This is a genomic window from Escherichia sp. MOD1-EC5950, from assembly GCF_002965345.1.
Taxonomy (GTDB): domain Bacteria; phylum Pseudomonadota; class Gammaproteobacteria; order Enterobacterales; family Enterobacteriaceae; genus Escherichia; species Escherichia marmotae.
On the sequence record NZ_PTSR01000008.1, the window covers coordinates 1 to 57,671 of the forward strand.

Annotated in this window: 55 protein-coding genes (1 of these 55 running past the window's edge); 18 read left to right on the forward strand and 37 right to left on the reverse strand. The window is 51.7% G+C overall.

Going from position 1 to position 57,671, the window contains the following annotated elements; translation table 11 throughout:
* Positions 1–297 precede the first annotated feature (297 nt).
* The gene (gene gmhB, locus BEA93_RS10830) at positions 298–870 is read right to left on the reverse strand and encodes a D-glycero-beta-D-manno-heptose 1,7-bisphosphate 7-phosphatase (RefSeq protein WP_016249638.1); all 573 of its coding nucleotides are present in this window, start codon (positions 868–870) and stop codon (positions 298–300) included.
* Between the two features lie 187 nt (positions 871–1,057).
* On the opposite strand from gmhB, the gene metN reads away from it, so the two are divergent.
* The 7 genes from metN (at position 1,058) to BEA93_RS10865 (ending at position 7,522) form a co-directional block, all read left to right on the forward strand.
* Positions 1,058–2,089, forward strand: a complete 1,032-nt coding sequence (metN, locus tag BEA93_RS10835) for a methionine ABC transporter ATP-binding protein MetN (protein WP_105224944.1) — start codon at positions 1,058–1,060, stop codon at positions 2,087–2,089.
* Positions 2,082–2,735 (forward strand): methionine ABC transporter permease MetI, encoded by a 654-nt coding sequence (locus tag BEA93_RS10840; RefSeq protein WP_001517783.1) that lies wholly within the window; start codon positions 2,082–2,084, stop codon positions 2,733–2,735. Before metN ends, BEA93_RS10840 begins: the two co-directional genes overlap by 8 nt.
* 39 nt (positions 2,736–2,774) lie before the next feature.
* On the forward strand, positions 2,775–3,590 hold the full coding sequence (metQ, locus tag BEA93_RS10845) for a methionine ABC transporter substrate-binding lipoprotein MetQ (RefSeq protein WP_000874673.1): 816 nt from the start codon (positions 2,775–2,777) through the stop codon (positions 3,588–3,590).
* 117 nt (positions 3,591–3,707) lie between these two features.
* The gene (gene rcsF, locus BEA93_RS10850) at positions 3,708–4,112 is read left to right on the forward strand and encodes an Rcs stress response system protein RcsF (protein WP_001202319.1); all 405 of its coding nucleotides are present in this window, start codon (positions 3,708–3,710) and stop codon (positions 4,110–4,112) included.
* Entirely contained in the window at positions 4,109–4,816 is a 708-nt protein-coding gene (gene tsaA, locus BEA93_RS10855; protein ID WP_105224943.1) for a tRNA (N6-threonylcarbamoyladenosine(37)-N6)-methyltransferase TrmO, read from the forward strand. Before rcsF ends, tsaA begins: the two co-directional genes overlap by 4 nt.
* Before the next feature lie 110 nt (positions 4,817–4,926).
* Positions 4,927–6,645, forward strand: coding sequence for a proline--tRNA ligase (gene proS, locus BEA93_RS10860; RefSeq protein ID WP_001260711.1), 1,719 nt, complete (start codon positions 4,927–4,929; stop codon positions 6,643–6,645).
* A gap of 52 nt (positions 6,646–6,697) precedes the next feature.
* A complete protein-coding gene (locus tag BEA93_RS10865; RefSeq protein ID WP_016249636.1) occupies positions 6,698–7,522 on the forward strand; it encodes a YaeF family permuted papain-like enzyme in 825 nt (274 codons plus the stop codon).
* Positions 7,523–7,777: 255 nt separating this feature from the next.
* Here BEA93_RS10865 and nlpE read toward each other — a convergent pair whose 3' ends face one another.
* From nlpE to BEA93_RS10880, 3 genes are read right to left on the reverse strand one after another with little or no spacing between them, the layout of a single operon-like run.
* On the reverse strand, positions 7,778–8,488 hold the full coding sequence (gene nlpE / locus BEA93_RS10870; RefSeq protein WP_000251764.1) for an envelope stress response activation lipoprotein NlpE: 711 nt from the start codon (positions 8,486–8,488) through the stop codon (positions 7,778–7,780).
* A gap of 13 nt (positions 8,489–8,501) precedes the next feature.
* Complete coding sequence (gene arfB / locus BEA93_RS10875) at positions 8,502–8,924, reverse strand: alternative ribosome rescue aminoacyl-tRNA hydrolase ArfB (protein WP_000635552.1); 423 nt, start codon at positions 8,922–8,924, stop codon at positions 8,502–8,504.
* Complete coding sequence (locus BEA93_RS10880; RefSeq protein WP_105224942.1) at positions 8,921–9,466, reverse strand: YaeQ family protein; 546 nt, start codon at positions 9,464–9,466, stop codon at positions 8,921–8,923. Before BEA93_RS10880 ends, arfB begins: the two co-directional genes overlap by 4 nt.
* Before the next feature lie 165 nt (positions 9,467–9,631).
* Between BEA93_RS10880 and BEA93_RS10885 the strand changes: the two genes are divergently transcribed.
* Together BEA93_RS10885 and rof are read left to right on the forward strand one after the other, a co-directional pair.
* Positions 9,632–9,832, forward strand: coding sequence for a YaeP family protein (locus tag BEA93_RS10885; RefSeq protein ID WP_000417058.1), 201 nt, complete (start codon positions 9,632–9,634; stop codon positions 9,830–9,832).
* The gene (rof, locus tag BEA93_RS10890; RefSeq protein WP_001517780.1) at positions 9,819–10,079 is read left to right on the forward strand and encodes a Rho-binding antiterminator; all 261 of its coding nucleotides are present in this window, start codon (positions 9,819–9,821) and stop codon (positions 10,077–10,079) included. Before BEA93_RS10885 ends, rof begins: the two co-directional genes overlap by 14 nt.
* Before the next feature lie 51 nt (positions 10,080–10,130).
* On the opposite strand, the gene tilS is transcribed toward rof, so the two are convergent.
* The 20 genes from tilS to rpsB form a co-directional block, all read right to left on the reverse strand.
* Complete coding sequence (gene tilS / locus BEA93_RS10895) at positions 10,131–11,426, reverse strand: tRNA lysidine(34) synthetase TilS (RefSeq protein ID WP_105224941.1); 1,296 nt, start codon at positions 11,424–11,426, stop codon at positions 10,131–10,133.
* 64 nt (positions 11,427–11,490) lie between these two features.
* Positions 11,491–11,880: a VOC family protein gene (locus BEA93_RS10900; RefSeq protein WP_000901101.1), complete on the reverse strand. Its 390-nt coding sequence runs from the start codon at positions 11,878–11,880 to the stop codon at positions 11,491–11,493.
* Between the two features lie 289 nt (positions 11,881–12,169).
* A complete protein-coding gene (locus BEA93_RS10910) occupies positions 12,170–12,424 on the reverse strand; it encodes a DUF4282 domain-containing protein (protein WP_000644312.1) in 255 nt (84 codons plus the stop codon).
* Between the two features lie 222 nt (positions 12,425–12,646).
* Complete coding sequence (accA, locus tag BEA93_RS10915) at positions 12,647–13,606, reverse strand: acetyl-CoA carboxylase carboxyl transferase subunit alpha (protein ID WP_000055741.1); 960 nt, start codon at positions 13,604–13,606, stop codon at positions 12,647–12,649.
* A gap of 12 nt (positions 13,607–13,618) precedes the next feature.
* Positions 13,619–17,101 carry a DNA polymerase III subunit alpha gene (gene dnaE, locus BEA93_RS10920; protein ID WP_105224940.1) on the reverse strand — a complete coding sequence of 1,161 codons (3,483 nt, stop codon included), beginning with the start codon at positions 17,099–17,101 and terminating at the stop codon, positions 13,619–13,621.
* A 36-nt stretch (positions 17,102–17,137) separates the two neighbouring features.
* Positions 17,138–17,734 carry a ribonuclease HII gene (gene rnhB / locus BEA93_RS10925; protein WP_000569435.1) on the reverse strand — a complete coding sequence of 199 codons (597 nt, stop codon included), beginning with the start codon at positions 17,732–17,734 and terminating at the stop codon, positions 17,138–17,140.
* Positions 17,731–18,879, reverse strand: coding sequence for a lipid-A-disaccharide synthase (gene lpxB, locus BEA93_RS10930; protein WP_000840596.1), 1,149 nt, complete (start codon positions 18,877–18,879; stop codon positions 17,731–17,733). Before lpxB ends, rnhB begins: the two co-directional genes overlap by 4 nt.
* Positions 18,879–19,667 carry an acyl-ACP--UDP-N-acetylglucosamine O-acyltransferase gene (lpxA, locus tag BEA93_RS10935; protein ID WP_000565976.1) on the reverse strand — a complete coding sequence of 263 codons (789 nt, stop codon included), beginning with the start codon at positions 19,665–19,667 and terminating at the stop codon, positions 18,879–18,881. The genes lpxB and lpxA overlap by 1 nt, the downstream gene beginning before the upstream one ends.
* A 3-nt stretch (positions 19,668–19,670) precedes the next feature.
* Complete coding sequence (gene fabZ, locus BEA93_RS10940; protein ID WP_000210739.1) at positions 19,671–20,126, reverse strand: 3-hydroxyacyl-ACP dehydratase FabZ; 456 nt, start codon at positions 20,124–20,126, stop codon at positions 19,671–19,673.
* Between the two features lie 104 nt (positions 20,127–20,230).
* Positions 20,231–21,256 carry a UDP-3-O-(3-hydroxymyristoyl)glucosamine N-acyltransferase gene (lpxD, locus tag BEA93_RS10945; protein WP_001139277.1) on the reverse strand — a complete coding sequence of 342 codons (1,026 nt, stop codon included), beginning with the start codon at positions 21,254–21,256 and terminating at the stop codon, positions 20,231–20,233.
* A gap of 3 nt (positions 21,257–21,259) precedes the next feature.
* Complete coding sequence (skp, locus tag BEA93_RS10950) at positions 21,260–21,745, reverse strand: molecular chaperone Skp (RefSeq protein WP_000758958.1); 486 nt, start codon at positions 21,743–21,745, stop codon at positions 21,260–21,262.
* Positions 21,746–21,866: 121 nt separating this feature from the next.
* Positions 21,867–24,299: an outer membrane protein assembly factor BamA gene (gene bamA / locus BEA93_RS10955; protein ID WP_001240903.1), complete on the reverse strand. Its 2,433-nt coding sequence runs from the start codon at positions 24,297–24,299 to the stop codon at positions 21,867–21,869.
* Positions 24,300–24,328: 29 nt separating this feature from the next.
* On the reverse strand, positions 24,329–25,681 hold the full coding sequence (gene rseP, locus BEA93_RS10960; RefSeq protein ID WP_000948226.1) for a sigma E protease regulator RseP: 1,353 nt from the start codon (positions 25,679–25,681) through the stop codon (positions 24,329–24,331).
* Positions 25,682–25,692: 11 nt separating this feature from the next.
* Positions 25,693–26,550 (reverse strand): phosphatidate cytidylyltransferase, encoded by an 858-nt coding sequence (cdsA, locus tag BEA93_RS10965; RefSeq protein ID WP_000922453.1) that lies wholly within the window; start codon positions 26,548–26,550, stop codon positions 25,693–25,695.
* A 12-nt stretch (positions 26,551–26,562) separates the two neighbouring features.
* Positions 26,563–27,321 carry a (2E,6E)-farnesyl-diphosphate-specific ditrans,polycis-undecaprenyl-diphosphate synthase gene (ispU, locus tag BEA93_RS10970; protein WP_001517776.1) on the reverse strand — a complete coding sequence of 253 codons (759 nt, stop codon included), beginning with the start codon at positions 27,319–27,321 and terminating at the stop codon, positions 26,563–26,565.
* Between the two features lie 188 nt (positions 27,322–27,509).
* Positions 27,510–28,706, reverse strand: coding sequence for a 1-deoxy-D-xylulose-5-phosphate reductoisomerase (ispC, locus tag BEA93_RS10975; RefSeq protein ID WP_000811946.1), 1,197 nt, complete (start codon positions 28,704–28,706; stop codon positions 27,510–27,512).
* A 91-nt stretch (positions 28,707–28,797) separates the two neighbouring features.
* The gene (gene frr, locus BEA93_RS10980; RefSeq protein WP_000622419.1) at positions 28,798–29,355 is read right to left on the reverse strand and encodes a ribosome recycling factor; all 558 of its coding nucleotides are present in this window, start codon (positions 29,353–29,355) and stop codon (positions 28,798–28,800) included.
* Between the two features lie 291 nt (positions 29,356–29,646).
* Positions 29,647–30,372 carry a UMP kinase gene (gene pyrH / locus BEA93_RS10985; protein ID WP_000224575.1) on the reverse strand — a complete coding sequence of 242 codons (726 nt, stop codon included), beginning with the start codon at positions 30,370–30,372 and terminating at the stop codon, positions 29,647–29,649.
* 146 nt (positions 30,373–30,518) lie between these two features.
* Complete coding sequence (tsf, locus tag BEA93_RS10990) at positions 30,519–31,370, reverse strand: translation elongation factor Ts (protein WP_000818112.1); 852 nt, start codon at positions 31,368–31,370, stop codon at positions 30,519–30,521.
* Positions 31,371–31,622: 252 nt separating this feature from the next.
* The gene (rpsB, locus tag BEA93_RS11000) at positions 31,623–32,348 is read right to left on the reverse strand and encodes a 30S ribosomal protein S2 (protein WP_000246882.1); all 726 of its coding nucleotides are present in this window, start codon (positions 32,346–32,348) and stop codon (positions 31,623–31,625) included.
* Between the two features lie 367 nt (positions 32,349–32,715).
* Between rpsB and map the strand changes: the two genes are divergently transcribed.
* The 5 genes from map (at position 32,716) to BEA93_RS11030 (ending at position 38,628) form a co-directional block, all read left to right on the forward strand.
* On the forward strand, positions 32,716–33,510 hold the full coding sequence (map, locus tag BEA93_RS11010; RefSeq protein WP_001018205.1) for a type I methionyl aminopeptidase: 795 nt from the start codon (positions 32,716–32,718) through the stop codon (positions 33,508–33,510).
* A gap of 179 nt (positions 33,511–33,689) precedes the next feature.
* Positions 33,690–36,362, forward strand: a complete 2,673-nt coding sequence (glnD, locus tag BEA93_RS11015) for a bifunctional uridylyltransferase/uridylyl-removing protein GlnD (RefSeq protein WP_001517774.1) — start codon at positions 33,690–33,692, stop codon at positions 36,360–36,362.
* A 30-nt stretch (positions 36,363–36,392) separates the two neighbouring features.
* Complete coding sequence (gene dapD, locus BEA93_RS11020) at positions 36,393–37,217, forward strand: 2,3,4,5-tetrahydropyridine-2,6-dicarboxylate N-succinyltransferase (RefSeq protein WP_001186657.1); 825 nt, start codon at positions 36,393–36,395, stop codon at positions 37,215–37,217.
* A 53-nt stretch (positions 37,218–37,270) separates the two neighbouring features.
* Positions 37,271–38,083, forward strand: coding sequence for a phosphodiesterase YaeI (yaeI, locus tag BEA93_RS11025; protein ID WP_024191943.1), 813 nt, complete (start codon positions 37,271–37,273; stop codon positions 38,081–38,083).
* Between the two features lie 158 nt (positions 38,084–38,241).
* Positions 38,242–38,628: a DUF3461 family protein gene (locus BEA93_RS11030; protein WP_000272188.1), complete on the forward strand. Its 387-nt coding sequence runs from the start codon at positions 38,242–38,244 to the stop codon at positions 38,626–38,628.
* A gap of 63 nt (positions 38,629–38,691) precedes the next feature.
* On the opposite strand, the gene cdaR is transcribed toward BEA93_RS11030, so the two are convergent.
* The 3 genes from cdaR to dgt all read right to left on the reverse strand — a co-directional run bounded on the left by cdaR (position 38,692) and on the right by dgt (position 43,075).
* Complete coding sequence (cdaR, locus tag BEA93_RS11035; RefSeq protein ID WP_000929415.1) at positions 38,692–39,849, reverse strand: DNA-binding transcriptional regulator CdaR; 1,158 nt, start codon at positions 39,847–39,849, stop codon at positions 38,692–38,694.
* 154 nt (positions 39,850–40,003) lie between these two features.
* Positions 40,004–41,428, reverse strand: coding sequence for a serine endoprotease DegP (degP, locus tag BEA93_RS11040; RefSeq protein WP_001517772.1), 1,425 nt, complete (start codon positions 41,426–41,428; stop codon positions 40,004–40,006).
* A 129-nt stretch (positions 41,429–41,557) separates the two neighbouring features.
* Entirely contained in the window at positions 41,558–43,075 is a 1,518-nt protein-coding gene (dgt, locus tag BEA93_RS11050) for a dGTPase (protein ID WP_105224939.1), read from the reverse strand.
* A gap of 83 nt (positions 43,076–43,158) precedes the next feature.
* Here dgt and mtnN point away from each other — a divergent pair, with 83 nt between their 5' ends.
* Genes mtnN through BEA93_RS11065 form a run of 3 tightly spaced genes read left to right on the forward strand, consistent with a single transcriptional unit; the run spans position 43,159 to position 45,311 of the window.
* Positions 43,159–43,857 (forward strand): 5'-methylthioadenosine/S-adenosylhomocysteine nucleosidase, encoded by a 699-nt coding sequence (gene mtnN / locus BEA93_RS11055; protein WP_000689856.1) that lies wholly within the window; start codon positions 43,159–43,161, stop codon positions 43,855–43,857.
* Complete coding sequence (gene btuF / locus BEA93_RS11060; RefSeq protein ID WP_001129924.1) at positions 43,850–44,650, forward strand: vitamin B12 ABC transporter substrate-binding protein BtuF; 801 nt, start codon at positions 43,850–43,852, stop codon at positions 44,648–44,650. The genes mtnN and btuF overlap by 8 nt, the downstream gene beginning before the upstream one ends.
* Positions 44,651–44,687: 37 nt before the next feature.
* Positions 44,688–45,311: a TRIC cation channel family protein gene (locus BEA93_RS11065; protein ID WP_000964219.1), complete on the forward strand. Its 624-nt coding sequence runs from the start codon at positions 44,688–44,690 to the stop codon at positions 45,309–45,311.
* Between the two features lie 44 nt (positions 45,312–45,355).
* Here the strand turns inward: BEA93_RS11065 and erpA are convergent, their stop codons facing one another.
* The 4 genes from erpA to BEA93_RS25700 are packed head-to-tail and all read right to left on the reverse strand — an operon-like array spanning position 45,356 to position 47,262.
* Positions 45,356–45,700, reverse strand: a complete 345-nt coding sequence (erpA, locus tag BEA93_RS11070; RefSeq protein ID WP_001295564.1) for an iron-sulfur cluster insertion protein ErpA — start codon at positions 45,698–45,700, stop codon at positions 45,356–45,358.
* A complete protein-coding gene (gene yadW / locus BEA93_RS25035; RefSeq protein ID WP_122983118.1) occupies positions 45,693–45,758 on the reverse strand; it encodes a small protein YadW in 66 nt (21 codons plus the stop codon). Before yadW ends, erpA begins: the two co-directional genes overlap by 8 nt.
* A 23-nt stretch (positions 45,759–45,781) precedes the next feature.
* Positions 45,782–47,203: a H(+)/Cl(-) exchange transporter ClcA gene (clcA, locus tag BEA93_RS11075; protein ID WP_000845418.1), complete on the reverse strand. Its 1,422-nt coding sequence runs from the start codon at positions 47,201–47,203 to the stop codon at positions 45,782–45,784.
* An 11-nt stretch (positions 47,204–47,214) separates the two neighbouring features.
* On the reverse strand, positions 47,215–47,262 hold the full coding sequence (locus BEA93_RS25700) for a hypothetical protein (RefSeq protein ID WP_214678600.1): 48 nt from the start codon (positions 47,260–47,262) through the stop codon (positions 47,215–47,217).
* Positions 47,263–47,427: 165 nt separating this feature from the next.
* Between BEA93_RS25700 and hemL the strand changes: the two genes are divergently transcribed.
* Positions 47,428–48,708 (forward strand): glutamate-1-semialdehyde 2,1-aminomutase, encoded by a 1,281-nt coding sequence (gene hemL, locus BEA93_RS11080; RefSeq protein WP_000045318.1) that lies wholly within the window; start codon positions 47,428–47,430, stop codon positions 48,706–48,708.
* A 34-nt stretch (positions 48,709–48,742) separates the two neighbouring features.
* On the opposite strand, the gene fhuB is transcribed toward hemL, so the two are convergent.
* The 6 genes from fhuB to hrpB all read right to left on the reverse strand — a co-directional run.
* Positions 48,743–50,725 carry a Fe(3+)-hydroxamate ABC transporter permease FhuB gene (gene fhuB, locus BEA93_RS11085; protein ID WP_001517770.1) on the reverse strand — a complete coding sequence of 661 codons (1,983 nt, stop codon included), beginning with the start codon at positions 50,723–50,725 and terminating at the stop codon, positions 48,743–48,745.
* Positions 50,722–51,612, reverse strand: a complete 891-nt coding sequence (gene fhuD, locus BEA93_RS11090) for a Fe(3+)-hydroxamate ABC transporter substrate-binding protein FhuD (protein WP_010378052.1) — start codon at positions 51,610–51,612, stop codon at positions 50,722–50,724. The genes fhuB and fhuD overlap by 4 nt, the downstream gene beginning before the upstream one ends.
* Positions 51,612–52,409, reverse strand: coding sequence for a Fe3+-hydroxamate ABC transporter ATP-binding protein FhuC (gene fhuC / locus BEA93_RS11095; RefSeq protein ID WP_105224938.1), 798 nt, complete (start codon positions 52,407–52,409; stop codon positions 51,612–51,614). The genes fhuD and fhuC overlap by 1 nt, the downstream gene beginning before the upstream one ends.
* 49 nt (positions 52,410–52,458) lie before the next feature.
* Positions 52,459–54,702, reverse strand: a complete 2,244-nt coding sequence (gene fhuA, locus BEA93_RS11100) for a ferrichrome porin FhuA (RefSeq protein WP_000135211.1) — start codon at positions 54,700–54,702, stop codon at positions 52,459–52,461.
* Between the two features lie 225 nt (positions 54,703–54,927).
* The gene (gene mrcB / locus BEA93_RS11105) at positions 54,928–57,438 is read right to left on the reverse strand and encodes a bifunctional glycosyl transferase/transpeptidase (protein WP_016262885.1); all 2,511 of its coding nucleotides are present in this window, start codon (positions 57,436–57,438) and stop codon (positions 54,928–54,930) included.
* Between the two features lie 148 nt (positions 57,439–57,586).
* A protein-coding gene (gene hrpB / locus BEA93_RS11110; RefSeq protein ID WP_105224937.1) for an ATP-dependent helicase HrpB crosses the window boundary here: on the reverse strand, positions 57,587–57,671 show its 3' end. It continues 2,345 nt past the right edge of the window; the window shows 85 of its 2,430 coding nt (coding positions 2,346–2,430); its start codon lies off the right edge, out of view; it ends in the stop codon at positions 57,587–57,589.

Consider the following 57,671-nt stretch of genomic DNA (forward strand, 5'->3'; position numbering starts at 1 on the left):
TTTAGCGTCTTGCGACGTTAAGAATCCGTATCTTCGAGTGCCCACACAGATTGTCTGATAAATTGTTAAAGAGCAGTTGCGACGCGGCTTTCAGCTCACTGTCGCGAGGTGGCGTATATTACGCTTTCCTCTTTCAGAGTCAACCCTGAATTTCAGGATTTTTTCTCTTCAACCGAACCGACTGTTTGTGTGAAGTGATTCACATCCGCCGTGTCGATGGAGGCGCATTATAGGGAGTCGTTTCAGGAAGACAAGCGGAAAAATGCATTTTTATTTCAACCGCTCATCTTTTAATCGTTACGCCGATTTTTGCTGCTTTTTTATCGCTTGCGGCAGGTCTGCCAGGCTATTTAACACCCAATCCGCTGCATTTTCAGCTTCAGGGGTAACAGGTTTCCCCGTACGCACCAGCACTTTTGTTCCCACGTTCGCCGCAGCCGCTGCCTGCATATCTTCTAATTTATCGCCCACCATATAAGAAGCGGCCATATCAATATGCAAATAATCGCGTGCTGACAAAAGCATTCCTGGATGTGGTTTACGGCAATCGCAGACCTGGCGAAACTCTTCAATACTGCCCTGCGGATGATGCGGGCAATAATAGATGCCATCCAGATCGACATCACGGTCCGCCAGCGACCAGTCCATCCACTCGGTCAGCGTTTCAAACTGCGCTTCAGTAAATTTGCCGCGCGCAATACCAGACTGGTTCGTTACCACCACCAGCGCAAAGCCCATTTTTTTAAGCTCACGCATGGCGTCAATGACACCGTCGATAAATTCAAAGTTATCGATCTCATGGACATAGCCGTGATCGACATTAATGGTGCCGTCACGGTCAAGAAAAATTGCGGGTACGCTCTTCGCCACCTTTTATAACTCCTTAATAAGGCATGTGCCGCTAGTATCGCATGTTTCGACCTGCAAGAAAGTGCTCTTCGTATAAACCTGATTGATTTAGACGTCTGGATGCCTTAACATCCATTTCATTGACGGCTTTGACCGTATCAGGCAGTCGAAATGCCACGACTAACTTAATGACGATAATAAATAATCAATGATAAAACTTTCGAATATCACCAAAGTGTTCCACCAGGGCACCCGCACTATCCAGGCGTTAAACAACGTCAGTCTGCATGTGCCAACCGGACAAATTTATGGCGTTATCGGTGCCTCTGGCGCGGGTAAGAGTACGCTTATCCGTTGTGTAAACCTGCTGGAGCGCCCAACCGAGGGTAGCGTTCTGGTCGATGGCCAGGAACTGACCACGCTGTCAGAATCCGAGTTGACCAAAGCGCGCCGTCATATTGGCATGATTTTCCAGCACTTTAACCTGCTCTCTTCGCGTACTGTTTTTGGTAACGTGGCACTGCCGCTGGAGCTGGACAACACGCCAAAAGAGGAGATCAAACGTCGCGTGACGGAATTACTGGCGCTGGTTGGTCTTGGCGACAAACATGATAGCTACCCGTCGAATCTTTCCGGTGGGCAGAAACAGCGTGTGGCGATTGCTCGCGCATTAGCCAGCAATCCCAAAGTGTTGCTGTGCGATGAGGCCACCAGCGCACTGGACCCGGCAACCACGCGTTCTATTCTCGAACTGCTGAAAGACATCAACCGCCGTCTGGGTTTGACGATTCTGTTAATCACCCACGAAATGGACGTTGTGAAGCGTATTTGTGATTGCGTGGCGGTTATCAGCAATGGTGAGTTGATCGAGCAAGACACAGTAAGTGAAGTGTTCTCGCATCCGAAAACGCCGCTGGCACAGAAATTTATTCAGTCGACCCTGCATCTGGATATCCCGGAAGATTATCAGGAACGTCTGCAAGCGGAGCCGTTCACTGATTGTGTCCCCATGCTGCGCCTGGAGTTTACCGGTCAGTCAGTAGATGCCCCGTTGCTTTCTGAAACCGCACGTCGTTTCAACGTTAATAACAACATTATTAGCGCGCAGATGGATTACGCCGGAGGCGTTAAGTTCGGCATCATGCTGACCGAAATGCACGGTACACAACAAGATACGCAAGCCGCCATTGCCTGGCTGCAAGAACACCATGTAAAAGTAGAGGTACTGGGTTATGTCTGAGCCGATGATGTGGTTGCTGGTTCGTGGCGTATGGGAAACGCTGGCAATGACCTTCGTATCCGGTTTTTTCGGTTTTGTGATTGGTCTGCCGGTTGGCGTCCTGCTTTATGTCACACGTCCGGGGCAAATTATTGCTAACGCGAAGTTGTATCGTACCGTATCTGCGATTGTGAACATTTTCCGTTCCATTCCGTTCATTATTTTACTGGTATGGATGATTCCGTTTACTCGCATTATTGTCGGCACATCGATTGGTTTGCAGGCGGCGATTGTTCCGCTGACAGTTGGCGCAGCACCGTTTATTGCCCGTATGGTCGAAAACGCCCTGCTGGAGATCCCAACCGGGTTGATTGAAGCCTCCCGCGCAATGGGTGCCACACCGATGCAGATCGTGCGCAAAGTGCTGTTACCAGAGGCGTTGCCGGGTCTGGTAAATGCCGCAACTATCACCCTGATTACTCTGGTCGGTTATTCCGCGATGGGTGGTGCAGTCGGAGCCGGTGGTTTGGGTCAGATTGGCTATCAATATGGTTACATCGGCTATAACGCAACGGTGATGAATACGGTGCTGGTATTGCTGGTCATTCTGGTTTATTTAATTCAGTTCGCAGGCGATCGCATCGTCCGGGCTGTCACTCGCAAGTAACGTTCAACACAACATAAATAATTGAAGAAGGAATAAGGTATGGCGTTCAAACTCAAAACCTTTGCGGCAGTGGGAGCCCTGATTGGATCACTGGCACTGGTAGGCTGCGGTCAGGATGAAAAAGATCCAAACCACATTAAAGTCGGCGTGATTGTCGGTGCCGAACAGCAAGTTGCAGAAGTCGCGCAGAAAGTTGCGAAAGACAAATATGGCCTGGACGTTGAGCTGGTCACCTTCAACGACTACGTGCTACCGAACGAAGCATTAAGCAAAGGCGATATCGACGCCAACGCCTTCCAGCACAAACCGTACCTCGATCAGCAACTGAAGGATCGTGGCTACAAACTGGTTGCAGTAGGTAATACTTTTGTTTATCCGATTGCCGGTTATTCCAAGAAAATCAAATCACTGGATGAACTACCCAATGAAGCACAGGTTGCCGTACCGAATGATCCGACTAACCTCGGCCGTTCACTGCTGCTGCTGCAAAAAGTGGGGTTGATCAAGCTGAAAGATGGCGTAGGTCTGCTGCCGACCGTGCTTGATGTGGTTGAGAATCCTAAAAATCTGAAAATTGTTGAGCTGGAAGCACCGCAATTGCCACGTTCCCTGGACGATGCACAGATTGCTCTGGCGGTTATCAACACCACCTATGCCAGCCAGATTGGCCTGACTCCGGCGAAAGACGGTATCTTCGTGGAAGACAAAGAGTCTCCTTACGTAAACCTGATCGTGACCCGTGAAGATAACAAAGACGCGGAAAACGTGAAGAAATTCGTCCAGGCTTATCAGTCTGATGAAGTTTATGAAGCGGCAAATAAAGTGTTTAACGGCGGTGCGGTTAAAGGCTGGTAATTTTTAGGCTGTTTCCACAATTTGTAATATCATTCAGGACGGGCGCTTGCCCGTCTTGTCATTTTTACAAGCGCCTGATTCAATATTGACGTTTTGATCATACATTGAGGAAATACTATGCGTGCTTTACCGATCTGTTTATTAGCACTCATGCTAAGCGGCTGTTCTATGTTAAGCAGATCCCCTGTCGAATCCGTTCAAAGCACTGCACCCCAGCCGAAAGCGGAGCCTGCAAAACCGAAAGCGCCGCGCGCCACGCCGGTCCGAATTTATACCAATGCTGAAGAATTAGTCGGCAAACCGTTCCGCGATCTCGGTGAAGTCAGTGGCGACTCTTGCCAGGCCTCTAATCAGGATTCTCCACCGAGCATCCCAACCGCACGTAAGCGGATGCAAATCAATGCCTCCAAAATGAAAGCCAATGCGGTATTACTGCATAGCTGTGAAGTCACCAGCGGTACGCCAGGCTGCTATCGTCAGGCTGTGTGCATCGGTTCAGCGCTTAACATTACGGCGAAATGAGCAGTTTCCAGTTTGAGCAAATAGGTGTTATTCGCTCACCCTATAAAGAAAAATTCGCCGTTCCGCGCCAGCCTGGGCTGGTAAAAAGCGCCAACGGAGAACTGCACCTTATTGCTCCTTACAACCAGGCCGATGCCGTACGCGGCCTGGAAGCGTTCAGCCATTTATGGATCCTTTTCGTCTTTCATCAAACGATGGAAGGTGGCTGGCGCCCGACTGTGCGTCCGCCTCGTCTCGGCGGTAACGCCAGAATGGGCGTTTTCGCCACGCGTTCTACTTTTCGCCCTAACCCGATTGGGATGTCACTGGTAGAGCTGAAAGAGGTTGTTTGCCATAAAGATAACGTGATTCTGAAGCTCGGCGGTCTGGATCTGGTCGATGGTACGCCGGTGGTGGATATAAAACCTTACCTCCCCTTTGCCGAATCGCTTCCCGATGCCAGCGCCAGCTATGCGCAAAGCGCGCCAGTAGCAGAGATGGCGGTGAGATTTACCGCAGACGTCGAAAAGCAACTTTTGACGCTGGAGAAGCGTTATCCGCAGCTAACGCTGTTTATCCGCGAAGTACTGGCGCAGGACCCGCGCCCGGCCTATCGTAAAGGTGAAGACACAGGTAAAACCTATGCCGTCTGGCTGCATGATTTTAACGTCCGCTGGCGAGTCACCGAGACTGGTTTTGAAGTCTTTGCGCTGGAAGGGCGTTAAATTCACGCCCTTCTCTTTTGACATTTCTTCTGCACTGGTAAACTAAATCACTTTTTTTGTCCCAGGCTCGCCTTGAGCCTGTTCTACCTTCCAACTGGAACCGTAACAACATGCGTACTAGCCAATACCTGCTCTCCACTCTCAAGGAGACACCTGCCGACGCCGAGGTGATCAGCCATCAACTGATGCTACGCGCCGGGATGATCCGCAAGCTGGCCTCCGGGTTATATACCTGGCTGCCGACCGGCGTGCGCGTTCTGAAAAAAGTCGAAAACATCGTGCGTGAAGAGATGAACAACGCCGGTGCGATCGAGGTGTCGATGCCAGTGGTTCAGCCAGCCGATCTGTGGCAAGAGAGTGGTCGTTGGGAACAGTACGGTCCGGAACTGCTGCGTTTTGTTGACCGTGGCGAGCGTCCGTTCGTACTCGGCCCAACTCATGAAGAAGTTATTACCGACCTGATTCGTAATGAGCTGAGTTCTTACAAACAGTTACCGCTGAACTTCTATCAGATCCAGACCAAGTTCCGTGATGAAGTTCGTCCACGTTTCGGCGTCATGCGTTCCCGCGAATTCCTGATGAAAGATGCTTACTCTTTCCACACTTCTCAGGAATCCTTGCAGGAAACCTACGATGCAATGTATGCGGCCTACAGCAAAATCTTCAGCCGTATGGGGCTGGATTTCCGCGCCGTACAGGCCGACACCGGTTCTATCGGCGGCAGCGCCTCTCACGAATTCCAGGTGCTGGCACAGAGCGGTGAAGACGATGTGGTCTTCTCCGACACCTCTGACTACGCAGCTAACATTGAACTGGCAGAAGCTATCGCGCCGAAAGAACCGCGCGCTGCTGCAACTCAGGAAATGACGCTGGTTGATACACCGAACGCGAAAACCATCGCTGAACTGGTTGAACAGTTCAATCTGCCGATTGAAAAAACCGTTAAAACACTGCTGGTTAAAGCTGTTGAAGGCAGCAGCTTCCCGCTGGTTGCGCTGCTGGTGCGCGGTGACCACGAACTGAACGAAGTAAAAGCGGAGAAACTGCCGCAGGTTGCCAGCCCGCTGACTTTCGCAACCGAAGAAGAAATTCGTGCCGTCGTTAAAGCAGGCCCGGGTTCACTGGGTCCGGTAAACATGCCGATTCCGGTTGTAATTGACCGTACCGTTGCGGCGATGAGTGATTTTGCTGCCGGTGCTAACATCGACGGTAAACACTACTTTGGTATCAACTGGGATCGCGATGTCGCAACCCCGGAAGTTGCTGACATCCGTAACGTAGTGGCTGGCGATCCAAGCCCGGATGGTCAGGGTACGCTGCTGATCAAACGCGGTATCGAAGTCGGTCACATCTTCCAGTTGGGTACTAAGTATTCTGAAGCTCTGAAAGCCTCCGTACAGGGCGAAGATGGCCGCAACCAGATCCTGACTATGGGTTGCTACGGTATTGGGGTTACGCGTGTAGTGGCTGCGGCGATTGAGCAAAACTACGACGAGCGCGGCATCGTATGGCCTGACGCGATCGCACCGTTCCAGGTAGCTATTCTGCCGATGAACATGCACAAATCCTTCCGCGTACAAGAACTGGCCGAGAAACTTTACAGCGAACTGCGTGCGCAGGGAATCGAAGTCCTGCTGGATGACCGTAAAGAACGTCCGGGCGTGATGTTTGCCGATATGGAACTGATCGGTATTCCACACACTATCGTGCTGGGCGACCGTAACCTCGACAACGACGATATCGAATACAAATACCGTCGTAACGGCGAGAAGCAATTAATTAAGACCGGTGACATCGTCGATTATCTGGTGAAACAGATTAAAGGCTGATGCCAGAAAGGGTCCTGAATTTCAGGACCCTTTTTTACATGGATTGTATAAAATGAATAAACCAAAGGCGTACTGTCGTCTGCTTCTCCCTTGCTTTCTTTTACTTTCGGCCTGTACCGTTGATATTAGTCAGCCAGACTCATCAGCCACAGCGGTAGATGCCGAGGCGAAAACATGGGCAGTCAAATTCCAGCATCAAAGCTCTTTTACCGAACAATCAATAACTGAAATAACTGAATCTGACCTCAAGCCCGGCGATTTGCTGTTCTCCTCAAGCCTTGGGGTAACCTCATTCGGTATCCGCGTCTTCAGCACTTCCTCGGTGAGTCACGTTGCCATCTATTTAGGTGATAATAACGTCGCAGAAGCGACAGGCGCTGGCGTCCAGATTGTTTCCCTGAAAAAAGCCATGAAGCATAGTGATAAGCTTTTCGTCTTACGAGCCCCGGATCTTACCCCGCAACAAGCCACAGATATCACCGCGTTCGCCAACAAAATCAAAGATAGCGGGTATAACTATCGCGGCATTGTCGAATTTATTCCGTTTATGGTGACCCGCCAGATGTGCTCACTGAATCCTTTTTCCGCAGATTTCCGCCAACAGTGCGTCAGCGGCCTGGCGAAAGCGCAGTTAAGCAGTGTTGGCGAGGGGGACAAAAAATCGTGGTTTTGTTCGGAATTTGTCACGGATGCATTTGCCAAAGCCGGGCATCCGCTTACGCTGGCGCAGTCAGGTTGGATTAGTCCTGCCGATCTGATGCATATGCGTGCTGGCGATGTCTCTGCGTTTAGGCCAGAAGCACAGTTACAGTATGTTGGGCATCTGAAACCAGGGATTTATATCAAAACGGGTCGCTTCGTTGGACTGACCCGGTGATAAAAGCCAGTCTCAGAGTGTTTATGCCGGATGTGGATTAAACGTTTGATCACTCCTAAGGAATGGGGGGGTTTTGTAGGCATGATAAGACGCGCCAGCGTCGCATCAGGCGTTGTGCACAGAATGCCGGATGCGGTGTGAACATCTTATTCGACCTACAAAATCGTGCTAATTCAAAACATTGCAATCTACTCTGTAGGCCTGATAAGCGTAGCGCATCAGGCAATTTTGCGTTTGTTTCTGCCACAAGCAGGTTTACTGCCCCAAACTACTGCAATCCTGGTTCGGGAAAAATTTACCAGCCGTATCGGGCGCTAATACCTTAGTCGGTGCCCCGATATCCGGATTAGCCTCAAGCGTAAAGTGACCTTCTACTGACAGCAGCACCGGTTTTTCACTGCTGCCGCGAGCAGCCAGATAGCCTCGTTCCAGCTCTGCGTTATTTGCCACCGCGAATCGTTTTCCGGTCGCACAATCAGTAAAAGTTGCTGCGTCAGCCATATAAAAATACATGCCACGCATGGTCATCGGCGTCATGGGCAAGCTGGATTTTGCCGGTTCCAGTGTGTAGTTGAACTGCGATTCAATCGGATTACCTTCACGATCGAGCATCTCCAGCGCATCACCTTTTGCCCGATAATATGACTTTTCGCCTTTAGTATCGGTTAATACAAGTTTGTCTGCGGTTCTCGCCCATGTACCGTAGGAAGCAAAAGATGAAGGCTCTTCACGAGCGCCCAGATAGCGCTCATTCATTACCCAGGTTCCATCTTTTTCGAGAAACAAAGAGGTTTCGATCCCTTCACAATCAGCACACGGCAGCACACCACGCCAGCTTTGCGGCATCGGTTTCAGCTCGGCGGCCTGCGCTGGGGAAAGCATATCTACTTCAGCCCGATTATTACATCCCATTAGAGTAAAGAGACTGATTACCGTCATCGCTGCTACTATCGCTTTTCTCACCATCAATTCCTTCTTTTTATTCCCGACCGCTGCGCACTTTGCCACGCAACGCCTTCACGGTTGATTTTTGTGCTTTCGATACCAGCCTGCGCTCTTTCGATGCACGGGTAGGTCGCGTCGGTCGTCGGGATTTTTGTACCGTTGTTAATTCTTTAATCACTGCCACCAGTCGGGCCAGCGCCGCTTCGCGGTTCAGTTCCTGGCTGCGGTATTCCTGAGCCTTAATGACAATCACACCATCACTACTAATCAGGTGATGGCTGGCGGCGAGCAGGCGCTCTTTGTAATACTCTGGCAGGCTGGAGGCCCGAATGTCAAAACGCAGATGAATAGCCGTTGAGGTCTTATTGACATGCTGCCCGCCCGCCCCTTGAGCACGAATGGCGGTGATCTCAAGCTCGCCATCGGGGATAGCAACATGTCGGGAAATCACAATCATGACGGTTGTTGCCAGACAGTTAAGTTTACTTCCAGATTATTCTTATCATCCGATAACCAGATAATGCCGTCCTGAATCGTTGCCTGTAGTGTCATGGTGCGATCGGCAAAGGCACTCACTTTTGCCAGTTGCTCGTCGTCCAGATACCAGGCGGAAAGATTGGCAAACTGCGCGCATTTGTTCTGATTTTGCTGCCACCAGATCTGCGCCGCCCGACTATTATAGGCAAACAGCGCCACTTCCGCGGCCTGGGTGCAGGCTTTCTTAATTCGCCGCTCGTCCGGCAGCCCCAGTTCAATCCACAAATCAATACCTAAATGATCATTACGCAGCCACGCTTCCGGCTCGTCATCGGCACACAAACCACGGGTAAATTGCAGACGTTCATCGGCATATTTCAGCCATGCCAGAAGGCGCAGCATCATGCGCTCCTGAGTTTCTGAAGGGTGGCGCGCCAGCGTCAGAGAGGCATCGAGAAACTGGTTGCGGTCAAGATCGGCCACATTAACCGTCGCTTTATAAATTGTCGCTTTAAGCGCCATAAGAAAACTCCTTTCGAATCAGGAGGCCATTGTAACGGAATACGTGCAGTTGCGGCGCTGATATTGCAGAAATGAGTGTGGTATAGTCACCTTGCGAAACAGGGTTTATCTTCGTAGGCTTAGACTTGCATCCACGGTTAAGTCAGAGTGCTGACAGGAGGGCATGTGGAAAAATATTGTGAGTTAATACGCAAGCGGTACGCGGAAATCGCCAGCGGAGACTTAGGATACGTTCCGGACGCGCTGGGCTGCGTTTTGAAAGTGCTGAATGAAATGGCTGCCGACGATGCCCTTTCAGAGGCTGTCAGGGAAAAAGCAGCATACGCTGCGGCAAACTTACTGGTGAGCGATTATGTCAATGAATGATACGTATCAACCTATCAATTGTGATGATTACGATAATCTTGAGCTCGCCTGCCAGCATCACCTGTTGCTGACGCTGGAGCTGAAAGATGGCGAAAAATTGCAGGGTAAAGCCAATGATTTAGTGTCCCGCAAAAATGTGGAATATCTGGTCGTCGATGTCGCTGGCGAAACCCGCGAGTTGCGCCTGGATAAAATTACCAGCTTTAGCCATCCGGAAATCGGTACGGTAGTGGTGAGTGAGTCCTGATTCACTTTTGCCGGATGCGACGCATAGCGCGTCTTATCCGGCTATGCTGAACTAACTATTTCTCTGCCAGAAAAAACTTACACCAGCCTCATCTTCAGAAAAGCCTTCACGTGTAACAAAAATTCCCGCTGCCGCAATCAACGTTTCGCCATAAAACAGCAGTGGCGTAGTATCACGCAGCCACGGCGGCACGCCCAGTTCCTGCCAGATTTTCTTTAACTTACGTCCACCGTTGCGCCCGACAATGTGCAGCAATCCCGACGCCTTAAAACGAACGCTAACCGCTTCGTCAGCACGCGGAGGACGAATATCTCCTCCCGCAGTAAACTGCACACTTCCCAGATCAGCCGGTAATTCCAGCGGCTGTTGCCACGCCAGCCACGGCACAATGGTTTCGCTTTGTCCGGCAACGGATTTAATCCACCACAGTTGCGACAGATAGCGACGGATTTCAAACGCGCCAAAGCGCAAACAGGGGGAAGCATCTTCCCGCGCCAGTGCAACTTCTTGCCAAATCCGTACCAGCGCATCGCGGGAAGGCATCGGCGCATTCAGCCCATCCAGCCAGCGGCGGATAATCGCCGCGCGGCGGACATCGCTCATCGCCATCATTGGCGCAATCTGTAGCGTTCCCTGCGACGTTTGGCAGTGCGCTAAATCATCCGCCAGCAGTTCATCCAACAGGCTCTCTTGTTCAGCGCAAAGCGTGGCGCTGCGTGCCGTTGCTTCGGCAAAATGCGGCCAACGCTGCTGTAATAACGGCACCACGTGCAGGCGCAGGAAGTTACGATCGTAGCTATCGTCCTGATTACTTTCGTCTTCAATCCAGCGTAAGCCACGTTTATGTGCCCACTGCTCCAGCTCTCCACGTGTGCGAGTGAGCAACGGGCGGATAAGCCGGGTTCCGGCAAAATCAGATACTTCTCCCATAGCGGAAAGCCCGGCAGGGCCACTGCCACGTTTTAACGCCAGCAAAAAGGTTTCACATTGATCGTTAAGATGTTGTGCAGTGACCAGAACTTCTCCGGGTAACAGCGTTCGGGCAAATGCCTGATAACGCGCCTGCCGTGCCTGGGCCTCAATGCCTAACCCCTCTTGCGCAAGCTGCACGCGCTCAACCACCAGCGGCACCTGCCACTGCTGGCAGATATTTTCACAATGCACGACCCAGGCATCAGCATTAGCACTTAAACCGTGATGCACATGGATAGCGCGTAACGTGACGTCCGGATTTTCAGCCCGCCACTGCACCAGTTGATGCAGTAAAACGGTGGAGTCCAGTCCGCCACTAAAGGCCACCAGAATCTGGCGTGAGGCGAGAAGTTGAGTATTCAGCGTGAGTGTCATGATAGTGCGAATCTACAATAGAGATGCCCGGCACGTTACCGGGCAAATGCGGCGATGACAAGCCTTACTGCTCATACAGTTCCAGTGGCAGCCCGTCAGGATCGTTAAAGAACGTAAAGCGTTTTTGCGTATACGGGTCGACACGTATCGCTTCACATTTCACATTATGGCTTTCAAGGTGCGCCACTGCCGTATCAATATCATCAACGCTAAATGCCAGATGGCGCAGGCCGCAGGCTTCCGGTCGGCTGGGGCGCTCCGGTGGGAATGGAAATGAGAAAAGCTCAATCACGTACTGCCCGTTAAGCGCCAAATCCCCTTTCCACGAATCACGCGCTTCGCGATAAACTTCGCTTTGCAGCGTGAAGCCGAGAATATCGCAGTAGAAGGCTTTGCTCACCGCATAATCCGTCGCAATAATCGCAATATGGTGAACCTGTTTTAAACCCAACATAGAATCTCCTGCATTGATATGATACGCACGTGCATCGCTATATATTGATAATACGCACAAATTACAGGAAAGATGAATCAGACATTTATACTCGTCATACTTTAAGTTGCATGTGCTGCGTCTGCGTTCGCTCACACCAGTCACTTACTTATGTAAGCTCCTGGTGATTCACTCGCTTGTCGCCTTCCTGCAACTCGAATTATTTAGAGTATACTCTGATTTTAAAACAACATCTCAAACGCCTGTAATAGCGGTTGAGATGCGGTTTGGTGAAGCGCTTTGCGGGAGATTACTCTGCGCTATTCTTGCTAACACTCTCGGCAATGCGGCGCAAATATTCGTTATTCTTAAACGCTATCATAATTAATTCGAAAGTCATACGACAGCTTATAAGGCCAATGACGGTATAAGCTACCCCTAAGATAATGTTTCCGCTAAATATGGAGAAGACGCCGCCTATCAGTGTCAGCACCATAGCCAGCCAGTAAAAAAACACCAGAACACGCGGCATAAGAAGATGATCAAATCCTAAAATTGCTTTCATATTTTATCCTTAAAAATTCTATGAGATTGATAAATTTATATTATTTTTGACCACTGTGTATATTTGTATATGCCTCCGAAATCGGAGTTATCAACATGAGTTCAAGAATTTTATGGCAGGGGAAAACGAAAGAAAGATTATCTAAATGTATTTATAATATGACTAAATAAACTACATAGAAAAAAAGGCCACCGAAGTGACCCTTTTCAGAAAATTTGCTGATTACGCGTAACCGTAGCTCATCAGTCGCTGATAACGACGATTTTTTAAATCTTCAGTGCTTAACACGTCGAGATCGGCCAGATCCGCCAGCAGTTGCGCTTTCAGAGACGCAGCCATCGCTTCCGGGTTACGGTGAGCGCCGCCCAACGGTTCCGGGATGATGGAGTCAATCAGTTTCAGTTCTTTCAGACGCGGAGCGATGATGCCCATCGCTTCAGCCGCCAGCGGGGCCTTGTCTGCGCTCTTCCAGAGGATAGAGGCACAACCTTCCGGCGAGATAACGGAATAGGTGCTGTATTGCAGCATATTCACTTTATCGCCCACGCCAATGGCCAGCGCACCGCCAGAACCACCTTCACCGATAACCGTACAAACGACCGGTACGCCGAGGCGAGACATTTCACGCAGGTTACGCGCGATGGCTTCAGACTGACCACGTTCTTCTGCGCCCACACCCGGATAAGCCCCAGGGGTGTCGATAAAGGTGATGATTGGCATCTTAAAGCGTTCAGCCATTTGCATCAGACGCAGTGCTTTGCGGTAACCTTCTGGCGCTGGCATACCAAAGTTACGACGAATTTTCTCTTTGGTTTCACGGCCTTTCTGATGACCAATGATCATCACCGGACGACCGTCAAGACGGGCGATACCACCGACGATAGCTTTGTCATCTGCATACGCGCGGTCGCCTGCCAGTTCGTCAAATTCATCAAATGCCAGGCGAACGTAATCCAGGGTATAAGGGCGCTGTGGATGGCGTGCCAGTTGGGCAATCTGCCATGCACCGAGATCGGCGAAGATTTTACGCGTCAGTTCTACGCTTTTTTCACGCAGACGATGCACTTCTTCATCGATGTTAATATCCAGTTTCTCATCCTGGCGGCTAACCGCAGTCAGAGAATCGATTTTCGCTTCCAGCTCTGCAATCGGCTGTTCAAAATCAAGGAAATTCAGACTCATAGTATTCCTGTATTAGTCAAACTCCAGTTCCACCTGCTCCGAACCAATGAGGCCACGGAGATCGTTTAACAAACGATCGCTCGGAGAGACACGCCACGTCGCGCCAAAACGCAACCGTGCACGTGCATCCGCCCTCTGATAGTAGAGATGTACTGGAATTGTCCCAGAGCGGTGGGGTTCCAGAGACTGACGGAGTCGGTTTAAAAGCTGGTCATCAATTTGCCTGTCCGTCAGCGAGATAGCAAGCCCGCGAGCATATTTTTCCCGGGCTTCGTCAATATCCATCACTTCGCGAGCGGTCATTTTAAGCCCACCGCTGAAGTCATCAAAGCTGACCTGTCCGCTGACGATAAGTATGCGGTCTTTTTCCAGCAATTGCTGGTATTTATCCAGGGCGTCAGTAAATAACATCACTTCCAGCCGCCCGGAACGGTCATCCAGCGTGCAGATACCGATACGATTGCCGCGCTTGGTGACCATAACCCGCGCGGCAACAACGAGCCCCGCAGCCGTGGTGACTTTACCACGTTCTGTCGGGTGCATGTCTTTCAGCCTTACGCCTCCGACATAACGCTCAATCTCTTTTAAATACTGGTTGATCGGGTGACCCGTCAGGTACAGACCCAACGTTTCGCGCTCCCCATCTAACACCACCTGCTCCGGCCACGGCTGGCAGCTAGCGTAGGATTGTTCAATTTGTTCCGGCTCTTCTGCCAGCACGCCGAACATATCGGCCTGGCCGATGGCTTCCGCTTTCGCGTGTTGATCTGCCGCTTTTAACGCATCGCCCAGCGAGTTCATTAACGCCGCGCGGTGTGGCCCCAGGCGGTCAAATGCCCCTGACATGATCAGTTTTTCCAGCACCCGCCGGTTCAGTTTTTTGGTGTCGGTACGGGCGCAAAGATCAAACAGTTCGCGGAAGTAGCCACCTTTATTACGGGCTTCGATGATGGCCTCAATTGGCCCTTCACCCACCCCTTTGATAGCGCCAATACCATACACGATTTCCCCGTCATCGTTGACGTGGAAATGGTAAAGACCGGAGTTTATATCTGGCGGCAGGATTTTAAGGCCCATCCGCCAGCACTCATCCACCAGGCCAACCACTTTCTCGGTATTGTCCATATCGGCAGTCATTACCGCCGCCATAAACTCTGCCGGATAGTGCGCTTTCAGCCATAACGTTTGATAAGACACCAAAGCATAGGCCGCAGAGTGCGATTTGTTAAATCCGTAACCCGCGAATTTCTCTACCAGGTCGAAGATTTTCATCGCCAGTTCGGCATTGATGCCGTTCTTTTCTGCACCTTCGGCAAAAACAGAACGCTGCTTGGCCATCTCTTCCGGCTTTTTCTTACCCATCGCACGACGCAGCATATCCGCGCCGCCGAGGGTATAGCCAGAAAGTACCTGGGCAATCTGCATTACCTGTTCCTGATACAGGATAATACCGTAAGTTGGCTCCAGAACCGGTTTCAGGCTTTCATGCTGCCACTGCACGTCTGGGTAGGAGATCTCCTCGCGACCATGTTTACGGTCGATAAAGTTATCCACCATCCCTGATTGCAACGGACCTGGGCGGAACAGCGCCACCAGTGCGATCATATCTTCGAAGCAGTCAGGTTGTAGACGCTTGATCAAATCTTTCATGCCGCGCGATTCAAGCTGGAATACCGCTGTGGTTTCCGAGCGTTGCAGCATGTCGAAACTTTTCTTGTCATCCAGCGGGATCGCGGCGATATCCAGCGGCGGCTCGCCATTTTTCGCCCGCCGCTTGTTGATCATCTCCAGCGCCCAGTTGATGATGGTGAGAGTACGCAGGCCGAGGAAGTCGAACTTCACCAGTCCGGCGTATTCAACGTCGCTTTTATCAAACTGAGTGACCGGATGTTTGCCTTCTTCATCGCAATAAAGCGGCGCAAAATCGGTAATTTTGGTCGGCGCGATAACCACCCCACCGGCGTGTTTACCCGCGTTACGGGTAACCCCTTCCAGTTTACGCGCCATGTCGATCAGCGCCTTAACTTCTTCATCCGCTTCGTAAATTTCTGGCAACTGCGGCTCGGCTTCAAACGCTTTCGCCAGCGTCATCCCCGGATCTGGCGGGATCAGTTTCGAGATACGATCGACAAAGCCATACGGATGCCCCAGCACGCGACCTACGTCGCGGATCACCGCTTTTGCCGCCATCGTACCGAAGGTGATGATCTGCGATACCGCATCGCGACCGTACATGTCCGCCACATGTTCGATAACCTGGTCGCGTTTCTCCATACAGAAGTCAACGTCGAAGTCAGGCATGGAGACACGTTCCGGGTTAAGGAAACGTTCGAACAGCAGGTCGAATTCTAGCGGATCGAGGTCAGTGATTTTCAGCGCGTAGGCCACCAGTGACCCCGCACCGGAACCACGGCCAGGCCCTACCGGTACACCGTTATCCTTCGACCACTGGATAAATTCCATAACGATGAGAAAGTAGCCAGGGAAGCCCATCTGGTTGATAACCTGGAGTTCAGTATCCAGACGCTCGTCATATTCCGGGCGGCGCTTAAGACGTTCTTCTTCGTCAGGGAATAAAAATGCCAGACGCTCTTCCAGACCTTCTTTTGCTCGCTTAACCAGATAATCTTCGGTGCTCATGTCCCCGGTCGGGAACTGCGGCAGGAAGTATTCACCAAGACGCACGGTCACGTTACAACGTTTGGCAATCTCCACGGTGTTAGCAAGTGCTTCCGGGATGTCGGCAAACAGCTCGCACATCTCCTCTTCGCTACGCATATATTGCTGCGGCGAATAGTTACGCGGACGTTTGGGATCGTCGAGGGTAAAGCCGTCGTGGATCGCGACGCGGATTTCGTGCGCGTCGAAATCACTGCTGTCAATAAAGCGCACGTCGTTGGTTGCCACAACAGGCAAACCGCGCCTTTCCGCCAGTTCCACCGCCGCGTGCAAATAGCTTTCTTCATCCGGCCTGCCGGTGCGAATCAATTCGAGAAAATAGCGATCCGGGAAGTGCTCTTCATAAAACGCGACACACTCATCTACCAGTGCGCTGTTACCACGCAAAAGGCTGCGCCCGACGTCGCCCATGCGTCCGCCGGAGAGGAGGAGCAACCCTTCGTTTAATTCGATAAGCCAGTCGCGATCGATGATCGGCCCGGCGGCACCATACCCGCGCTGATACGCTTTTGAGATCAGCAACGTCAGATTCTGATAGCCGGTATTGTTCGCCGCCAGCACCGTCAGGTGGGTTAACTCATCACCCAGCAGGTCGCACTGGACATTAAAATCCGCCCCGACGATAGGCTTAATCCCTGCGCCATGTCCCGCTCCGTAGAACTTCACCAGACCGCAAAGGTTGGTGAAATCAGTGATCGCCAGTGCCGGCATCCCCAACGCCGCCGCCTTTTTTACCAGCGGCGCGGTTTTTGCCAGACCATCGATCATCGAGTAGTCGCTGTGCACCCGTAGGTGAACGAAACGTGGTTCAGACATCTTCAGATTCCGGTTTACTTAATCTCGACACAAGAATCAGGACGCAAGTCCCAGTGCGCGTTTGACAGGGCCAAAGCTGCGCCGATGGTGTTCGGTCGCACCGTGTTCAGCCAGTTTTTCCAGATGAAAAGCCGTTGGATACCCTTTGTGTTGGGCAAATCCATATTGTGGGTAAATGATGTCCAGCTCCGCCATTTCAGCATCGCGTGTCACTTTCGCCAGGATAGACGCCGCACTGATTTCCGGCACGCGACTGTCGCCTTTAACAACCGCCATCGATGGCATCGGTAATTTCGGGCAGCGGTTACCATCAATCAACACATATTCCGGCGCAATATGCAGCCCCGCTACGGCACGCTGCATCGCCAGCATGGTTGCGTGTAAAATATTCAGTTCGTCGATTTCATGAGGTTCCGCGCGACCCAGACTCCAGCTTAACGCCTTCTCTTTGATCTCTTCACAGAGCGCCAGACGGCGTTTTTCACTCAGCTTTTTGGAATCATTCAACCCGACAATCGGGCGCGCCGGATCGAGGATCACGGCAGCGGTAACGACCGCACCGACCAACGGCCCGCGCCCAACTTCATCCACACCTGCAACAAGCTGCGTATGCGGATAAACAAATTCGATCATTGTGCTAACTCCAGAACGGCCTGCGCCGCCTGCTCATCGGCATTGCAGCGGATCTGCTGATGCAGCTCGCGGAAAGTGTCGTGCATCGCATGGCTGGTTTTACCATTCGCCAACAGCGGTAACAGCGCCGCAGCCAGTTTTTGCGGCTCACACTCTTCCTGCAATAACTCTTTGACTAACTCTCTGCCCGCCAGCAAATTTGGCAGTGAGACATAATCAGTTTTCACCAGCCGTTTCGCCAGCCAGAAGGTGAAAGGCTTCATACGATAGCCCACCACCATCGGGCATTTCGCCAGCATACACTCCAGTGCTGCCGTGCCCGACGCCAGTAGCGCCGCATCGCTGGCGACCATCGCCTCACGGCCCATCCCATCCAGCAAATGAACCGACAGGTCTGGCGCGACTTCAGCTTTGATGCGTTCAAACTGCTCGCGGCGTTTGGCATTCACCAGCGGCACCACAATCTCAAGATCCGGATATGTCTGGCGCAAAAGCTGGGCCGTTTTCAGGAAATCGGCACTAAGCATTTCGACTTCCGCGCCACGGCTCCCCGGCAGCAACGCCAGGCAGTGGGCATCGTGAGGGATCCCCAACACATCTCGTGCGGCATTTTTATCTGGATCTAACGGCATGGCATCAGCCATTGTGTGGCCGATAAAACGGCACGGCACGTTGTATTTGTCGTAAAACGCTTTTTCGAAAGGCAGAAATGCGAGGACTAAATCAGTGGCTCTGCCTATTTTGAAAACGCGTTTCTGTCGCCACGCCCACACGGACGGACTGACATAATGAATGGTTTTGATACCCTGCTTTTTGAGGTTACCTTCGAGGGTAATATTGAAGTCAGGCGCATCAATGCCAACAAAAACATCTGGCTTCAGTTCGCCAAAACGCTTTGTCAGATCGGCACGAATATGCAGTAAGCGACGCAGACGACCAAGCACTTCAACAATGCCCATCACCGCCAGTTCTTCCATTTCGTACCAGGCTTCGCAGCCTTCAGCCTGCATCCGTGGCCCGGCAACACCGACAAAGCGGGCGTTGGGCACACGTTCTTTCAGAGCGCGGATTAAACCGGCTCCCAGGATATCGCCGGAGGTTTCTCCGGCGACCAGGGCAATCGTTAATGGACGCTGTTCAGCCATTAACGAATCAGACCGCGCGTTGAGCGAGCAAAGAAATCGGCAAAGGCTTTCACTTCCGGATGCGTTTCCGCCAGTTCAGCAATTTCCGGTTTCACTTCATCAAGCGTTTTACCGCTGCGATAAATCAGCTTGTACGCATTGCGGATAGCGGTAATCGCCTCACGGCTGAATCCGCGGCGCTTCAGCCCTTCGATATTGACACCGAACGGCGTTGCGTGGTTACCCTGCGCAATGACATAAGGAGGGACGTCCTGTGCCACACCGGAGCAACCGCCAACCATCACATGCGCACCAATGATGCAGAACTGATGGACTGCGGTCATGCCGCCGATGATCGCAAAGTCGTCTACCGATACGTGCCCCGCCAGCGTTGCGTTGTTGGCGAGAATGCAGCGGTTACCTACCGTACAATCGTGCGCAATGTGCGCATTGATCATCAGTAAGTTGTCGCTGCCCACCTTCGTCAATCCACCGCCCTGGACTGTGCCACGATGAATGGTGACGCTTTCGCGAATGCGGTTACGATCGCCAATCTCCACACGGGTCGGTTCGCCAGCATATTTCAGATCCTGGTTAACTTCACCGATGGAGGCGAACTGATAAATCTCATTGTCGCGGCCAATTTTAGTATGACCATTCACGACAACGTGAGATTTCAGTACGGTATTCTCACCAATTTCGACATGGGGTCCAACGATACAAAAAGGACCAATGTGAGCGTTGGCACCAATCGACGCGCCCTCTTCCACAATGGCGGTTGGATGCACAAAGGCGGATTTATCAATCACGTATCAGGCCTCCCGGCTACGAGCACACATCATCGTTGCTTCGCAAACTACCTTACCGTCGACCAGAGCAACCCCTTTAAAACGGGTCAGGCCACGGCGCGTTTTTTCGAAAGTGACTTCCATGATCATTTGATCGCCTGGTACAACCGGGCGCTTGAAGCGCGCTTCATCAATACCGGCGAAGTAGTAAAGTTCACCCGGTTCCAGTTTTCCTACGCTTTTAAACGCCAGAATACCTGTTGCCTGTGCCATAGCTTCCAGAATCAGCACTCCCGGGAAAATCGGTTTTCCAGGGAAATGGCCCTGGAAGAATGGCTCATTGACAGAGACATTTTTAACTGCGCGCAGAAAACGACCTTCTTCAAAATCCAGCACGCGATCCACCAGTAAGAATGGGAAACGGTGCGGTAGAAGTTCTAAAATCTCTTCAATCTGCAGAGTATGAGTGTTAGTAGTCAAGATACTCTTCCTGTCAAAATATAAGAAACGATAATAATAACACGGCCTGCCGCAATCGTAAGAATGAGACAGGCCGTAAAGTTTGGCGAACAATAGATGGAACGTTAGTCTTGCTGATTAACCTTGCGCTCAAGCGATTTCAGACGCTTGCTCATATCATCAATGTTCATCACCAGTGCAGCGGTTTTGCGCCAGACTTTGTTGGGTTGCAGCGGAATGCCTGAGGAATAGACGCCAGGTTCAGTAATAGGACGCATCACCATACCCATGCCCGTAACCGTCACTTTATCGCATATTTCCATATGCCCGTTGATTACGCTGGCACCGCCGATCATGCAGTAACGACCAATTTTCAGGCTGCCCGCCATAATGACGCCACCGGCAACCGCCGTATTGTCGCCAATCACGACGTTATGTGCAATCTGACACTGATTATCAATGATCACGCCATTGCCGATCACCGTGTCATCCAGCGCGCCGCGATCGATGGTAGTACAGGCACCAATCTCCACGCGATCGCCAATAATCACGCGACCAATCTGTGGGATCTTCACCCAGTTACCACGATCGTTGGCATAGCCAAAGCCGTCTGCACCGATCACAGTTCCGGATTGGATCAGGCAATTCTGACCGATCTGGATCTCATGGTAAATGGTTACGTTCGCCCAAAGGCGCGAACCTGCGCCGATTTTGCTGTTTTTACCAACGAAGCAACCGGCACCGATAATCACGTTATCACCCAGCTCAACGCCGGACTCAATGACCGCGTTAGCGCCAATTGAGACGTTGTTACCCAGCTTCGCCGTTGCATCAATCACCGCACTTGGTGCAATGTTCTGCGCGGGCTGCGGCGTGGTATCTAAAATTTGCGCCATGCGCGCGTAAGTCAGGTAGGGATTCTTCACTACCAGTGCGGCACTTTTCGCGAAAGGAAGATCGTCCTGGGTCATCACAACCGCGGACGCCTGGCACAAGCCTAAATGTTCACGGTATTTAGGATTAACCATGAACGTAATATGACCTGTTTGTGCAGATTGCATGGACGCAACGCCGGTGATGACGATATCGCCATCACCGTGTAGTTCTGCATCCAACTGCTGCGCTAAATCAGCCAGTCGAATTGAAGGCATTACTTATTTAACCTGTTTCAGTACGTCGGCAGTGATGTCTTTTACATCGCTGCTGTTGTAAGCAACGGCGTTTGCATCAACAACCAGATCGATGCTCTGGCTGCTGGCAACGGATTTCACAGCAGTCTGGATACGAGTAACCAGTTTGCCGCGTTCTTCGTTGGAACGACGTGCGCGATCTTGTTCAAAAGCCTGCGCTTTCTGAGCAAAAGTCTGGCGCTGAGCCATCACGTCTTTTTCCAGCTTAGTACGATCGCTACCGGCTTTCATGGACTGCAGCTTTTTCATTTTAGCCTGCAGATCGGTTTCCATACGCTGCAGTTCGCTGGCACGGCCTTTGAACTCATTTTCCAGCGTGTTAGAAACACCGGTTTTCTGTGCTACCTGCTGGAACAGGCTACCCATATTGACGATTGCAATTTTGTCAGCCGCCTGAGCAGAAGTTGCCAGTGCTAAACCGAGACCTGCAGCTAATAACCACTTTTTCACAATAAACTCCTTACCATCCCATTTGCACCGGAAGGTGCAGTTCTTTGCGTGGCCCGGCGATCTTATAAAGATCGCCAAAAGTCATCGCTACACTACCACTACATTCCTTTGTGGAGAACACTTACCAGGTTTTACCAATGTTAAACTGGAACTGTTCTGCTTTGTCTCCATCGTACTTTTTGAACGGCTGGGCGTAGGAGAACACCAACGGCCCCAATGGGGACATCCATTGTAATGCGATACCCGCAGACATACGGATATTGCTTGGATCACTATAGTCCGGATATCCAGAATATTGGCTGGAATCCCAGTTTGTATCCCAAACAGTACCCATATCCCAGAAGAAGGAAGTGCGGACTGAGTTAGCATACTTGTCGCTAATGAACGGTGTCGGGGTGATGAGTTCGAGGCTGGCAACCGCCATGGCGTTACCGCCTACAGCATCATCCGATTTACACAGATCTTTTGCGCCGTCCTGAGTCGCACATTCGTAGTCGTAGTCCGGATCATAATTACTGGCCTGATGCGGGAAGTAAACCGCTTTCGGACCAATGGTGTTGGACTGGAAGCCACGCACGGTGCTGGAACCACCGGCATAGAAGTTTTCATAGAACGGCATCTCTTTGCCGCCTAAGCCATCACCGTAACCCCAACGAGTACGGCCCAGCACAACCCATTTGTGATCGTCGTCGATCGGCACATAGGTCGCCGTGTCTAACGTCACTTTGTAGTATTCGTTATCCGATCCCGGAATGGTCACTTTACCCGTCAGGTTGACACGCGAACCATCCGTCGGGAAGTAACCACGGTCGAGCTTGTTATAGGTCCAGCCATAGTTGAACGTGAAGTCGTCCGTTTTGAAGCTGTTATCTTGATCAGAGGTGCTCGGATGTTCACCCATAGAGTAGAGATAACGCCACATCGCGACCTGCGGCTGCATGTTAGACAAGGAGTTATGTACATAACCCAGACCTGCACGCAGCGAGTTGTATTCGTTAACCGGGAAGCCTAACGTCACGTCTGTACCATAACTCTTGTTGGTATAGTCGGACAGGTCGGCGTCATCTGCCTGGAAGTCATTATAGAAGACACGACCACCAAGGCTTACGCCATCTACAGTGAAGTATGGGTTGGTAACGGACAGTTCAGCATAGGTCTGGTAATCGTTTTTAGTACCGTTAATACCAACAGCATAACCCGTACCTAACCAGTTATCCTGCTGTACGCCCGCCTGGAAGCTCACGCCACTTTCTGTACCGTAACCAATACCGAAGTTGAAGCTACCGGTGTTACGTTCTTTGACCTTGTAAACCACATCAACCTGGTCCGGACTACCCGGGACACGTTGGGTATCGGTATCAACCGTTTCAAAGAAGCCCAGACGATTCAGACGTTCTTTACCCTGATCAACCAGATCGCTGCCTAACCAGGCACCTTCCATCTGGCGCATTTCACGGCGCAGGACGGCATCTTTCGATGTGTCGTTACCTTCAAAACGGATCTTACGCACGTAGAAACGGTTACCCGCATCGACATTCACACGTAATTTAACGGTTTTGTCGGCATCGTTAATTTCAGGCATCGACTGTACGCGCGGATAGGCATAACCATAGCGACCGAGAAGCTTTTTAATATCATCTTCCATTTTGGTCACTTTGGTGCCGTTATACAGCTCACCCGGCTCGATTTTCGTCAGTTGCTCAATTTCAGCGGAGTGGCCGGCAAGATTGCCGCTAACTTCAACACCAGAGAGCTTATACTGATCGCCTTCGGTGATGTTCACCGTGACGTAGATACCTTTCTTATCCGGCGTCAGACTGACCTGAGTCGAGTCAATGTTGAAACGGGCATAACCGCGATCCAGATAGTAACTGCGCAGGGTTTCAAGGTCGCCCGCCAGTTTCTGTTTCTGGTATTTACGATCACCTACCACGTTCCACCACGGCACTTCGTCACGCAGTTGGAAATGAGAGATCAGTTCGTCGGTGGTGAAGGCATGGTTACCAACAATGTTGATTTGCTGGATTTCTGCTGACACACCTTCCTGGAACACCAGTTTAAGGTCAACACGGTTACGCGGCAGTGGTGTCACGACAGCTTTTACGCTGGCGCTGTATTTACCGACGCTGTAGTAGAAGTCTTCCAGACCTTTTTCGATATCAGCAATGGTGGTGCGATCAAGAGATTCGCCCACACGCACGCCAGAAGCCTCGAGGTTTTGCTTCAGCATGTCATCTTTCACCGATTTGTTACCGGAGAAAGTGATGCTGGCAATGGTCGGACGTTCTTTTACCTGAACCAGAAGGGTATCACCATCACGAAGGACGCGAACATCCTCAAAGTTGCCGGTAGCAAACAGAGCGCGAATGGTATTACTGATATCTTCATCATTAACCGTGTCGCCTGTGCGCACCGGCATACTGAGGAGGGCCGCACCAACGGCGACACGCTGAAGGCCTTCGAAATGAATGTCTTTCACTACGAACCCTTCAGCACCGTATACGGTGGCGCTGCTAAACAGCAGCGACGCTATGAGCAACTTTTTCATCGCCATCGTTATTATGCGTTCTTCCTAACTAACTCTCATAACCGAGAGAAATCATTGAAAAGTGCAAGCCCCATTAACAACACCAGCAGAATCGAGCCAATGCGATAACAAAAGTCTTGAACCCGCTCGGATACCGGTCCGCCCTTGATCTTTTCGATCGCAAGGAACAGCAGATGCCCCCCGTCAAGTACGGGCAACGGAAACAGGTTAATTATCCCTAAGTTCACGCTAATAAGCGCAAGAAACGGCAGATAATAAACAACCCCGAGTTCCGCTGTCATCCCAGCCCCCTTGGCGATAGAGATCGGCCCACTGAGGTTGTTCAGTTTCACATCACCGGTGATCAATTTTCCCAGCATACTGACCGTCAGCTTCATCAACTGCCACGTTTTGTCCGTGGCTTCGACGATGGCGTTGAACGGCCCATACTGGCGTACAACTTTATACTCATCTGGCAAAGGAATGACTTTCGGCTCAATACCGACAAAGCCAATCGCCTTGCCATTACCCGGTTTGCTCTCCGGGACTAATGTTAAAGACAAGGGACTCCCCTGCCTTTCAATTTCCAACGCTAAGGCTTTACCCGGGTTATCCCGGACAAGCATCACAAACGCCACCCATTGCGTTAATGGCTGACCATCGACTTTAACGATCCTGTCGCCTGCTTGCAAACCCGCCTTGCTTGCCGCTGAGTTTGGCTGCACATTTTCCAGTACAGGTTCAATTTGCGGCCCACGGGGACGAATCCCCAAAGAAGATACAGGATCTTCTTTATCAGGCTCAAACGCCCAGTGACGTAAATCGAGCCTTACATCGCGTCGCTGGTCGCTGCCGAATGGTGCTACGGTAACGGTGGTACTTTCATCGCCAATTTTATCGACCAACTGCAAACGCACAGCATCCCAATCAGGCGTTTCGATACCATCAACGGCTTTTAGTTCCGTACCTGGTGCAATTTGTGCTTGCGCAGCTATCGAGTTGGGCAATATTTCGCCAACCACCGGACGAACACCAGGCACGCCAATGATAAAAACCAGCCAGTAGGCAAAGATAGCAAAAATGAAGTTTGCAACCGGACCTGCGGCTATAATCGCCGCACGTTGGCCGACAGATTTATTATTGAAGGCCTGGTGGCGGAGTTCCGGAACAACCGGTTCTGCGCGCTCATCCAGCATTTTGACATAACCGCCCAACGGGATCAGGGCGATGACATATTCAGTGCCTGACTTATCAGTCCGGCGCCAGAGCGCCTTACCAAAGCCTATCGAGAATCGCTCAACGCGGACACCACAACGCCGGGCAACCCAGAAATGACCAAATTCATGCACGGTGATAAGCACACCCAGTGCAACGATGAACGAAGCCAAATCCCAGAGAAAACTCAGCATAATACCTTCCGTCAAAGCGTCCTGAATACCAGCAACAACAGACAAGCAAAGACCGGCACCGCAGCCGTCAGGCTATCAATACGATCCAAAATACCGCCGTGTCCTGGAATTAAATGACCGCTGTCCTTAATTCCTGCTTCACGTTTAAACATGCTCTCGGTCAAGTCGCCTAACACTGAGGCTAACGCCGCGACAATAGAGCAAATGAGTAAGGTGATAGGTGCAACGTTCAAATTCGCCCACATGCCGTAACCCCATGAGATTACCGCTGCGGTCGCGAGTCCGCCAATAAAGCCCTGCCAGGTCTTGCCTGGAGAAACCTTCGGTGCCAACTTATGTTTGCCAAACAATTTGCCAAACATATATGCGCCAGAGTCGGCTCCCCAGACCAGGATCATGACATAGAGCAGCCATATCGCGCCACTGTAATGATTCTCGTCATAGTGCCATGTCCGTAACGCCAGCATGCCCCAAAAGAAGGGAACAATGGTTAATACACCAAAGATAATGCGCAATGTTTTGGAGTTTCGCCAGATTGCCGCAGAACCGGGGTAGAATAACACCAATAACAACGCAGCAACCCACCAGCCAAGCGAAGCCCAAAGCGAGACTTCAACCAGCGGTTGATGGATATTTCGGTGATATTCCGGCAACAGAAAAAGCATCAGCGCCAGCAATAACCCGCACAGCACCGCCAGCCATACCCGCTGCGAGCGAGTGGTAAAACCGCTAAGCTGTCCCCATTCCCACGCTGCCAGCATACAGACCACCAGCGTAACAATAGCGAACCCCACCGGCGGCAACAGAAACAGTGCCGCGATGACTACGGGTATTAAAACAAAAGCAGATATCAGGCGATACTTCAGCAAAAGCGACCCCCATCAGGCTGTTTCATCACCAGGCTCGGTGCCGCCGAAACGACGCTCTCGATTAGCAAAGGCATTTAACGCCCCTTCAAAGTCTTGTTCATCGAAATCGGGCCAGAGAACATCTGTAAAGTAAAGTTCGGCATAGGCAATTTGCCAAAGCAAAAAGTTACTAATGCGATGCTCTCCCCCAGTCCTAATTACTAAATCTACAGGGGCCAGTTCATGCATACAGACATGCTGGTTTAGCATCTCTTCATCTATCTGATCCGGTTGCAGATTTCCTTGCTGCACCTTTTCAGCCAGTTGCCTGACGCCCTGGACTATATCCCAACGTCCACCGTAGTTCGCCGCAATATTCAACGTCAGACCGGTATTCCCGGCAGTTAACGCTTCAGATTTACGAATACGTTCTTGCAAACGCGAGTTAAAGCGACTGGTATCGCCAATAATACGCAGACGCACGTTATGCCGATGCAGGCTTTTTACTTCGCTATCAAGCGCCCACACAAACAGTTCCATTAACGCACTGACTTCCTGCGCTGGTCGGTTCCAGTTTTCACTACTAAAGGCATACAGCGTTAACGCCTCAATACCGTTGTTGGCCGCAAAAGAGACCGCCCGACGGACCGATTTAGCCCCGGCTTTATGCCCGAAGGCACGAATTTTCCCTTGCTTTTTTGCCCAGCGCCCGTTGCCATCCATAATGATCGCGACATGGCGACAGCCATGAACTGGCAATTTTTCGCTAAGTGGTTGAGTAGCAGACAACATCACGCGTTTCTTATTCCCTGAAAGGGTTTACGGTACTCAGGAATACTGAAGCCTATACAAAAAAAAGCCGTGTCAAACCACGGCATACCTGACCTTAGAAAGCCAACTACTTACGATCAGATGGCGCAGACTATATCACTGAAGCCCTACGCTAACAAATAGCACGACTCTCTGTAGCCGGATTATCCTCAGCTTGCGAGACGCATCACCTCTTTTCTGGCGACCTCGCGCGCATTGACATCAACAGACAACACATCGTCCACGCATTGTGGTTCGCGCATATCCATTTTTTCCAGCACGGATAAATTCAACGCGGCGATATCCGTAAAACGAATCCGTTGCGCAAGGAAGGCTGCAACACTAATTTCGTTTGCGGCGTTCAATGCCGTCGTCGCAGCCTGGCCTTGTTCAAACGCATCCATCGCCAGTTTCAGACATGGATAACGTTCATAATCCGGTGCGGAAAATGTCAACGCACTCAGTTTGCAAAAATCGAGCGGCTTCACGCCAGAGTTCACGCGATTCGGCCATGCCATGGTGTGGGCAATTGGCGTTCGCATGTCGGGTTCACCCAACTGCGCCAGAACACTGCCGTCCTGATAACGCACCATTGAGTGAATCACTGACTGCGGATGAATCAGCACTTCCATCTGGCTGGCGCTGGCGTTAAACAACCAGCGCGCTTCAATGTATTCCAGACCTTTGTTCATCATGGTGGCCGAATCGACGGAAATTTTACGTCCCATCGACCAGTTCGGATGACGACAAGCTTGATCTGGCGTCATTGTTGCCAAATCACGCAATGGCGTCTCACGGAAAGGGCCACCAGACCCGGTAAGTAAAATGGACACTACGCCATTTTGCTCAAGGTCAGCGTATCCCAGATTGTGCTGAATAGGTTGCGGTAAACTCTGAAAAATGGCGTTGTGTTCGCTATCGACGGGTAATAACTGCGCTTTGCTCTGCTTTACGGCGTCCATGAACAGACGTCCACAGGTGACCAGTGATTCTTTGTTTGCCAGCAGTATGGTTTTACCCGCGCGGATCGCGGCAAGCGTAGGTAGCAGGCCTGCGGCACCGACAATCGCAGCCATCACCTGATCAACATCGTCAAGCGCCGCCATATCGCAAGCAGCCTGCTGGCCACTTAAGACTTCGGTGCGGCTACCTTGTTGTTGTAGCGTCGTTTTAAGAAGTTTCGCACTCGCTTCATCGTCCATAACAGCATAGCGGGGAGAGAATTCCAGGCACTGTTCTACCATGCGAGTGACATTTTTTCCTGCCACCAGCGCAACTACGCGGAAGTGTTCGGGATTATGGCGCACCACGTCCAGCGTGCTGCAACCAATCGAGCCGGTCGAGCCCAGAATGGTGAGTTGCTTCATGAAACATCCAGAGTTGAGACAGAATAAAAAGCAAAACGCCGCCAGCCGATCCGCAAGGATCTACTGAGCGGCGTTTTTGTCGTTCAAGAAATCAGAACTGCATCAGTTCTGCTTCTTTGTCTGCCAGCGCCGCTTCAATTTTCTTGATTGCAGCGTCAGTCAGTTTCTGTACATCGTCTTGAGAACGGCGATCATCATCTTCGCTGATCTCTTTTTCTTTCAACAGTGCTTTCACTTTGTCGTTCGCGTCACGGCGCACGTTACGCACCGCAACACGTGCTTGTTCTGCTTCACCACGAACGATTTTGGTCAGATCTTTACGACGTTCTTCCGTCAGCGGAGGCAGTGGAACACGAATGTCGCTACCCGCAGAGTTCGGGTTCAGGCCGAGGTCGGACGCCATAATCGCTTTTTCAACGGCCGGAGACATTGAACGGTCAAACACGTTGATTTTCAGTGTACGGGAATCTTCTACCGTTACGCTTGCCAGTTGACGCAGCGGCGTCGGCGTGCCGTAATATTCCACGACAATGCCATCCAGCAGGCTGGGAGAAGCACGACCCGTGCGTATTTTGCTGATTTGGGTTTTGAACGCTTCTACGCATTTGTCCATGCGTACTTCAGCATCTTTTCTGATATCGCTAATCACGTTACGAATCCTTGAAAACTTGTCTCAGTCAGACCAGACAGTCACACACAGTGGAAGTGTGCTAAGTATAGCCCTGATTAAACATATTACGGGTAATCGTCTGGATTATTAGACTATTTTATTTGCCATTTTGACCCTGGGCAGTGCTCGCAATCCTCACGTACTTTTGTACGCTCCGGTTGTTGCGCGCTGGCCGTGACCAAACTGCCTGAAACAATAACGCCTTATAATCAGACTTACGCCCCCGCGATACTTATGCGGAATCTTACCCTTATTTATCCATTACGGGAATTATTCCGTAATCAAAGTCCCTTCTTTTTCACCCATTACCACACGGCGCAGCGCACCCGGTTTGTTCATGTTGAAAACACGAATCGGTAATTTGTGGTCACGAGCCAGCGTAAAGGCAGCCAGGTCCATCACTTTCAGTTCTTTCTCCAGCACTTCACTGTAGGTCAACTGCTCGTACATAGTTGCAGTTGGATCTTGCGCCGGGTCAGCGGTAAACACACCGTCAACTTTGGTTGCTTTCAGCACCACATCGGCTTCAATTTCGATACCACGCAGGCAAGCTGCAGAGTCAGTGGTGAAGAATGGGTTACCAGTACCGGCAGAGAGGATCACCACACGGTTATTACGCAACAGGCTGATAGCTTCGGCCCAACTGTAGCTGTCACACACGCCATTCAATGGAATAGCGGACATCAGACGAGCGTTCACATAGGCGCGGTGCAGTGCATCACGCATTGCCAGGCCGTTCATCACGGTCGCCAGCATGCCCATGTGGTCGCCCACAACGCGGTTCATACCCGCTTTCGCCAGACCAGCACCACGGAACAGGTTACCCCCACCAATCACCACACCAACCTGAATACCCAGTTCAACCAGTTCTTTGATTTCCTGAGCCATGCGATCCAGTATGCTTGCATCAATACCGAAGCCTTCAGTGCCCTGCAGAGCTTCGCCACTTAACTTAAGCAGAATGCGTTTATAGACGGGTTTTGCATTGGTAGCCATGTTTCTTTCCTGAGACTGTCAACGATTGAAATGAATTAATACTGGCGACATTGTACGTCGCTTTTCAGCGCAGCCCCATAAGGGTTAGCTGAATTTACAAGATGGGCGCAAAAAGAAGCCGCCCTCAGGCGGCTCCTTTTCGATAATTAAGACTGCTTGGACATCGCAGCAACTTCTGCTGCAAAGTCAGTCTCAACTTTCTCGATGCCTTCACCCACTTCGAAGCGGATGAAGCCAGTCACTTCAGCGTTATGCTCTTTCAGCAGTTGACCAACAGTTTTTGCCGGTTCCATAACGAACGGCTGACCGGTCAGAGAAACTTCGCCGGTGAATTTCTTCATGCGGCCTTCAACCATTTTCTCTGCGATTTCTTTCGGCTTACCAGACTGCATCGCGATGTCCAACTGTACCTGGTATTCTTTCTCTACCACTTCAGCGGATACGTCTTCCGGTTTGATGAATTCTGGTTTGCTTGCAGCAACATGCATAGCGATGTGTTTAACCAGCTCTTCGTCAGCGCCTTTAGCAGCAACCAGAACGCCGATACGCGCGCCGTGCTGATAAGAACCCAGAACGTCGCCTTCCAGCGCAGCAACACGGCGAATGTTGATGTTTTCACCGATTTTCGCTACCAGCGCAACACGTTCTTCTTCGAACTGTGCTTTCAGAACTTCAACGTCAGTGATTTTGCCAGCAACCGCTGCGTCCAGAACTTTGTCTGCGAACGCCTGGAAACCAGCATCTTTTGCCACGAAGTCAGTCTGGCAGTTAACTTCCAGAATGATGCCGTAGTTGCCGTCGATTTTGGTTTTGATCACGCCGTCAGCAGCAACGTTGCCTGCTTTTTTCGCTGCTTTGATCGCACCAGACTTACGCATGTTTTCGATTGCCAGCTCGATGTCGCCGTTAGCTTCAGTCAGTGCTTTTTTGCAATCCATCATGCCTGCGCCAGTACGCTCACGCAGCTCTTTTACCAGGGATGCGGTAATTTCAGCCATTCTAAAATCCTCGGAGATGTGATCTGCCCGGAATTAAACCGCACAGATATAAAAGTGAAAAAGGGGGCCATATGCAGGCCCCCTAACCAAACGTGTACTACCTGGTCTATAAGGGCTCTCCCCTTCATATTTCAAGCTGCAGGCGCGTTGTCTTCGCTCACTCAGGTCACTTACTTAAGTAAGCTCTCTGGGATTCTCGAGCTTGCCGCCTTCCTGCAACTCGAACTATTTCGGGGGAGTTATCAAGCCTTATTACTCAGCTTCTACGAAGCTTTCTTCCGCCTGGGAAGCCAGATCCTGAGAACGGCCTTCACGAACGGTTGCAGCAACAGCGCCCAGGTACAGGGTTACAGCACGGATTGCGTCGTCGTTACCCGGGATAACGAAGTCAACACCGTCCGGATCAGAGTTGGTATCAACGATAGCAAATACCGGAATACCCAGGTTGTTTGCTTCTTTGATAGCAATGTGTTCGTGGTCAGCATCGATTACAAACAGAGCGTCCGGCAGACCGCCCATGTCTTTGATACCGCCCAGGCTGTTTTCCAGTTTCTCCAGCTCACGAGTGCGCATCAGCGCTTCTTTCTTGGTCAGCTTGTCGAAAGTACCGTCCTGAGACTGAGTTTCCAGATCTTTCAGACGTTTGATGGACTGACGAACGGTTTTCCAGTTAGTCAGCATACCGCCCAGCCAGCGATGGTTCACGAAGAACTGGTCGCAGCTCAGAGCAGCGTCTTTCACCGCTTCGCTTGCAGCGCGTTTAGTACCAACGAAAAGGATTTTACCTTTGCGAGAAGCAATCTTGTTCAGTTCAGCCAGAGCTTCGTTGAACATCGGTACAGTTTTCTCAAGGTTGATGATGTGAACTTTGTTACGCGCACCGAAAATGAACGGCTTCATTTTCGGGTTCCAGTAACGGGTCTGGTGACCGAAGTGAACACCAGCCTTGAGCATGTCGCGCATGGAAACAGTTGCCATGATTAAAACCTCTATATAAAAGTTGGGGTTATGCCTCCACGTATCCCATATTACCGACCCCAAAGGGCACCCCGGAATATGTGCCGATACGTGTGTGTTGTTACACAAAGTGAGATTGTCGCTTCCGTCCAGTCCGTGTATACGAAATGGATCGGAAGTCCGGCGCGCTTTATACCACAAATACGCCGTGGACTCCAATAATTGTTGGTGCGGTGTACAACATCACACGATGAACTTTCTATTACAGGAAACCCTCGGTGGCACGTTTCGCGAAGTTCAGAATGATTCTCAATTTGGCAGGGTGTGATACCATTGACAGCACTTAAATATATATTGTCGGTATCACCGACGCTGATGGACAGAATTAATGGCTATCTCAATCAAGACCCCTGAAGATATCGAAAAAATGCGCGTCGCTGGCCGCCTGGCTGCCGAAGTGCTGGAAATGATCGAACCGTATGTTAAACCGGGCGTCAGCACCGGCGAACTGGATCGCATCTGTAATGATTATATTGTTAATCAGCAACACGCAGTTTCTGCCTGCCTCGGCTATCACGGTTATCCGAAATCCGTTTGCATTTCTATTAATGAAGTGGTGTGCCACGGTATCCCGGACGACGCCAAACTGCTGAAAGACGGCGACATCGTTAACATTGACGTCACCGTAATCAAAGATGGTTTCCACGGCGACACCTCAAAAATGTTTATCGTCGGTAAACCGACCATCATGGGCGAACGCCTGTGTCGCATTACGCAAGAGAGCCTGTATCTGGCGCTGCGTATGGTAAAACCGGGCATTAATCTGCGTGAAATCGGCGCGGCAATTCAGAAATTTGTCGAAGCAGAAGGCTTCTCCGTCGTTCGTGAATATTGCGGGCACGGCATTGGTCGCGGCTTCCATGAAGAGCCGCAAGTGCTGCACTATGACTCCCCAGAAACCAACGTCGTGCTGAAACCGGGGATGACCTTCACCATCGAGCCAATGGTCAACGCGGGTAAAAAAGAGATCCGCACCATGAAAGATGGCTGGACGGTAAAAACCAAAGATCGCAGCTTGTCTGCACAATACGAGCATACTATTGTAGTGACCGATAACGGCTGCGAAATTCTGACGCTACGCAAGGATGACACCATCCCGGCGATAATCTCGCACGACGAATAAGAGGAAGACAAACGCAAAATTGCCTGATGCGTCCTACCTTCTCCATTTGCAAGAAGTTGTAGGCCGGATAAGGCGTTCACGCCGCATCCGGCATGAACAAAGCGTACTTTGTCAACAATCTGAAGCCGGCGAATGCCGGCTTTTTTAATGCGATAATTTAATCTTATGGGTGGCGCACAATGAATACCCTTCCAGAACAGTACGCAAACACCGCTCTCCCCACCCTTCCCGGTCAACCGCAAAACCCTGGCGTCTGGCCCCGAGATGAATTAACCGTCTGTGGAATAAAAGCCCATATCGACACTTTCCAGCGTTGGCTGGGCGATGCCTTTGACAGCGGGATTTCTGCGGAACAATTGATTGAGGCGCGCACTGAGTTTATCGACCAGCTCCTGCAACGTTTATGGATAGAAGCGGGTTTCAGCCAGATTGCCGATCTGGCGCTGGTTGCCGTCGGTGGCTATGGTCGCGGCGAGTTACATCCGCTTTCAGATATCGATTTACTGATCTTAAGTCGTAAAAAACTCCCGGACGATCAGGCGCAAAAAGTGGGCGAACTGTTAACGCTGCTCTGGGATGTGAAGCTGGAAGTCGGTCATAGCGTGCGCACCCTTGAAGAGTGTATGTTGGAAGGGTTATCGGATTTAACCGTCGCCACCAATTTAATTGAATCACGTCTGTTGATTGGCGATGTGGCGCTATTTCTCGAACTGCAAAAGCATATTTTCAGCGAAGGATTCTGGCCTTCTGACAAGTTCTACGCGGCGAAAGTTGAGGAGCAAAACCAGCGCCACCAGCGTTATCACGGCACCAGTTACAACCTCGAACCAGATATCAAAAGCAGCCCCGGCGGCTTGCGTGATATCCACACCCTGCAATGGGTCGCCCGCCGACATTTCGGTGCTACATCGCTGGATGAAATGGTGGGGTTTGGCTTCTTAACGTCTGCGGAGCGGGCGGAATTAAACGAGTGTCTGCATATATTGTGGCGCATTCGCTTTGCCCTGCATCTGGTCGTTAGCCGTTACGATAACCGACTGCTGTTTGATCGCCAGTTAAGCGTCGCCCAGCGTCTGAATTACAGTGGCGAAGGTAACGAACCGGTCGAACGAATGATGAAGGATTATTTCCGCGTCACGCGTCGCGTCAGCGAACTCAACCAGATGCTGCTGCAACTGTTCGATGAAGCCATCCTCGCCCTCCCCGCAGATGAAAAACCACGTCCGATTGACGATGAATTTCAGCTACGTGGTACGCTGATCGACCTACGCGATGAAACGCTGTTTATGCGCCAGCCGGAAGCCATCTTGCGCATGTTTTATACCATGGTGCGCAATAGCGCGATCACTGGTATTTACTCCACCACGCTGCGTCAGTTGCGCCATGCCCGTCGCCATCTGCAACAACCGCTGTGTAATATTCCGGAAGCGCGAAAACTGTTTTTAAGCATTCTTCGACACCCTGGCGCAGTGCGTCGCGGACTTTTGCCAATGCATCGTCATAGCGTGCTCGGTGCCTATATGCCGCAGTGGTCGCATATCGTCGGGCAGATGCAGTTTGACTTGTTCCACGCTTACACAGTAGATGAACACACCATTCGCGTGATGCTGAAACTGGAAAGTTTTGCCAGTGAAGAGACGCGCCCTCGCCACCCGTTGTGTGTGGATGTCTGGCCACGCCTGCCATCGCCGGAGCTGATTTTCATCGCCGCATTGTTTCATGATATCGCCAAAGGACGCGGCGGCGATCACTCCATACTCGGCGCACAAGACGTGGTGAATTTTGCTGAACTCCACGGGCTGAACTCGCGCGAAACGCAACTGGTGGCCTGGCTGGTTCGCCAGCACTTGCTAATGTCGGTAACCGCTCAGCGCCGTGATATTCAGGACCCGGAAGTCATCAAACAGTTTGCCGAAGAAGTACAAACGGAAAATCGTCTGCGCTATCTGGTATGCCTGACGGTGGCTGATATTTGTGCCACTAACGAAACGCTGTGGAATAGCTGGAAGCAAAGTCTGTTGCGTGAGCTCTATTTTGCTACCGAAAAGCAGCTACGACGCGGAATGCAAAATACGCCGGATATGCGCGAACGGGTTCGCCATCACCAGCTTCAGGCGCTGGCTCTGTTGCGCATGGATAACATCGACGAAGAGGCGCTGCACCAAATTTGGTCGCGCTGTCGCGCTAACTATTTTGTCCGCCATAGCCCAAATCAACTGGCCTGGCACGCGCGCCATTTATTACAGCACGATTTAAGTAAGCCGCTGGTATTACTTAGCCCGCAAGCCACGCGCGGTGGCACCGAGATTTTTATCTGGAGCCCGGACCGCCCATACCTGTTTGCCGCCGTTTGTGCCGAGTTAGACCGTCGCAATTTAAGCGTTCATGACGCGCAAATTTTCACCACCCGCGACGGTATGGCGATGGATACCTTCATCGTGCTGGAGCCAGATGGCAGCCCTCTGTCCACTGATCGCCATGAAGTTATTCGTTTTGGTTTGGAGCAGGTACTGACACAAAGTAGCTGGCAGCCACCTCAGCCGCGTCGTCAACCCGCCAAACTGCGTCATTTTACCGTTGAAACCGAAGTGACGTTTTTGCCAACCCATACCGACCGAAAATCATTCCTCGAGCTGATTGCTCTCGACCAGCCTGGGCTGCTGGCACGGGTGGGGAAAATTTTTGCCGATCTGGGAATTTCGCTTCATGGTGCCAGAATTACAACCATTGGTGAGCGAGTAGAAGATTTATTCATAATCGCCACCGCTGACCGACGTGCACTTAATAACGAGTTGCAGCAGGAAGTACATCAGCGGTTGACAGAGGCCCTCAATCCAAACGATAAAGGGTGATGTGTTTACTGATATGAAAAGAGTTTAACAATGCAGCAGTTACAGAACATTATTGAGACCGCTTTTGAACGCCGTGCCGAGATCACGCCAGCCAATGCAGACACCGTTACCCGCGAAGCGGTAAATCAGGTGATCGCCCTGCTGGATTCCGGCGCACTGCGTGTTGCGGAAAAAATTGACGGTCAGTGGGTGACGCATCAGTGGTTAAAAAAAGCGGTGCTGCTCTCTTTCCGTATTAATGATAATCAGGTGGTAGAAGGAGCAGAAAGCCGCTACTTCGATAAAGTGCCGATGAAATTCGCCAACTACGACGAAGCACGTTTCCAGAAAGAAGGCTTCCGCGTGGTGCCACCCGCGGCAGTGCGTCAGGGTGCGTTTATCGCCCGTAACACTGTGCTGATGCCGTCTTATGTCAACATCGGTGCATACGTTGATGAAGGTACGATGGTTGATACCTGGGCCACAGTCGGTTCCTGTGCGCAGATTGGTAAAAACGTGCACCTGTCTGGCGGTGTAGGTATCGGTGGTGTGCTGGAGCCGCTGCAGGCTAACCCGACCATCATTGAAGATAACTGCTTCATCGGCGCGCGTTCTGAAGTCGTTGAAGGCGTAATTGTCGAAGAAGGTTCCGTTATTTCCATGGGCGTATACATCGGTCAGAGCACCCGTATTTACGACCGTGAAACGGGTGAAATCCACTATGGTCGCGTTCCGGCAGGTTCTGTAGTTGTTTCTGGCAACCTGCCGTCGAAAGATGGTAAATACAGCCTTTACTGTGCTGTTATTGTTAAGAAAGTTGACGCGAAAACCCGCGGTAAAGTCGGCATCAACGAACTGCTGCGTACCATCGATTAAGAGTATGTACACGGGCAGCATGATGCTGCCCGTTTTCTTTGCAGGGAAAGATGATGATTTCACGCCGACGTTTTTTACAGGCTGCCACCGCAACGTTAGCCGCAGGCTCAGGTTTCGGCTATATACATTACCTGGAACCCGGCTGGCTTGAATTAACCCATCAGCACATCGCCTTTTTTAAAGATAAAGCCGCACCGTTCAAAATTCTTTTTCTTGCCGATCTCCATTACTCCCGCTTTGTTCCACTCACCCTGATATCAGAAGCCATTGCCCTTGGAGTGGCGCAAAATCCCGATTTGATATTGCTGGGCGGCGACTACGTACTATTTGATATGCCGCTGAATTTTTCGGCGTTTGGTGGCGTACTATCTCCCCTTGCCGAATGTGCGCCGACATTTGCCTGTTACGGCAACCACGATCGCCCCGTCGGTACGCAAAAGAATCGCTTAATTAGCGAAGCGCTGAAATCAGCGGGTATCAAGGTGTTGTTTAACGAGGCAACGGTTCTCTCCACACAGAATCGACAATTTGAACTGGTTGGCACTGGGGATTTATGGGCCGGGCAATGTAACCCTCCCGGCGTAAACGACGCTAATCTGCCACGGCTGGTGCTGGCACATAATCCCGACAGCAAAGAAATCATGCGTGATGCCCCCTGGGATCTGATGCTGTGCGGTCATACTCATGGCGGGCAGCTACGCGTGCCATTGGTTGGCGAATCTTTTGCACCAGTCGAAGATAAACGCTACGTCACCGGGTTAAATGCGTTTGGTGAACGAAAAATCTATACGACCCGCGGCGTGGGAAGTTTGTATGGGCTGCGGCTTAACTGCCGTCCGGAAGTGACGATACTGGAACTGGTGTAGAACGTAAAATCTATCGCCAGAATAAAGCAGGTAATTTTTTAATTTTTACGCCATGATAGAAGTCTGGAAAAAGGCTTTCTGCGATCACAGTCGAGCCGGTCGGGCCAGGCCAAATGCTAAGATAAGCACAATTTACTGACTCATTTTGAGGTAACGCTATGTACGACAATCTGAAAAGTCTGGGTATTACCAATCCTGAAGAAATTGATCGTTACAGCCTCCGGCAGGAAGCCAACAACGATATTCTGAAAATCTATTTCCAGAAAGATAAAGGTGAGTTTTTTGCCAAGAGCGTGAAGTTTAAATATCCACGTCAGCGCAAAACGGTGGTTGCAGATGGTGTGGGTCAGGGCTATAAAGAAGTTCAGGAGATCAGCCCGAATCTGCGTTATATCATTGATGAGCTTGATCAAATCTGCCAACGCGATCGTAGCGAAGTGGATCTTAAACGTAAAATTCTCGATGACTTGCGTCACCTGGAGTCAGTGGTGACCAATAAGATCAGCGAAATTGAGGCGGATCTGGAAAAGCTGACACGCAAATAATAGTAACTGATGTCATTCTGCGAGCCGGGTAAAGTATCACCCGGCTTTAATTTTGTTATGAACCTACCGCTCTTCATCCAGTTGCAACGCCACATACAGCAACAGCCTGTCATCAAAATTACCCAAATCCAGCCCGGTCAATTCAGAGATACGGTTGAGACGATACTCCAGCGTATTACGATGGATAAACAACGCCTTTGACGTTGCCAGCGGCTGCACATTATGGCGAAACCACGCCGCCAGCGTACGCCGTAGCAAACCGTTATTATCCATCGCTTTGAGCCGTGCCAGAGGACGAGCCAGTTCGTTGGCTTGCCAGTCACCGCGCAAACTATCAAGTAAAACAGGCAACATCAGATCCTGATAAAAATAGCAGCGATTTTCTGGCATTCGCTGCTTACCGACGACCATCGTCGTTTTCGCCGTGCGATAAGAACGGGCAATACTGCCATGACCGGTAAAATAGTTACCCAGCGAAACGCGGAAACGTAACTGACCATACTCTTTCATGCGGGTAATGAGTTGTTCAACTCGCTTACGATGATCTTCCGCATCCCAGCGCCCAAACTGATTCAACGCCGGTTTTAGCACCACCATTTCAGTCAGCGAAACAATCGCAACCAGATTATTACGTTCCGGCATAGTCAGCGCGTTTTGCAGTTGCTGTAATTCCGCCATCGCGCTATCGACGCCAAGCTGACCGCTGTCGACCTCGACAATGGCTACTACGCGGGGTTGATTGAGATCGATGCCCAACCTCTGCGCCCATTCGGTTAATGCTGGCGTACTCTCCTCAGCCTGAATCAGATGCATCACCAGCTCTTCACGCAGTCGGCTATCCTGCGCCAGCAGGTGCATCAACCGTGACTGTTCCAGCATCATTTCTGCCGTCATACAGACCAGCTCGCCATATTTACGCAAATGCTCCGGTTCACCGGTCAGTCCGATCACGCCGACAATTTCGCCCTCAAGCCGTAACGGTAGATTGATCCCCTGTCGCACACCATGCAGATGGCGCGCCACGGCATCATCAATATCGACTACTCGCCCCTGCGAAAGTACTAGCAATGCACCTTCGTGCAATTCACCAATACGCTCACGATCGCCGCTGCCGATAATTCGCCCGCGAGCATCCATTACGTTGATATTGGTATCGATAATGCGCATAGTGCGCGCCACGATATCCTGCGCCATTTTGGTATCAAGATGCCAGCCAGCCATAAGCCCTCCGTTGAGCACGGTTTAGCATAAGGAAGTACGCAACGCACAGCATTGTGCAAATGCACAAAGGACAATGCAGAAATATGGAGTTGTGGAGGGAGTCACAAATTGAAAAGAGAACCCCTTCCCGTTTGCAGGAAGGGGTTGAGGGAGATTACTGCATTAACAGGTAGATGGTGCTGTCGCCGCGCTGAATGTTCAGTGCCAGAACAGACGGTTTGCTGTCGAGAACTTTACGCAGTTCAGCAATATTTTTCACTGCCTGCTGGTTCGCGCCAATAATCACATCACCTTTTTTCAGGCCGATCTGTGCAGCCGGAGTGCCCGTTTTCACGTTGTTCACTACCACGCCCTGATCTTTGCCTTTGTTGCTCATCTCTGCGCCTTCAATACCGTTGAAGATGGAGCTGGAATCAACCTGATTCTGGCTGCTCTGCTGCAGTTCCAGGTTCACGTTAACCTGCTTACCATCGCGCAGTAAGCCCAGGGTCAGTTTGCTACCCACCGGCATGGTGCCAACCTGGGCACGCAGCGCGGCAAAGCTGCTGATCGGTTTACCGTTCAGTGAGGTGATCACATCACCCGCTTTAATGCCAGCTTTCGCAGCGGAAGAGTTCGGCAGAACCTGACTTACGAAAGCACCGCGCTGGGCGTCAACTTTCATTGCTTTCGCCAGTTCAGAGTTCAGCTCGGTTCCCATAATGCCCAGCTCGCCGCGTTTCACCTGGCCGAATTCCACCATCTGCGAGGTCAGGTTTTTCACCATGTTACTCGGGATAGCAAAACCGATACCGATGTTACCGCCGTCCGGCGCGAGGATCGCGGTGTTAATGCCGATCAGTTCGCCGTTCAGGTTAACCAGCGCGCCACCGGAGTTACCGCGGTTGATTGCGGCATCGGTCTGGATGAAGTTTTCGTAGTTTTCGGCGTTCAGGCCGCTACGTCCCAGTGCAGAGACGATACCGGAAGTTACCGTCTCGCCCAGACCGAACGGGTTGCCGATTGCTACGGTGTAATCACCTACACGCAGCGCATCGGAATCCGCCATCTTAATTGCAGTCAGGTTTTTCGGATTCTGGATCTGGATCAGCGCGATATCAGAGCGCGGATCTTTGCCAACCATCTTCGCGTCGAACTTACGGCCATCGCTCAGTTGAACTTTAATGACCGTCGCGTTATCAACAACGTGGTTGTTGGTAACAACATAGCCTTTATCGGCATCAATGATGACACCGGAACCCAGCGCCATGAATTTTTGTTGCTGACCGCCGCCGTTACCGCCCTGGCCACCCTGGCAGAACGGAGAACTCTGGAACGGAGAACCGTCCTGGCAGAACGGAGAATCATCACCGAAGAACTGCTGGAAATTACGCGGCATACGCGGCGTATTAACGGTTGTGCTACCTTCTACGTTAATGCTGACCACTGAAGGCATCACCTTTTCGAGCATCGGTGCAAGGCTTGGCATCTGCTGGGCTGTCGTTGCTGAAGAAGTCTCAGCCGCCGTTGCAGAGAGCGGAGATAACGCCAAACCTAAACTCAGAGCCAGTGCACTCAGTGCTAATGTGGTTTTTTTCATGTATTTCAGTCTCGATTAACAGATAACGCAAAATTGCTGTGTTCTTCAGATTCGTTTTATAGCGCGAAGTTCCGAACTAAAGTTTCTGCAAAAAGTAAAAATTTATTGTCCGTCTTTACAAAAGCCTGGTTATTGTTCTACAGCCATCAGACGCCGGTATTCATCCCACGCATAGAGGTCTGTCATACCGCTGATATAATCCTGTAGCAGGCGGCAGCGATAATAATATTCCCATAGAGGAAATTCAGGAGAATCTGACGATAATTTACTGACGGCCTCGGCATAGGCCAGCCGATGGCGCGTGGAGAGCTTGTGGAATAAGCGCGATTCAATCGGGAAACGTTTCACCCGTTCTTTTTCTACCAGTTCAGTAAAGTCTGATAACGACAAACTTAATAAAGGACGATAAATCTCTAATAACCCACTAATCACCCGGTAGCCCTGTAATTCAAGCTGCTCGACATCTGGATGGCTAAATACATGTTTTACGGCGACATTTTTATATAACTTCAGAAGATCGCTACATTCACTGGCATCTTCCAACAGCGCATGATTAAACGTTCCGGCAAAAATCGTCGGTAAATTATCAATAAATCGTTGTGCCGCATAAGGCACCAGTTTATTGAGAGTATTAACCCGTAAATACATAAAAAACTGATCTTCCGTGCTGCGACTTAAGCTATTTGAGCGTGATTTTTCCCAGGCATTTTCTACTACCTGTGCAAACAGCGAACCTTTCTCATGCTGACCCCATGCCTCGTGGAGATGATGATAAAGCTGTTCAACGGTAAATATTCTTTTCTCAACCGCATCTTCAAGATCAGCCACACAATAAGAGATATCGTCGGCAGCTTCCATAATCCACGTTAATGGAAAACGACTGTAAAGAGCCAAATTAAGTTCTTTACGCAAACGGGAAATATAGACTTCTTCGGAAAGATAATAGCCCGGCTTTTTCATTAAATAGTTATGCGTCTCAGGCGTATCACCACGCCACCACGCCGGACGGGTATATTTTAAAATACCGCCAACCTGCGCCCAGGTGAGATTCATCCGCATCAATGTATGCACCAGGCGAATCCCCTGCGCATTGCCTTCAAAATGACATAAATCCTGACGAATTTTGCGCCGCAATTCATTGAGCGGTTCCTCTCCTTCCCTTAATCGCAACGTTGCCACACGACAGCGATCATCGGTCAGCGGCTGACTTTCGGCATCCCCCGGGTACAAACGCTGGCGAAACCAGTCATTAATCGCCGCTTCGCCAAAATGACCAAACGGCGGGTTACCGATATCGTGCATCAGGCATGACATCTCGACAATGCTTTCAAAGGGGCCGGTCAGCTCGTCCAGACCATACTCCTCCAACAATTTAAGCTCTTTCAGACGACTTAATATCTCTTTGGCGATATAGCGCCCTACCTGCTGCACTTCCATAGAGTGGGTAAGACGCGTGCGCACGGCGGCATTACGCTCAAGTGGGAAGACCTGGGTCTTTTGTTGCAGACGACGAATTGCCGGGGAGTTGATAATACGTCCCCGATCGCTTTCAAAGATCCGCAGGATCTCATGCTCGGTTTTAATACCCTGCGGTGAACGATAACGACGATGCCAGTTTATTTTTTTTCGGAAATCAATCTGTGTCATGTCCTCTCCCGCGTGAGAAATACGCTTCCCCTTAAGCGCATGATAAACTATGCCCTCAAATCGGGCTTATCGCGAGTAAATCTATGAAAATCGGCATCATTGGTGCAATGGAAGAAGAAGTTACGCTGCTGCGTGACAAAATCGAAAACCGTCAAACTCTCCGCCTGGGTGGCTGTGAAATCTACACGGGTCAACTGAACGGAACCGAGGTTGCGCTTCTGAAATCGGGTATCGGTAAAGTCGCTGCGGCGCTGGGTGCGACTCTACTGCTGGAGCACTGCAAGCCAGATGTGATTATTAACACCGGTTCTGCGGGGGGGCTGGCATCAACGCTGAAAGTAGGCGATATCGTTGTCTCTGACGAAACACGTTATCACGACGCCGACGTGACGGCATTTGGCTACGAATACGGTCAGCTACCTGGCTGCCCGGCAGGCTTCAAAGCTGATGATAAATTGATCGCGGCTGCCGAGTCCTGCATTGCCGAACTGAATCTTAACGCCGTGCGCGGTCTGATTGTCAGTGGTGACGCTTTCATCAACGGCTCCGTTGCTCTGGCGAAAATCCGTCACAACTTCCCGCAAGCCATTGCGGTAGAGATGGAAGCGACGGCTATCGCTCATGTCTGCCACAATTTTAACGTACCGTTTGTGGTGGTGCGCGCCATCTCTGACGTGGCCGATCAGCAGTCTCATCTCAGCTTCGACGAATTTCTGGCCGTTGCAGCCAAACAGTCCAGCCTGATGGTTGAGTCACTGGTGCAGAAACTGACTCATGGCTAAGTCACTGTTCAGGGCGCTGGTCGCCCTGTCTTTTCTCGCGCCGCTGTGGCTCAACGCCGCGCCGCGCGTTATCACTCTTTCTCCCGCCAACACTGAACTTGCCTTTGCCGCCGGGATCACCCCGGTAGGGGTCAGCAGTTATTCCGACTATCCACCAGAAGCCCGGAAGATTGAGCAGGTTTCCACCTGGCAGGGGATGAATCTGGAGCGCATCGTGGCGCTGAAGCCCGATCTGGTGATTGCCTGGCGCGGGGGCAATGCCGAGCGGCAGGTTGACCAACTGATTTCGCTGGGAATAAAAGTGATGTGGGTCGATGCGACAAGCATTGAACAAATTGCTGATGCGCTACGCCAACTGGCACCCTGGAGCCCGCAGCCAGACAAAGCCGGGCAAGCCGCGCAAACCTTACTGGAACAGTATGCGCAACTGAAAGCGCAATATGCTGATAAACCTAAAAAACGTGTTTTCTTACAATTCGGCATTAATCCGCCGTTCACCAGCGGAAAAGAGTCGATTCAGAACCAGGTGCTGGAAGTTTGCGGCGGAGAAAACATCTTTAAAGACAGCCGGGTTCCCTGGCCGCAGGTTAGCCGCGAACAGGTATTAGCACGCGCCCCACAGGCTATTGTCATCACGGGCGGAGCGGATAAAATTCCTAAAATAAAGCAATACTGGGGCGAACAGCTCAAAATTCCCGTTATTCCTCTCACGAGCGACTGGTTTGAACGCGCAAGCCCACGTATTATCCTCGCTGCACAACAACTCTGTAATGCGCTTTCACAGGTGGATTAGCGCCTGATATTTTCAGGTGCTCAGTGGGGATTGAGAAATGCTCGTCTATTGGCTGGATATAGTCGGCACAGCGGTATTTGCCATCTCCGGCGTTTTGCTGGCCGGAAAATTGCGTATGGACCCTTTTGGCGTCCTGGTTCTGGGCGTGGTTACCGCAGTAGGTGGCGGGACAATTCGCGACATGGCGCTGGATCACGGTCCGGTATTTTGGGTGAAAGATCCCACAGACCTGGTCGTCGCGATGGTGACCAGTATGTTGACTATCGTTCTGGTACGCCAGCCAAGACGCTTACCAAAATGGATGCTGCCTGTGCTTGACGCGGTTGGCCTGGCGGTGTTTGTTGGTATTGGTGTCAACAAAGCCTTTAATGCGGAAGCAGGCCCACTGATTGCCGTTTGTATGGGGGTGATCACCGGCGTTGGCGGCGGGATCATCCGGGATGTACTGGCGCGTGAAATCCCGATGATATTACGCACAGAAATCTACGCGACGGCCTGCATTATCGGCGGTATTGTCCACGCTACAGCCCATTACACGTTCTCCGTACCGCTGGAAACAGCCAGTATGATGGGGATGGTTGTAACGCTATTGATTCGGCTGGCAGCTATCCGTTGGCATCTTAAACTACCGACGTTTGCACTGGATGATAATGGACGTTGAAGAGAAGATATGCCGGATAGGTTATCCGGCATATTAAAAGCAGATTAGATGCTGAAGGAAGAACCGCAACCGCAGGTGCTTTTCGCGTTCGGGTTGGTCACGATGAAACGTGAACCTTCCAGACCTTCGGTATAGTCAACGGAACCGCCGACCAGGTATTGCAGACTCATCGGGTCAACCACCAGGCCTACGCCCTGTTTTTCGATAGTCATATCGCCTTCGTTCACCTGATCATCAAAGGTGAAACCATACTGGAAGCCGCTGCAACCGCCACCAGTGATATACACGCGTAACTTCAGATTCGGGTTATCTTCATCAGCGATCAGGCTTTTAACTTTGTTGGCTGCTGCGTCGGTAAATTCCAGCGGCAGTGCTACGTCATCACTCATATTTTGCTCCAAACGACATCGGCAATTGGGCAAATTCTAACCCAATAATAAGCGCCATTATCTAATACCCTGGTATTTCGTTCAAGTATTCTCGCTGGCAGCCGCGGCCTTGCTTCGCGCCAGTTGTTCCGCTTCCTGTTTTGCCAGCGTGCGGGCAAGAATCGCTGAGTATAGCGGTTTTCCGCCGGTAAATTGTGCTAATAGTGTTGCGCCAAGACCAGTAATAATCATTGGCAAAATGAGCTGATAGTTATCTGTCATCTCAAGTACCAATATTATCCCGGTTAGCGGCGCACGAACGGATGCCGCCAGTAACGCGCCCATTCCAGCAATAGCAAATGTCCCTGCTTCAAGGTGATATTGCGGAAACAGTTCCGTAGCGACCATGCCAAATGCCGTTCCCAAAACCGTACCAAGCGCCAGCATCGGGGCGAAAATACCGCCCGGTGCACCAGAAGAAAAGCAGAGCAGCGTGGTGATCACCCGCGCAACAAAAATAAAAATCAGCATTCCCATGCTGAAATTCCCTGCTGTCGCGATAGGAATCAGGTTAAAACCGCCGCCCGAAGTTTCTGGCGCAACGAAACCAAGCAAGCCACACAGGCCGCCAATCGCACCGCCCATCAGCACCCATTTCGTGATATTGCCGCCGTGCACACGGTGCAACAAATCCTGCATCCCCAGCACCCATTTATTAAAAATAGGGCCGAAGATACCAAAAATAATACCGAGGATCAGATAAAGCCAGAGCGTATTGAGCGGCGCATCAGAGAGTTTACCTACGTCAATTAACGCGACTTCGTGATTAAATATCCGGTACATAATGGTCGACATAATGACGCCAATAAATACCGCTTTAATCGAAATTAGCGTATAGCGGAATTGCGGACGCATCTCTTCGATAATAAAAAGAATGCCCGCGAGCGGCGCGTTAAAGGCCGCCGCCAGCCCCGCCGCCGCACCGGTTGCCAGCAACGTGTGACGAGCTTCATCACCTTTCATGCGGAAAATATCAAGCACCATGCGGCCAATGTTACCGCCGATCTGTACGGTTGGCCCTTCGCGTCCCAGCACCATGCCACCGCCCAGCGTTCCCAGACCACCAAAGAACTTCACCGGCAATACACGCCACCAGCGGACGGGACGTTGATCTTCCAGCGCGCCTTCAATTTCCGGAATACCCGAACCACCTGCTTCCGGCGCGTATTTGCGCACCAAAAAATAACCGAACATCGCCAGCACCGCCGAACAGAGAAAAGCGACGGTCAACAAAAGTGGGTAATTATCGGCAGTATGTACCAGCGCGCCCATACGTTGGTTCTGCAACCAGGCGACGCCTTTGTCAAAAGCTACTGCCGCCAGCCCGACAAGGGTGCCGACGACCGCAGCCATAAACAAAATGGCTAATGGCGTTTTGTCGCGCTCAAGAAGTTGACGAATCAGTTGTCTACGTCGCAGACGCGCAGCCTGCGGTATTTCAGAAGAGGGTGTATCAGTTTTCATCCAATGATCACTTATTGGTCATACAAATAAGATGACGGCATTCTACTCGCTCGTTCGATGAAAATCCTTTGCAAAGCGTAATGTTTCAAATGCGCAAAACTTTTATACTCTTAGAAATCCGGGTTGCCGCAGTACAAGCAACCTGATGCTTGACGAGTATTTAACTTGTTATGAATAACATAGAATAGCAGCCATTCACTTTTTCTACGAATCAGGAACCCTCCATGAGTAAGTCTGAAAATCTTTACAGCGCAGCGCGCGAGCTGATCCCTGGCGGTGTGAACTCCCCTGTTCGCGCTTTTACCGGCGTGGGCGGCACTCCACTGTTTATCGAAAAAGCGGACGGCGCTTATCTGTACGATGTTGATGGCAAAGCGTATATCGATTATGTCGGTTCCTGGGGGCCGATGGTGCTGGGCCATAACCACCCGGCGATCCGTAACGCAGTAATTGAAGCCGCCGGGCGCGGTCTGAGCTTTGGTGCGCCGACCGAAATGGAAGTAAAAATGGCGGAACTGGTGACCGAACTGGTGCCGACGATGGATATGGTGCGTATGGTGAACTCCGGCACCGAAGCGACGATGAGCGCTATCCGCCTCGCCCGTGGTTTTACCGGCCGCGATAAAATCATTAAATTCGAAGGTTGTTACCACGGCCACGCCGACTGTCTGTTAGTGAAAGCAGGATCTGGCGCACTGACGCTGGGTCAACCGAACTCTCCGGGCGTTCCGGCGGATTTCGCCAAACATACCTTAACCTGTACCTATAACGATCTGGCGTCTGTGCGCGCCGCGTTTGAGCAGTACCCGGAAGAAATTGCCTGTATTATCGTTGAACCGGTAGCCGGTAACATGAACTGCGTTCCGCCGTTGCCGGAGTTTCTGCCGGGTCTGCGCGCGCTGTGTGACGAGTTTGGCGCGTTGCTAATCATTGATGAAGTAATGACCGGCTTCCGCGTGGCGCTGGCGGGCGCACAGGATTATTACGGTGTCGTGCCGGATCTCACCTGTCTGGGCAAAATCATTGGCGGCGGGATGCCTGTTGGTGCCTTCGGCGGCCGTCGTGATGTGATGGATGCGCTGGCCCCGACCGGCCCGGTGTATCAGGCGGGTACACTTTCCGGTAACCCAATTGCGATGGCAGCCGGTTTCGCCTGTCTGAATGAAGTCGCGCAGCCGGGTGTTCACGAGACGCTGGATGAGCTGACAACACGTCTGGCGGAAGGCTTGTTGGAAGCGGCAGAAGAAGCGGGGATTCCTCTGGTTGTGAACCACGTTGGCGGCATGTTCGGTATTTTCTTTACCGATGCCGGGTCAGTGACGTGTTATCAGGACGTAATGGCCTGTGACGTGGAACGCTTTAAGCGTTTCTTCCATATGATGCTGGACGAAGGTGTTTACCTGGCACCGTCAGCGTTTGAAGCGGGCTTTATGTCCGTGGCGCACAGCATGGAAGATATCAATAACACCATCGATGCCGCACGTCGGGTGTTTGCTAAGTTGTGATGATTTTGCCTCGCCCACCGGGCGAGGCATTTTATTAACGGCTCTGCTTTCTCAGCAAATAAATAAAATACGGCGCGCCGATAAACGTCGACAATAATCCCGCCGGGATCTGGAACGGAAACAACACCATCCGCCCGCACCAGTCCGCAAACACCAGCAGCAAACCACCCACCAGCGCCGAAATCACAATGTGCGGCATCGTCCGTCGAAAGCCCATCATCCGTGCAATATGTGGTGCCATCAGACCAACAAAACTCAATGGCCCAATGGTCATTGTCGCGGTCGCCGTCAGACAGGCCGCCAGCATCAGCAACGCAACTCGCGTCGGCGTCAGCGCCATCCCCACGGCTCGTGCGGTATCACCACCCAGCGGTAAAATGGTCAGCCAGCGACGGCACAGCGGCGTAATTGCCAGCAAAATCACCATCACAATTCCGGTGCGCCAGACCTGCGCATCGGTGGCATTGTAGGTCGAACCGGAAATCCAGGTCAGCACTTGCGCCATACGTGGATCGCCGCTCGCCTGCAACATCATCAGCAGCATAGTGAACGCGGTGCTTAATGCCATCCCCGCCAGCAGCATCCGATGTGGTGAAAATCCACCGCGCCCGGCGGCGATCATAATGATCAACAGCGTCACCGCCGCACCGAGACTTCCCGCAGGCAGCAACCAGCCAAAGGCGTTGCCCGGCACCAAAAACAGCATCAGCACTACGCCAAACGCCGCACCAGAGCTGATCCCCAGCACTTCGGGGCTTGCCATCGGGTTTCCGGTCAGCCGCTGAATAATACAGCCAGCCACTGCCAGCATCACGCCTGCAAACAGTGCCGCCATAATTCGCGGCCAGCGCCAGGGCATTAAATCCTCAAGCAGTACCCCACTCGCCCACGTCCAGCCTTGCGAATCACGACCAAACGACAGCGCCACCACTACGGCAATCAGCAGCAGCACACCACCAGCGAGGGCAAACGCCAGCACATGTTGGCGTTCAATCGCGACCCGATCGTTAACCTTCATATCCGGCGCGCTAATGCTGCGTAAACGTGGCAGCAGCCATAGCAGCAGCGGCGCACCAATCAGTGCAGTGACCGATCCGGTGGAAACTTCCATCCATACGCGGGTTAGCCAGAGAATTATCTGATCGGAAAGCCAGAGAATGAGTGCCCCAATCAGTGACGCCAGCATCAGCCGCGGCAGCAGACGACGCGCGCCCAGCATTTTCGCCAGCAGCGGCGCGAACAAACCGATAAAGCCGATAATCCCGACCGCGTTCACCAGCAAGGCGCTGATAACAATCGCCAGAGACAGCGCAGCCAGACGCGCCAGCGACAGTGCCAGCCCCAGATTGCGCGCCACGCCATCATCAAGCCCCATCAGGGTTAACGGGCGCAGTAGTAGCAATGTCAGCATCACGCCGCCCAGTAACTGCGGCCATAAACGTTCAACGCCGCCCCAGTCGGTTTGCGTCAGCGTACCGGTGCTCCACAGGAACATGCTTTGCAACTGGTCATGATGAAAAATGACCAGTAACTGGTTGATTGCCCCGCAATAAAGGCTCACGACCAGACCCGCGAGGATCAACGTCACTGGCGAAAGGCGTTTACCCCACGCGACGCCAAAGACGATTAAGCCAACCACACAAGCCCCCGCCAGCGCGGCGAACTGACTTGCCGCCACACCAGGAATCGCCCACAGCGTGGTGACGGTAATCCCCAGTTGCGCGCCCGTTGCGACGCCAAGCGTGGTCGGTTCCGCCAGCGGGTTACGTAGCACTTGCTGAAACAGCACGCCAACCAGCCCCAGACCCGCGCCAACCAGCAGCGAAATAGCCAGACGCGGCAGCAAGCTGTAGTGAAAAATCATCTGCTCAATGACGTCAATATCCGGCGACCAGATTGCCTGAGTCCACTGGCTACGCGGCAGCGCATGCGAGAAGTTCATCCAGGTGAGCACCACAGCGGCAATCACCAGCAACGCCAACAATAACGCCGGAAAAAGCGCAATTCGTTTACTCACGCCTGGCCTCCAATGGCGTTATCCAGAATGCGCACAAAGTGCATTGCCGAAAGCGTCGCGCCATAGAACCAAACTGCGGGTACGCGTTGAAAACGCCCTGCACGGACAAACGGCATGGCCTGCCACAGCGGTGTCGCCATTAACGCGTCCATGTCCTTACTGTTATCGTGATCAAAACACAGCACATCAACATCTTTATACGCCGCCAGACGATCAATACTGACCGCGGTGCTGCCCCAGAAGTTGGTTTCCCCTTGCCATGCATTCACAATACCGTACTCATCGAGAATTTCCTGGAACAAGCTGTTTGGACCGAAGACCAGCATATGGCGCGGATCGAGAAGCGACGTCAGCAATAACGGGCGCGCTCCACGCTTTACAAAGCGGGGTTTCATACTGCGGATAAATTTTTCATATTGCGCTAAATGCTTTTCTGCCGCGCTTTGCAGGTTGAGCAAATCCGCCATTTCCGTCAGTGATTTACGCGCCATCATCAGTGGCTGTTTGCCGTCGCTGAAGTTAAATCCGCGCCCCGGTGCAATGCGTGCCAGCATTTCTGGCGAAGGGCCATATCCTGCCGACCAGACCATAAACGACGGTTTCATTTCGGTCAGTAGTTCGAGGTTAGGTTCTGTACGCAAACCAACGTCAATCACCGATTCCGGTAATGGCGGTTCGCTGACCCACAGTCGATAGTTAATGGTGTCCGCCACACCGTAAGGCATGATGCCGAGCGCCAGTAGCAGTTCCACCGGCAACCACTCCAGCGCCACAATACGATGCGGATCAATCGCCGCCGCGCGAGCGGTATTCATCTGCCATAACAACGGAGAAAGCGCCATCGCCGTTAACAGTCGACGACGCGAAAGAAGAGGTAAGCCGCTCATCAATAAACAAAACTCACAGGTGCGGCACCCGCCGGATGCGGCAAAATACCCATCGGGATGCCATAAATCATTTCGAGGGTTTCGCCGCGCATAATTTCCGCAGGCGTTCCCTGAGCAATCATTTCACCGCCGCGCAGGGCGACCAGATAATCACAGTAACGCGCCGCCATATTGATATCGTGCAGCACAGCAATCACCGTCAGGCCGCGTTCCTGGCTTAAACGATGCACCAGCGCCAACACGTCAACCTGATGAGCGATATCCAGCGCCGAGGTCGGTTCATCCAGCAGCAGGCATCGGCTATCCTGCGCCACCAGCATGGCGATCCACGCTCGCTGACGTTCACCGCCAGAAAGGCTATCCACCAGCCGATGCGCCAGTGGTTTTAAGCCGACAAGAGCGATGGCTTCTTCGACCTTTTCGCGATCTGCCGCGCCAAATCGCCCCAACGCGCCGTGCCACGGATAGCGACCAATCGCTACCAGTTCGCGCACGGTCATCCCTTCAGCCGGAGGAATCTGCTGCGGCAAATAAGCGACTTTGCGGGCAAAGGCTTTACTGCTCCAGCTTTCCAACGGCTGGGCATCAAGAAGAATTTCGCCTTCCGACGGCGGCTGATGACGTCCCAGCATTTTGAGCAGTGTGGATTTACCAGAACCGTTGTGACCAATCAGGCCGGTCACTTTCCCGGCAGGAAAGGTTAACGACAGCGGATGCAAAAGCGTGCGCCCCGGCACACGAAAGGAAATATTACGCAGTGCAAAAGTGGTATCGGAATGATTCGTGTATTCCTGCATAACAGCCAACTTGTGAAGCGGGCACGGAAATCCGTGCCCAAAGCGAAAATTAGAAACGGAAGGTTGCGGTTGCAACGACCTGACGTTCTGCGCCCCAGAAGCAGCCATAGGTGTTAAAGCAACTGGCGACGTATTCACGATCGAACAGGTTGTTAACATGCAGCGCCACGTTGGAGCCAGCCATACCAACTCGCGCCAGATCATAACGCACTAACGCATCAACTACCGTATAACTTCCCACTTTAAAGGAGTTAGCCGGATCGCCGTAGCTGGAGCCAGTATAACGACCGCCAGTACCCAGCGTCAGGCCAGAAAGTGGGCCGTCAAAGAAGGTATAGTCAGCCCACAGAGAAGCCATGTGTTTTGGCACCTGCGCAGGCGTATTACCTTTGTAGGTAGTATCGGTGGTGTATTCCGCATCGGTGTAGGTATAAGAACCGACCACGTTAACACTTGCCGACAGCGCCGCTTTTGCTTCGATTTCTACGCCACGCGCGCGGATCTCACCACCTTCAACCGAGAAGAATGAACCCTCAGGATCTGCCATCAGGTTGTTAGTTTTGGTGAGATTATACAGTGCACCCGTCACCACGATTGGGCGATCTTCCGGTACGTATTTCACGCCGACTTCGTACTGCTTACCTTTAGACGGTGCGAAAATATTACCATCCTTCCCGACCTGAGAAGAAGGTTCAAACGATTCGCTATAGCTGAAGTACGGTGTTACGCCGTTATCAAACAGATAGTTAACACCACCACGCCAGGTGAACTGTTTGTCATCACGTTTGTCAGTCGTTCCCGCTACGCGGTTAAGCGATTCTTGATCTGCCCAGTCATAACGACCGCCCAGAGTGACCAGTACTTTATCCCACTGCGCCTGATCCTGAACGTAAATGCCTGTTTGCTTCTGCTTATTCAGGATGCGGTACGGGCCGGAGTTATCCGGGTCTTTGGCATTGAAATCGAAATCGGTATTCACCGGATTATACAGATTCAACAGCGGCACAGAGTCGTCGTAACCAAACCAGGCGTTGATGTCATTACGCATACGCATAAAGTCGACGCCAGTCAGCAGAGTATGGTCGATATCGCCAGTGGCGAATTTGCTTTGTAACTGGGTATCAACAGAGAAGTTTTGCAGTTTCTCATCATCAACAACGTATTTCCGCGCCAGGTAGTGACCTTTATCCGCAGGTGCTATAGCTGCACACTGCTGGCTGTAAGCATTCGCCGGATCGGAGCAGACACCGTAGCCATAAACGCTGTTTTGCGAGGTTTTGTTTTCAGCAAAACGCAGGTTCTGACGCACCGTAAAGGTGTCGTTAAATTCGTGGTCGAAGCTGTAGCCCACCATCTTCTCGTTACGAGAATAGGTATTGTTCTTCGCACCTTCGTTAAAGTCGGTCGGCAGACGCTTACCGTTCGGCAGCGGCTCAACGGTTCCCTCTTTCGGCAACCAGCCGTAATAGCCCGTTTCCGGCTCGTTCTGGAAGTAAGAAAGGAAGGTGAAATTGGTTTTATCGTCCGGACGCCAGGTGAACGCAGGAGCAATAGCATAACGCTGCTCTTCTGCGCCCTTCTGCTGGGCATTAGCAGAACGCGCAAGACCGGTCAGACGATAAGAATAAACGCCGTCATCATCCAGCGCATCGCTGAAATCAAAACCAGTCTGGAACAGGCTGTCAGTACCAGCTTTAAACTGAACTTCTTTCAGCGGTTCGGTAGTCGGGCGCTTGCTGACCATATTCAACAAGCCACCCGGGCTGCTTTTCCCGTAAAGCACGGAAACAGGACCACGCATGATTTCAGCGCGCTCAAGCATATACGGATCGATAACCGCATCGTTATAGAAGTTACCCTGCATCTTCAGGCCGTTCAGATAGTTATTCTGACTTTGGCCTTCTGCAGCAAAACCACGGATGATCAGGTGGTCATAAGTGTTGGACGCACCACGCGTACCGACCGAAACCCCTGGCGTATAGCTAAGCGCTTCTTTTACTGACTTCGGCTGGTGTAGCGCCATCTCTTCGGCTGTGACCACAGAAATAGACTGCGGTACTTTTTGAATCGGCGTATCTGTTTTAGTACCGGTGGCTGACTGTCGCGCCGCAATAGTGGCTGCCGGCCCCCATGCGCTTTCTTGCGGCGCAGGTGCAGCGGTAACGGTGATAGTCTCTTCTTTCGGTTCAACCGCTGCCTGTGCATAAACAGACATGCCGCTAACCGCTGTGGCTACTACGACTGCGATTTTACGCAGCGAGTGTTTTGGCTGAGCAGTTTTGTAACGCGCCATTGGTATATCTCTGATGTAAAGTGAAAGTGAATGATAACGTAAACGAGAATGATTATTATAAAGATGAAATAATATTCGAAACGGCGAGACGATGGCAAGCAGTACCCATCAGAGAAGCAACCAAAGGGTCAATAAACAATCAGATGAAAAGAAAGGGTTAATGCTTTTGGAAGGATGTTATTTTACCGGATGGCGGCACGCCATCCGGTAGGTCACAGTTAAATGTTAATTACTACCAAACATTTCCTTAATCCAGCCCGCCACGCCGTCGCTGTCTTTCTGCTCTTGTTGAGCAGGTTGCTGCTGCTGCGGCTGAGAAGACTGATCAAACGGATTGCCTGACGGCTGCTGCTGCATCTCACTCTGTTGACACAGCGATTGCGGATCGCTGGTCCAGACCGGCAAGATACGCATTCCACCGCTGCAAACAAAGTTGCCGTCGTAGTCGACGCCCATATCCACGATATCTTCCGGCGGTACAAGATTCAGCGGCGTTGGCGTCTGGTTAGCCAGATAACGCTGGTAAATCGACATCGCCCCGCTGGCACCGTACAACTTAGTCGGCTGGTTGTTATCGCGGCCAACCCAGGTGATGGTCACCGTGCTGCCGTCAATGCCCGCAAACCAGGTATCAACGTTGTTGTTGGTAGTCCCGGTTTTGCCCGCCAGGTGCAGATTCGGGTATTTCGCTCCCAATTGGCGACCAGTACCACGTTGCACCACTTGCTGCATGGTCCATAGCGTCAGATACGCCGCTTGTGCCGGAACTGCGCGTTCCGCCTGCGGGAAGCTCTGATAGAGCACTTTACCGTCTTCGGCAATGACTGAACGCAATGCAGAAAGCGGCGCACGGTTACCACCGCTGGCGATAGTCTGGAATGCCTGCGCCACTTCGATTGGCGTTAAGTTCAGCGCCCCAAGCAACATTGCCGGAACCGGATTCAACTGATCTTTCGGCACGCCCAGTTTAATCCAGGTGTCCGTTACCGCAGGTAACCCTAACGCCATCCCCAGATTCACCGTTGGCACGTTCATCGAACGGGTCAGCGCATCTACCAACATTACTCTGCCGCTCTCGCTATAACGGCGGTCATCGTTCTGTGGTGACCAGACCTGACCGTTAGGCTGACGCAGCGCGATTGGCGCATCGGCAATCCACGTATTCAGGCGATAGATTTTCGGCTGGCTTAAGGCCGTCAGATAGGTCGCTGGTTTTGCCAGTGATCCAATCGAACGACGCGCCTGCATCGCACGGTTGTAACCCGCAAACTGCGGTTCGGAGCCACCGACCATCGCGCGAACTTCACCGCTAAAGCGGTCAACAACCACAATCGCCGTTTCCAGATCGCTCAACTTACGCTGTTTCTTCAGTGCCGGAATGCCTTCCACGGCGGCTTTTTCTGCCGCGTCCTGAGCCACCGAGTCAAAAGTAGTGAAGATCTTCACGCCAGAGAGATCTTTCACTTTATCGCCCAGTTTCGCCTGCAACTCCTGGCGCACCAGTTGCATAAAGGCAGGCTGCGGAGAGATCACCCCACCGCGCGGCTGTACGCCCAGCGGACGTGCGCTCAACATGTCGTAGAGTTCTTGATCAATAATCTGCTGCTGTTGCAGCAGACGCAGTACCAGGTTACGTCGCTCAAGCGCCAGTTTCGGGTTGCGCCACGGGTTATAGATAGACGCACCTTTCACCATACCGACTAACAGCGCCTGCTGATCAAGGCTCAACTCTTCTACCGGACGACCAAAGTAGTACAGGCTTGCCAGCGGGAAACCACGGATTTCGTTGTCACCGCTCTGACCGAGATATACCTCGTTCATATACAGCTCAAGAATGCGGTCTTTGCTGTAACGCGCATCCATGATTAACGCCATATAGGCTTCGTTCGCTTTACGCCAGTAAGAACGTTCGCTAGAGAGGAACAGGTTCTTCACTAACTGTTGAGTCAGCGTACTCGCCCCCTGCACCGTGCGCCCGGCGGTCAGGTTCGCCAGCACCGCACGTCCAATGGAGTAGAGACTGATACCATCATGCTCGTAGAAATGACGGTCTTCTGTCGCCAGCAAAGTATCTACCAGCAAATCCGGGAAGCCACTACGCGGCACAAACAGACGCTGTTCGCCGTTTGGTGAGGAGATCATGGTGATCAGACGCGGATCAAGACGGAAGAAACCGAACTGACGGTTGTTCTCCATATTGACAATAGTCGCCAGATGATCGCCCTCAAAAGTCAGACGCGCACGCACCTGCCCTTCTTTACTATCCGGGAAATCAAACGGACGGCGGATCATCTCAATGCTGTTGGCCTGCACGGTAAATTCGCCAGGACGGGTCATCTTCGACACCTGACGATATTGCGTGGCCTCCAGCAATTTCACCATCTCGTTCTTGCTGATGGTCATGTCTGGCTCAAGGTTTACCATCCGACCATAAACTGCCGCTGGCAATTGCCACACCTTGCCATCAATACGGCTGCGAATTTTTTGATCGAGATAAACACCGTAAACGGCGATTAACACCGCAAATACGATCCCCAGTTTCAGTAGCAGCCATAGCCAGCCGCGTTTACCACGAGGCTTACGCCCTTTGCCCTTACCTTTGCGTGGCATCGGTTCTTCATCCTCATAGTCATCATAATCGTCGTCATCTTCATAGCGACGACGGCTTACCTTTTGTTTGACAGGACGCGTCGGTTTCCCTTTGCGTCCAATTGGCTCGCGGTCATTCCCGGCCATACATTTTCTCCGCAATATTCAGGCGCAAAAGCCCGATTTTCTATTCTTCTGTGACAAGACAGAAGAAGATATCTCTCAAAGTACTTTTCGCCCTCCCCCTATGGGAGAGAACCGGGGCGAAGGGACTGCCCGTGCCCGTTTACCAACCTCACGAATACTTTTTCGTCCGTCGCGTCGGTGCGGTATTCGCCGGGTCGTCCGGCCAGACGTGTTTGGGATAACGCCCTTTCATC

Excerpts from the sequence above, each read along its gene's own strand:
- proS (WP_001260711.1), top strand. The coding sequence starts at position 4,927 with ATGCGTACTAGCCAATACCTGCTCTCCACTCTCAAGGAGACACCTGCC.
- mrcB (WP_016262885.1), bottom strand. The coding sequence starts at position 57,438 with ATGGCCGGGAATGACCGCGAGCCAATTGGACGCAAAGGGAAACCGACG.
- cdaR (WP_000929415.1), bottom strand. The coding sequence starts at position 39,849 with ATGGCTGGCTGGCATCTTGATACCAAAATGGCGCAGGATATCGTGGCG.
- accA (WP_000055741.1), bottom strand. The coding sequence starts at position 13,606 with ATGAGTCTGAATTTCCTTGATTTTGAACAGCCGATTGCAGAGCTGGAA.
- BEA93_RS10840 (WP_001517783.1), top strand. The coding sequence starts at position 2,082 with ATGTCTGAGCCGATGATGTGGTTGCTGGTTCGTGGCGTATGGGAAACG.
- lpxD (WP_001139277.1), bottom strand. The coding sequence starts at position 21,256 with ATGCCTTCAATTCGACTGGCTGATTTAGCGCAGCAGTTGGATGCAGAA.
- mtnN (WP_000689856.1), top strand. The coding sequence starts at position 43,159 with ATGAAAATCGGCATCATTGGTGCAATGGAAGAAGAAGTTACGCTGCTG.
- dnaE (WP_105224940.1), bottom strand. The coding sequence starts at position 17,101 with ATGTCTGAACCACGTTTCGTTCACCTACGGGTGCACAGCGACTACTCG.
- BEA93_RS10865 (WP_016249636.1), top strand. The coding sequence starts at position 6,698 with ATGAATAAACCAAAGGCGTACTGTCGTCTGCTTCTCCCTTGCTTTCTT.
- map (WP_001018205.1), top strand. The coding sequence starts at position 32,716 with ATGGCTATCTCAATCAAGACCCCTGAAGATATCGAAAAAATGCGCGTC.
- rof (WP_001517780.1), top strand. The coding sequence starts at position 9,819 with ATGTCAATGAATGATACGTATCAACCTATCAATTGTGATGATTACGAT.
- ispU (WP_001517776.1), bottom strand. The coding sequence starts at position 27,321 with ATGTTGTCTGCTACTCAACCACTTAGCGAAAAATTGCCAGTTCATGGC.
- btuF (WP_001129924.1), top strand. The coding sequence starts at position 43,850 with ATGGCTAAGTCACTGTTCAGGGCGCTGGTCGCCCTGTCTTTTCTCGCG.
- BEA93_RS10910 (WP_000644312.1), bottom strand. The coding sequence starts at position 12,424 with ATGAAAGCAATTTTAGGATTTGATCATCTTCTTATGCCGCGTGTTCTG.
- erpA (WP_001295564.1), bottom strand. The coding sequence starts at position 45,700 with ATGAGTGATGACGTAGCACTGCCGCTGGAATTTACCGACGCAGCAGCC.
- yaeI (WP_024191943.1), top strand. The coding sequence starts at position 37,271 with ATGATTTCACGCCGACGTTTTTTACAGGCTGCCACCGCAACGTTAGCC.
- fhuD (WP_010378052.1), bottom strand. The coding sequence starts at position 51,612 with ATGAGCGGCTTACCTCTTCTTTCGCGTCGTCGACTGTTAACGGCGATG.
- metN (WP_105224944.1), top strand. The coding sequence starts at position 1,058 with ATGATAAAACTTTCGAATATCACCAAAGTGTTCCACCAGGGCACCCGC.
- rcsF (WP_001202319.1), top strand. The coding sequence starts at position 3,708 with ATGCGTGCTTTACCGATCTGTTTATTAGCACTCATGCTAAGCGGCTGT.
- glnD (WP_001517774.1), top strand. The coding sequence starts at position 33,690 with ATGAATACCCTTCCAGAACAGTACGCAAACACCGCTCTCCCCACCCTT.
- bamA (WP_001240903.1), bottom strand. The coding sequence starts at position 24,299 with ATGGCGATGAAAAAGTTGCTCATAGCGTCGCTGCTGTTTAGCAGCGCC.
- tilS (WP_105224941.1), bottom strand. The coding sequence starts at position 11,426 with ATGACACTCACGCTGAATACTCAACTTCTCGCCTCACGCCAGATTCTG.
- rnhB (WP_000569435.1), bottom strand. The coding sequence starts at position 17,734 with ATGATCGAATTTGTTTATCCGCATACGCAGCTTGTTGCAGGTGTGGAT.
- dapD (WP_001186657.1), top strand. The coding sequence starts at position 36,393 with ATGCAGCAGTTACAGAACATTATTGAGACCGCTTTTGAACGCCGTGCC.
- tsf (WP_000818112.1), bottom strand. The coding sequence starts at position 31,370 with ATGGCTGAAATTACCGCATCCCTGGTAAAAGAGCTGCGTGAGCGTACT.
- degP (WP_001517772.1), bottom strand. The coding sequence starts at position 41,428 with ATGAAAAAAACCACATTAGCACTGAGTGCACTGGCTCTGAGTTTAGGT.
- pyrH (WP_000224575.1), bottom strand. The coding sequence starts at position 30,372 with ATGGCTACCAATGCAAAACCCGTCTATAAACGCATTCTGCTTAAGTTA.
- arfB (WP_000635552.1), bottom strand. The coding sequence starts at position 8,924 with ATGATTGTGATTTCCCGACATGTTGCTATCCCCGATGGCGAGCTTGAG.
- rpsB (WP_000246882.1), bottom strand. The coding sequence starts at position 32,348 with ATGGCAACTGTTTCCATGCGCGACATGCTCAAGGCTGGTGTTCACTTC.
- clcA (WP_000845418.1), bottom strand. The coding sequence starts at position 47,203 with ATGAAAACTGATACACCCTCTTCTGAAATACCGCAGGCTGCGCGTCTG.
- BEA93_RS11065 (WP_000964219.1), top strand. The coding sequence starts at position 44,688 with ATGCTCGTCTATTGGCTGGATATAGTCGGCACAGCGGTATTTGCCATC.
- nlpE (WP_000251764.1), bottom strand. The coding sequence starts at position 8,488 with ATGGTGAGAAAAGCGATAGTAGCAGCGATGACGGTAATCAGTCTCTTT.
- BEA93_RS10900 (WP_000901101.1), bottom strand. The coding sequence starts at position 11,880 with ATGTTGGGTTTAAAACAGGTTCACCATATTGCGATTATTGCGACGGAT.
- fhuA (WP_000135211.1), bottom strand. The coding sequence starts at position 54,702 with ATGGCGCGTTACAAAACTGCTCAGCCAAAACACTCGCTGCGTAAAATC.
- BEA93_RS10880 (WP_105224942.1), bottom strand. The coding sequence starts at position 9,466 with ATGGCGCTTAAAGCGACAATTTATAAAGCGACGGTTAATGTGGCCGAT.
- metQ (WP_000874673.1), top strand. The coding sequence starts at position 2,775 with ATGGCGTTCAAACTCAAAACCTTTGCGGCAGTGGGAGCCCTGATTGGA.
- lpxB (WP_000840596.1), bottom strand. The coding sequence starts at position 18,879 with ATGGCTGAACAGCGTCCATTAACGATTGCCCTGGTCGCCGGAGAAACC.
- ispC (WP_000811946.1), bottom strand. The coding sequence starts at position 28,706 with ATGAAGCAACTCACCATTCTGGGCTCGACCGGCTCGATTGGTTGCAGC.
- BEA93_RS11030 (WP_000272188.1), top strand. The coding sequence starts at position 38,242 with ATGTACGACAATCTGAAAAGTCTGGGTATTACCAATCCTGAAGAAATT.
- dgt (WP_105224939.1), bottom strand. The coding sequence starts at position 43,075 with ATGACACAGATTGATTTCCGAAAAAAAATAAACTGGCATCGTCGTTAT.
- tsaA (WP_105224943.1), top strand. The coding sequence starts at position 4,109 with ATGAGCAGTTTCCAGTTTGAGCAAATAGGTGTTATTCGCTCACCCTAT.
- rseP (WP_000948226.1), bottom strand. The coding sequence starts at position 25,681 with ATGCTGAGTTTTCTCTGGGATTTGGCTTCGTTCATCGTTGCACTGGGT.
- hemL (WP_000045318.1), top strand. The coding sequence starts at position 47,428 with ATGAGTAAGTCTGAAAATCTTTACAGCGCAGCGCGCGAGCTGATCCCT.
- fhuC (WP_105224938.1), bottom strand. The coding sequence starts at position 52,409 with ATGCAGGAATACACGAATCATTCCGATACCACTTTTGCACTGCGTAAT.